This window comes from Deferribacter abyssi (assembly GCF_049472655.1).
GTDB classification, from domain to species: Bacteria; Chrysiogenota; Deferribacteres; order Deferribacterales; family Deferribacteraceae; genus Deferribacter; species Deferribacter abyssi.
This window is the reverse complement of sequence record NZ_JAQNCS010000003.1, coordinates 1-57,671: the sequence shown is the minus strand read 5'-3', so window position 1 is coordinate 57,671 and position 57,671 is coordinate 1. Positions and strand designations below refer to the sequence as shown.

Below are 57,671 nucleotides of genomic sequence, written 5' to 3'. Positions count from 1 at the left end.
GTTTTTCTTTTATAGGCCATACAAAATAAGGGATGTACAACAGTGGTACACCTTTTATGTTTGCTGTGGCTGATTTACTATAGAAGTATTCACCGTAATCAATTTTGGCTGATTTACTTTTAAATGACCAATCTGGATTTTCATCTTTGCATGTTGTTATTTCAGCTTCAAATAACTTAAAACTTTTGTCTCCAACTTTTTCAATGGTTAATGCATTGAAATAATGATAAGGAGCATAAAAACCTTTGGCTTTTTTAATTACCCCTTTTTGGTTAGCGAGATTTAGTTTTAGATACTTTGCTGCAAAAAAATTACCATTGTCATCCTTAAATGTAATATTGTCGAAAGCTTCAATTTCGTTTTTATCTTTTCTGTATATAATTTTATTAGCTGTAACTAATACTCCCTGATATATTAAAATTACATCTCCTTCAGCAACGGCGGTATTTTTATTGATAGTAGTAACATTGTTTGCTTCTAAAATTACGTTATCTTTTGAAAAAACCGGATTAATAGTAAGAAAAAACAAAATGTATAAAATCAGCAGTTTTAAAAAGCCGTTCATCATTTAAATATCTCAAAAACCTTTTAGAATCTTTTTAACCTCAGCGCATAGGTAAAGTGAACCACAAACCAGTATATCAGTATTTTTTGATAACTCAACTGCTTTTCTTAGAGCAATTTTTAGATTAGATTCCTTAGTTATGTTTTTTGCGGATATTTCTAATTCATTTACCTTGATTGATCTGACATTATTTGGGATCTCGGTTAATATTAAATTTGTTGATTTTGTAGATAATAAGTTTATGATTTTTTGATAATTTCTATCTTTTGTGGAAGAAAAAATTACGACTGGTTTTTGTTTAAAGTTTTTTAGAATCTCTAATATTCCATTAATGTTATGAGCACCATCTATAATTATGTTGTCATATCTTTCAAACCTACAAGGGGGAAGGTTGATTTTTTCAATAGTTGTAGCAGTTTTAAAAAAATCTAAAATTACTTTTGCTAGGGCTGCATTTTTATAATAAGGTGTTGGAAAATGATTTTTAAGTTGTGTTATAATTTCCTTGCTAGGCGTAATAATATTTTTATTAGGGTAGATAGAATTTAAGGTTTTGATCACAGTTTTATTGTTTAAACCAAGAAATATAGGATTGTTATTTTTTACAATAGCTGCTTTTTCTCTTGTTATAGATTCTAATGTTTTTCCAAGAAATTGTTCATGATCAATCGATATGCTTGTAATTACTGGAATTTTATTTTCAAGGACGTTTGTAGCATCATATGTGCCACCCATACCTGTCTCTATAATTGAAAAATCTGGGGTAAACTTTTCAAAATATTTAAAGGCAATTAGTGTTATTGCTTCAAAATAGGTCAATTTGAACTCTTTTATAATTGAAAAGTAGGTTTTAAAGATATCGTTAAACATGTCTATACTAATTTGTTGTCTATTAAGTTTAATTCTTTCACAAATACTAAATAGGTGAGGTGAGGTAAAAAGTGCCACTTTATAACCAGAGTTTGTTAATGCTGATGATATAAAATGAGCGGTTGAGCCTTTCCCATTTGTTCCTGCAATATGGATAATATTACCTAGTTTTTTTTCATTGAAATTAGTATATTCTAAAGCTGCTTTTATTCTGTTTAAAGTTAGTTTTGCGCTGAGGTATTCATTTGCTGATGAAAAGAATTTTTCGAATTTCGTAATCAGCCGAAATACTCCAGTAGTTTTGCTACTGTATTTTTCCAGTCTTTTCTATGGATTACCATATCTACCATACCATGTTCTAATAGAAATTCGGAGCGCTGAAACCCTTCGGGCAGTTTTTGGCGAATAGTTTGTTCAATAACTCTTGGTCCTGCAAAGCCAATCAGTGCTTTAGGTTCAGCAATTATAACATCACCTAACATTGCATAACTAGCTGTAACGCCACCAGTAGTAGGGTCAGTTAATATAGAAATATGAGCTAAGCCTGCTTTTTCAAGTTTTTTAAGAGCAGCTGAAGTTTTTGCCATTTGCATAAGAGATAAAATACTTTCCTGCATTCTTGCTCCACCTGAACAACTAATTGTAATAACATGGTTTTTATTAATTATAGCTGATTCTATAAGTCTAGTGATTTTTTCCCCTACTACACTTCCCATTGAACCACCGAGGAAGGAAAATTCCATAGCACCTATGTGAACACTTTTACCATAAACAGTTCCGATACCACTGATAAATGCTTCATTTATACCAGTTTTTTTTACAGCTGATTTTAACCTGTCAGGATATTTTTTTGAATCTTTAAACCTTAAAGGATCTTTTGAAATTAAATTTGCGTCAATTTCTATAAAAGAACTTTCATCAATAATAATTTTGATTTTTTCATATGCGCTTATTCTGAAGTGATATTCACAATTTGGACAAGTATGGAGATGTCTTTCAATTTCTTTTTTATAATTAATTTCTCCGCATTCAGGGCACTTTATCCAAACATTTTCTTTTATTTCTTTTTTTTTGCCAAATGATTTAACTTTTTTTATTTTATCAAAAAGAAAATTTTTTAATCCCATTTCTTGTACCTCCGTTTGTCAAAGAAAACTAATTAGAGTATTTTAAACACTAAATCAATAATAAAATAGTGAAGTAGTATTCAGTTTGATTTTGTCAAGATTTTTTTATCCCTGGAGTTACCCGAAATTTGTTCTGCCATTTCATAAGATGATATGTGAAACATTTAAACTAATTTTTGTTTTAAAATGAAAAAAAATAAGAAAAAATCTAAAGAGTTTTTTGATTGTGTCGATAGATAAAACAAGACACGGAGGTTGGCCTAATGGATGCGCTAAGGATTGGCGGTATAATGAGTGGCCTTGATACTAACGGTATTGTAGATACTTTAGTTAAACAAGCTAGAATCCCTATTGAGAAACTTCAAGGACAATATGATTTAAAAACTTTGGAAAAAAATGTATATCAAGATATTAGTGCAGATTTAGTTAATTTAAAAACAGACTTACTGTCTTTAAAACTTCAATCTACCTATAAATCAATGATAGCTACTTCGTCAAACACTTCTGTATTGACAGCAACAGCTTCTTCTGTGGCATCGGTTGGTAGCCATACTATTAAAGTAAACAATCTTGCACAAAATGCATATTGGTATAGTAATTATACTTATGCTAAAATAGTGGAAAGTGGAGCTGGAGTTACCTCATTATCAGGAAAACCTGTGGAAAATATTGAAGGTTTACATAACGTTTCTATATCAAGTGATGGGACAAGATTTATTGCCCATGATTCAATACAGTTATTAAATCAGCCTTATGTGCAAAAAATTTCTGGTACTTCTATTTCAAACGTAGATGATTTTGGTGATTTGACAGTTGATGAATCAGGTACATTAGCTTTTACGTATAATTCGACTGTAATTAATGTACCTATAAATGCAGTTACTGGTGATAGCCTTAATAAGGTAGCTCAGCAGATTCAGGATGGTTTAAATAATGAAATAAATGTGATTGAAAACACAACTGATATTCAGTATGTCGCTGTAAAGGCTCAATTTGATGGAAGTAGCTGGTCTTTAGCTATTTATAAAACCCGTGTTACAGATTATAATTTAACAATTGATTCAAGTGTACCTTCTACTCTTATTACTGATTTAGGATTGAATACAACTACGATATCGAATGTGAATTCTATTGATAACTATATAGCTGCAGTAGATTTGGCTGCTTTAGAGTTAAAGATAAACGACCCTAATTATGGGTTGATTGGAGGGGTTACTTTAAACACAGGATCAGGGTTAACTGAAGGCAATTTGCAAATAGTGCAGGATGCTACGTTGAGTACTAATTATGCTACAAAGACAAAAATTTTTGGAAATACTGTTAGTAGTGGTAGCGGCCTGGATGTTACCACCATTGGTTTGCAGAATGCAGGTTTTTTGAAAACTGTTGATTCTAGCTTAAATGGTACTTTTACAATAAATGGTGTTAAAATTACTATTGAAGATTATACAGCGATTTCTGTGAATGATTTATTGGCTAAAATTAACAGTTCTGGTGCAGGTGTTACTGCATATTATGATAGTGGTAATGATAGAATAGTTCTTGAAGCAAATAAGACGGGTGGTGCCAATATAACTTTGGGTGATTTTTCTGATACAAGCAATATACTTACAGTTTTGAGATTATCAGTTGCTGAAGGTGCTACGATAAAATATGGTACAACAGATGGAAATATTGATCCCACCGCAAAACTTTCAGATAGTAATTTTAATACAGTTATTAGTAGTGGAATAATTACTATAAATGGTGTTTCTATATATGTTGATGCTCAGAATGATAGTTTAAATGATGTCTTTTATAAAATAAACAACTCTGGAGCTGGTGTTAGTATTAGTTATGACCAAGCATCAGATAAGGTTTTTATAAAATCTAATGATGTGGATAAAATTACTTTTGGTTCTATATATGATACGAGCAATCTATTAGAAGCTTTGAATCTTACTAACAATACTACTATGGAAAGAAGATTAGGTTTTGAAGGTAAATATTCATCTGTAACAGTGGATGGAATAAATTATATTAGGAAAACAAACAAAATTGATGATATAATACCAGGAGTTACTTTGAATCTGCAAAATGCATCAACAGAATCTGTTACTTTAAATGTGTCGGTAGATACAACTAAAGCAGTGGAAAGTTTAGCATCATTTATATCACATTATAATGCGCTAATAGAAAAACTAAATCCGCCTGAATTAGATGATGAAGATAAAAAATATTTAGAGCCTTTGTCTGATGATGATAAAGCAAAAATGAGTGATGAGGAGGTGAAACAATACGAAGAGAACTGGAAGAAATTTAACACATATGAAATAATAAGAAAAAGTTCGGAAATAAGAAGTTTAAAGTTAAATCTTAGGTCCAACCTCTTAAGTAAAATTGGTGGTTTAAATGGTAAATATAATTCATTGGTTGATATAGGTATTGATATTGCAGGTAATGGTAATATTGAAATTGAAAAAAAAGGTTATCTCTTAGTTGATAGTACTGATTACGATGAAATTAAAAAGAAACTTGAAGAGAACACAACATTTATTAATGCATTGACAAGTAATCCAGATGATATTTATAAGCTTTTTGCTGTGAATGAAAATGATATTCAAGGGTGGGCTAGGAAATATGAAAATATTATTAATCAGTATGTGTCTTTAAATGGGATTATAGATGTAAAGATAAGACCGTATGGAACAATTGATAGAGAGTTATATACTCTTGCAAAGCAAATCGATACTAAAGAGAGATATGTTGAATCTTATTTAAATAGGTTGTGGCAGAAATTTTCAAATATGGAGAAAGTAATTGCCGATTTGCAAGCTCAGGGTTCATATCTTCAACAATTAATTACACAAGCTTGATTAGGAGGTGTTATGAAAAACCCTATAAAGACTTACTTAAAAAATGAAATTGAAGGTGCAACAAAGGGTAAACTTGTATTGTTGCTATATGATGGGGCTATAAAGTATATGAAAATGGCCTGCAAGTATATAGATGAGAAAAATATTCCTGAAGCACACTCTAACATTATAAAAGCTGAAAATATTATTTATGAATTAATGTCAACACTAAATATGGAGGCAGGGGGAGAAATTGCAGAAAATTTATTAAGACTTTATGACTTCATGGTTTATCAGCTTGTTATGGCAAATAAAGATAAGGATAAATCGAAAATAGAGTCTGTTATAAAACTTATGTTTGTATTGAGAGAAGGGTGGAAACAGATAGTTGAGCAAGAAGAAAAAACGAAGTTGGATGAGAGGAAAGCAAAACAAATAAATATCTCAGGTTAGGTCTATGACAATTAATTTTGAAGGTAACATAATTAATTTTAGACAGAAAATTGAGGAACTAAGCAAGAAGAAGGGCTCTGGAGTAGAATCAAAGAGTGATGTTACTAAATCAGCATCAAAAAGTAATAGGAGAGAAATTGTTGATCTAGTAAAGATTAAAAATGAAAATTGGCTCGCTGCAAATATGGATATCAAAAATGAAGATGAAGCTGCTCGTCTTGTGAATGATTTACAAAACCTGTTTAACAAAGATGCTAGAAAAGCTCTTCTTGCTCATGATAATGCTAATGCTGATAAGGTGTTAAAGCTTTATCCTTTTGAGTAATATTTTGGAGCCCTCAAAGATTTGTTCTTGATATTATTTAAAAAATCGCTAGAGTATTTTTATGTCTTCTAGTTTTAAAATAGTTGCTGAAAAACTATTACTTTTCTTAAAAGAGCTTAATGAAATGGAAATAAATGATGAGTTCTTTTTGAAATTGAATATGTATGAAAACTTTTTAAAGCAGCTTTTACAGATTTCGGAGAAAATGGAAACGATCAGTGAAGGTGAAAAAGAAGTTTTAATTGAAATAAATGAAAAGAATAATTTATTATTGTCAAGATTAAAATCCGAAAAAGATAGCTTAAAAAACAATATATTAAGTGTTAATAAAAGAGCAAATTTTAAAAAGAAGTATTATAATTGAGGTTTAAAATAATGAATGAGAACAATAACAATATAAAAAAAAATCAATATTTAATAGATGATATAAAAGTTGGAGATACTTGGCGTATATTTAAGATTCTTTCTGAGTTTGTAGAAGGGTTTGAAAGATTATCAGGGATTGAGCCCGCTGTAAGTATATTTGGCTCTGCAAGGGTGAAAGAGGACCATAAAGATTATTGGAGAGCAAGAGAGTTAGGAAGGTTGCTTGCAAAAGAGGGGATTACTGTTTTAACAGGTGGTGGACCTGGAATTATGGAAGCTGCAAATAGGGGAGCTGCGGAGTCTGGTGGGAGTTCTATTGGTTTAAATATAGAGTTGCCTTTTGAGCAGAAGCCTAATCCTTATGCAAATAAGGTGATAACATTCAATTACTTTTTTGTAAGGAAAGTTATGCTAGTAAAATATGCGAGTGCTTTTGTTATATTTCCAGGTGGTTTTGGTACTATGGATGAGTTTTTTGAAGCATTGACTTTAATTCAAACGAGGAAGATTTTACCTTTTCCTCTAATTCTTGTAGATAGTGATTTTTGGGCTGGATTATTGAATTGGATAAAAGGTAGAGTGTTAGCTGAAAGGTTTATTTCTGAAAAAGATGTGGACCTTATTCAGGTAAAAGATGATGTACACGAAGTGGTTAATACAATAAAAACTTTTTTATCTATGTTTTAATCTTTAATTATTAAAATAGTTGATTTATTTTCAAAAGAATATATAAATAACCGTTATGTTTTATGTGGACTTACATACTCATACTACCTTTAGCGATGGTGTATTAATTCCTGCTGAGTTGGTTCGTAGAGCTAAAGTGTTAGGATATTCTGGTATAGCAATTACAGATCATGCTGATTCATCTAATTATATGTTGATAATTGAAAACTTACTAAGATTTAAGGATCATATTAATAGTAGTAGTAAATTTAAGGTTATAGTGGGGGTGGAATTAACTCATGTTTTACCATCCCAGATTGAAAAACTTACCTTTTTGAGTAGAAAAGCAGGTGCTGATATAGTGCTTGTTCATGGTGAAACTATTGTTGAGCCTGTAGATGAAGATACTAATAGAGCAGCAATTGATGCGTGTGTTGATATATTAGCTCATCCTGGATTGATTACTGAAGAGTTGGTAAAAAAGGCAAAAGATAACGATGTATACCTTGAAGTTACTACAAGAAAAGGGCATTCTCTAACCAATGCTCATGTGATTAAGCTTGCATTAAAATATGGGGCAAACCTAGTAATAAACAATGATTTTCATACACCAGGTGATTTTTTTTCAGTTGATATGCTAAGTAAAACTTTACTTGGAGCAGGATTACAAAAAGAATTAGTGGAGCGTATTTTTAAAAATAATAAAAAAATTTTCAATAGGTGTTTGGAGGGTTAAATGGCTAAAAAGAAAAATCAAGTTTTGGATGAAGTACCTATAGATAAGGTTGAAAGTTTTGTTGAGAATAACTTTAGGAAAATTTTAATAATTGTGGGTATGTTGATTTTAGCTGTTTTAGTTGGGTATGGGGTAAAAACTTATATGACAAACAAATATATAGCTAGTTTAAATGAATTGGGTGGATATGAAATATCGTTCACTAAAGGTAAGAAGAGTAAAGCTTTGATAAATGAATTTGTAAACAAAGGTATATCTGTTTCGAAAGTTAGAGATTATGTGGTTTTGAAAGCTATTCAGCTTTATTCTGATTTAGGGCTTACGAATGAAATCAAATTATTAGCTTCAAATTTAGGAGATAATTTCAATGAGTTGTCAGATAACTTGTTAAGTGACTTAAATATCAAAAAAGTTGACGCTAATAAGTATCTGACAGATTCTTATTTAAAGCCTATTTGGTATTATAAAGCTATTTTAGATAGTAAAAATGGTAGTGATAGAAAAAAACTTTATAAGGAATTTAAGTTGGAATTTCCAGACAGTAGGTTGTTAGAATTGCTAAATAACTGGGGGCTTAATTCATGAAGAAAGTTTTAAGCGGAAATGAAGCTTTTGCAAGAGGAGCATATGAGGCTGCTGTCAAAGTGGTGAGTTCTTATCCAGGTACTCCTAGTACTGAAATAACTGAAAATGTTAAGTTTTATAATGAGATTTATACTGAATGGGCTCCGAATGAGAAAGTTGCTTTTGAAGTGGCTCTTGGAGCATCTATTGCAGGAAAAAGAGCTCTAACCTGTATGAAACACGTTGGATTAAATGTAGCTGCTGATCCCTTGATGACTGCAAGTTACACCGGTGTTAATGGAGGGATGGTAATTGTTGTAGCTGACGATCCAAATATGTATAGTTCTCAAAATGAGCAAGATAGTAGGCATTATGCGAGATTTGCTAAAGTAGCTATGCTAGAACCATCAGACTCTCAAGAAGCAAAAGATTTTTTAATTGAAGCTTTTAATATTTCCGAGAAATTTTCTACTCCTGTTTTGGTTCGTTCTTGTACTAGATTATCACATAGTAAGACAGTTGTAAGACTTGGTGAAAGGCAAGCTGAGGTAGATTTAGGCCTTGAAAATAATATCCCAAAATGGGTGATGGTGCCTGCGAATGCGAGAAAAAGGCATTTATTTGTAGAAGATAGACTGAAAAAATTAATTGATTATTCATATAATTCAGGTTTGAACAAGATTGAATATAAGTCTCCTGAAATTGGTGTTGTTTGTTCTGGTGTAGTTTATCAATATGTTAAAGAAGCTCTGCCAAATGCTTCTATATTAAAGCTTGGAATGGTTTATCCTATTTGTACTGATTTAGTTGAAGAGTTCTCTCAAAAGGTAGATAAACTTTATGTTGTAGAAGAGCTTGATAGATTTATAGAAAATGAACTTAAATCTGCAGGGATAATGGTCGAAAGTTTAAAAAGAGATGTTTGTGGTGAACTTTCAGTTGAAAAGGTTAGAAAACTATTTAATCATAACATAGATGTTAAAGGTTTGAACCCTTTAAAATTACCAAATAGACCTCCAAATATGTGTCCTGGATGTTCTCATAGAGGGATTTTTTACGCAATTCATAGGTTAAAACTGTTTGTTGTTGGGGATATTGGTTGTTATACCTTAGGATTATTGCCTCCATTAAATGCGATTAATTCTACAGTTTGTATGGGAGCCAGTGTTTCAATGACGCATGGTATCGATAAGGCAAGTGATGGAGAATATGCGAGAAGAGTAGTTGGTGTAATAGGAGATTCTACTTTTTTACATACAGGTGTGAATGGTTTGATGAATATAGTGTATAATAAAGGGTGTTCGACTATTATAATTCTTGATAATAGAATAACTGGGATGACAGGTCATCAGCCTAACCCTGCTACAGGGATTACAATTAAAGGTGAATTGGCTCCTAAAATTGATTTTGAAGTATTAGTAAGAGCAATTGGTGTGAAAAATGTATATAAAGTAGACCCTTTTAATATTGAAGAATGTATGGAGGTCTTAAGAAGAGAAGTGGAGAAGAAGGAGCCAAGTGTAATAATAACTACAAGACCTTGTATTTTTGCTGATAGATCAGTAATTTCTAGCCCTTTTTATATAGATGAAGACAATTGTACAGGTTGTAAAGCGTGTACCAAAATTGGTTGTCCTGCTATTTTATGGGATGAAAATAAAAGACAAGCTTTCATTGATGAAACTTTATGTACTGGTTGCGGTCTTTGTCCGAAAGTGTGTCGTTTTAATGCTATTCATCAAAGGGGGGAGAAATGAAGAAAGATATACTTATGGTTGGAGTAGGTGGTCAGGGTATAGTTTTAGCGAGTGATATTTTATGTGATGTGGCTCTTTTAGAGGGTTATGATGTAAAAAAAAGTGAAATTCATGGTATGGCTCAGAGAGGTGGAAGTGTAGTTTCACACGTTAGGATTGGAGAAAAAGTTTATTCTCCAGTTATTCCCCTAGGTGAGGCCGATATAATTGTTTCTTATGAATATATGGAATTCTTAAGATATCTAGAATATAAAAATACCAATACTATACTTGTATTAAATATAAACAGGATTTATCCTCCATCTGTTGCTATGGGGGAAGTAGACTATCCTGATGAGTTAATTGATAAAGAAAAGAAAAATTTTGATAAACTATATGAGCTAAACGCTCTTGAGATTGCTAAAAAAGCTGGTAATGTGAAAGTAGTAAGTACTGTATTGCTTGGTGCAGTAGCTAAAATTTTACCTTTTAAAAAAGACAGTTGGTATGAAGTGATTAAGATGAGAGTGCCTAATAAAGTTGTGGATGTTAATATTAAGGCATTTGATTTAGGGTATGCTCATTGATTTACATATCCACTCAAACTTTAGTTCTGATGGTGAACACAAACCTCTGGATATTTATAAGATAGTTAAAAAGAAAAATATCAATGTTTTTTCAATTACAGACCATAATACTGTAAAAGGTGTGAGAGATTTACTGGATAATGTAAAAGCAGGTAAAATTATGTTTATCCCTGGGGTTGAATTTTCTTGTTCTTATGAAGGGTATGAAATTCACCTACTATCTTATGGTTTTAACCATTTAGATGAAAGATATGGTTTTTTAGAGGATAATTTTAAAAAAATTAAGAGAGAACAAGCCGTTAGAAGAGCCCGTAAGTTGCAAGAGTTAGGTTTTGTTTTAAAAGTTGAAGATGTTTTGATGCATGCTGGAGAAAAAGCTGCTTCTGGGGTGACTTTTTTAAATGTCTTAAAACAATACAAGGAAAATAGATATAAACTTTATGATTATTTAGAGGGGAATAAGTCTAAGTCACCTTATACCAATTTTTATTTTGATTTTTTTAGAAAGGGTGGATTTGCTTACGTAGAAATGGAGTTATTTAATTATTTTGATGTAGTAGATTTACTAAAAGATACTTTCTTAGTATTGGCTCATCCAGGGCTATATCCTGAATGCTTAATTGAAAATCTTCTTGTTGAATCTGTTTGTGGTGTAGAGGCTTTTAGTAGTTATCATGACTTTGAACAGCGTAATAGATTTCTTAAATTAGCTGCAGATAAGGGATTAATTGTAACATGTGGAAGTGACTATCATGGTAAAAGTATTAAACCTAATGTGAATTTTATTAATTTTGAATTACAACTTGATATTCAGAATAAATTGATTCAAAAGTTAGAATCGTTAAACAGTTATTTCATTTAGACTTTCTAATTTCTATATTTTTTGTGTTGATTATTACCTGATATAAATTATGTATATATTTAAAAATGTTCAAAACTGTTTGAATTATAATAAAAAATGTGGTTGAAATAAGAAAATTTTTGTGATAATCATTAAAACAAGTGGGCTTAGCCCACTTATTTTTTTGTAAAGGTTATGATAATGGATATTTTAAACGAAAAAATAATTAATGAGGTAGCTTTATTTTTTGAAAAAAATATTAAGAATAAACGAATAGAACTCTATGATATTGTTTTTAGAAGAGAAAAATATGGTTGGGTGTTGCGTATTTTTATAGATGGGGATTGTGTTGGGCTTGATGAATGTGTTTTGGTCAGTAAACTTGTTTCCAGATGGTTAGATGAAGTGGATATTGTACCTTATGAAAATTATCGTTTGGAAGTATCTACACCTGGAGCAAATAGAGAGATAAGAACATTTGATGAATTTAAAAAATACATTGGTAAATATTGTAAGATTAAAATGAAAGGACATGATAAGTATGGACGTATTAATTATAAAGGTTATATTAAGGGGATACAGGATGATTATGTGATTTTATATGTAGAAGAGGAAAATAAAAATTTTGAAATAGAATATGATAAGATTAAAAAAGCAAATTTAGATGTGAAGTTTTAGGAGGAAAGATGAAAGAACTAGCAAGAGTAGCTGATGAAATAGGTAGAGAAAAAGGGTTGTCAAGAGAAGTTTTGAGCGAAGCTCTTGAGGACTCCATTAGGGCTGCTGTGATTAGAAAATATGGGAGATTGACTGATCCTGAAGTGTCTGTGGATCTTGAGCGTGGTAAAATAGATATTAAAATACCGAAAGAGGTTGTGGAATCAATTGAAAATAAAAATTATGAAATCTTAATAAATGATGCAAAAAAAATTAAGCCTGATGCAGAATTAGGTGATGTAATAATGGTACCTATTTCCTTTGATGAACTTGGTAGACAAGCTGCTCTTGTTGCTAAACAAAGGCTTTTTGAAAGGATTAGAGATGCTGAAAAACAAGTTGTTTATGACGAGTTTCAAAGTAAGATTGGACAAATAGTTACAGGAGTTGTATTGAAATCTGATAAAGATAACATGATTGTCAGTATAGGTAAAACCGAAGCGCTAATGCCAAAAAGAGAAATAATTCCAGGGGATTACTATGATAGAGGTGATTATGTAAGAGCATTGTTGCTCGAAATAAGGGTTGTTAGGGGATGGCCTCAATTGATTCTGTCTAGAACTCATCCTGATTTTTTGAAAAAATTGTTTGAAGTGGAAATACCTGAGGTGTTTGAAGGTATAATAGAGGTAAAATCTGTTGCTAGGGAGCCTGGTGATAGAGCTAAGGTGGCTGTGTACTCAAAAAGTAGTAATATTGATCCTGTTGGTGCTTGTATTGGTTTAAAAGGGACGAGAATTAATGCTATTAGCAACGAATTACGAGGTGAGAAAATTGATGTAATTGAATGGTCTCCAGATCCTGTAAAATTTGTTTGTAATGCTTTATCTCCAGCGGAAGTAATTTTAACAAATATTTTCGAAGATGAAAAAACGATTGAGGTTGTGGTTCCAGATGATCAATTGTCGTTGGCTATTGGAAAAAAAGGCCAAAATGTTAGGCTCGCTGCAATGTTAACAGGTTGGAGATTGGATGTATTAAAAGAAAGTGAATATAACATAATAAGAAAAGAGAGAATGCAAGAACAGGAAGAAGAGTTGAAGGAGTTTTATGAGATATATAATCTTGAAAATATAGATATTTTGGATGAAAATATGATATCAAAGTTGCTTGAGCATGGTATTGATGATGTCGAGAAACTATCTACTGCAAGCGTAGATGAAGTTGTTATGGCTCTCGGTGTTAATGAGGATCAGGCTATTGTAATAATTAATAGTGCGATTGACTATTTAACAGAGAAACTTGATGAATTAGGTTATGAAGAAGAAATTTCTGATGAAGAGGAGTAATGGGTAACAAAGCTATTAGAAGCTGCATTGCATGCAATGCCCAAAGATACAAGGGTGAGTTGTTAAGATTTGTGATTGTTGATGGTCGGCTTGTGTTTGACTTAAAGCAGAAATTGGAAGGTCGTGGGTGCTATTTATGTTTTTCTAAGGAATGCTTTAAGAGAAGCACTAAAAAGAGATTGTTTCAGAAGCATTTAAAAAATAATATATTAGAAGATATTTCTTTTTTTACCTTATGTAAGAATGTTAGGGAAACTTATAAAAGATATATTTATACACTGATGAGAGTAAATATTGTTTCAAGAAACATTGTTGATGGTATTTTTAAGGTGAAGGAAGCTCTAAAAGAAGATAAGGTTTTTTTATGCCTATTTCCATCTGATATAAGTAAAAATAGTAAAGAAAAGCTTTTTAATTTGATTATTAGGAAAAAGGTGCCTTTTTATGTATTAGATGACAAAAAAACAGTTGCTATTAACATACACAGGCCTATTAGGAGCGCTTATGCTGTTATTGATAAAAAGTTAGCAAATGTTATGATAGGGCAGCTAGAAAAGATTAAGCAGATAAAAAAATGGATTTAGTAAGGGGTGTTTTATATGGCAAGATTTAAAATCGAAGAAGTTGCTGAAAAGCTTAAAATAACTACTGAAGAGGTTGTGAAAAAGTTAAAAGAGAGTGGTTATGAAGGTATTGATGTAAATAAAAGCATCGATGATAAAGCTGTTAAGCTACTAGGGTTGGATCCCAAAAAATTACAGATGGATAAAAGGCAGGAATTTTTGAAAAAGGCGCTGGAAAGGCGTAAAAGACACCCCAAACCAAAAGAAGTTGTGATTAAGGATCAAAGTGTTCAAAAAGAGAGAAAAAGGTTATCTAAAGAGGAACTTTTAAAGAAAAAGCTTGAATTGGAGAAAAGCTTAAAGAAGGTTGATGAGTTGCGTAGGAAAAAGCAAGAAGAGGTTAAAATAGAAACATCTTCTAAAGAGGTTAAAAAACAGATACTTGATACTGATAAAGATGAGTTTAAAGACGAGAAGAAAGCTATTCAAAAGAGTGAATTAAGAACAGATAAAGTTTCAAAAAAAGAAGTTCATGATGGAAAAGCGAGTAAAAAAGTAGAAGAAGATGCTACGGAAGATATTAAAAAAGATTTAAAAGGTAAAGGAATTATATCTGATGAAGATGTTGTTAAAAAAGATAAAGTAGATACTAATAAAGGGAAAAAACCATATCGTTCTCATAAAGCAAGTGATGTAAAAAGTAAGAAGGTTTATGTAAAAGAGAAAACTGATAAAGATGAAGTTAAAAAAGAAGCTAAACATTTACTTCAACCTAATTTAGAAAGTGAAAGTGATAAAGAATCTTTGAAAAAGAAGAAAAAAGATAAAGATGAAATTTTAGAAGTTAAAGAGATTAAAAAACCAAAAGGGAAGAAAGGAACTAAAAAGGTTAAGAATTTCCAAAGGGATATTTTGGAAGGCATAGACGAACTTGAGTTAGAGGAGGAGATAGAGAAAGTTGATGATAGTTTTACAGATGAAGAGGTAGTAACCGTTGAGGAAGAAGTATCTGAGAAAAAAGAAGTTATTGATGAAAAGAAAGAAAAAGAACCTAGAAAACCTATAAAGCCATCTAAAATTCAGATTGGTGAAAATGTTTCAATTACAGAACTGGCTAGGTTAATGGGTATAAAAGCTAATGAAATAGTAAAGAAACTTTTTGAAATGGGGGTTATGGCTAATATCACACAATCAATTGATGCTGAGACTGCACAGCTTTTGGGTGCTGAGTATGATATTGAAGTTGAAGTAAAAGTTGTTACTGAAGAAGATTTAATTCCTAAGTATGAGGATAAACCAGAAGATTTGAAATCTAGACCTCCAATTATAACTGTTATGGGACATGTGGATCATGGTAAAACTTCTCTTTTAGATAAAATTAGAAAAACCAAGGTTGCAGAAAAAGAGGCAGGAGGAATAACTCAGCATATAGGTGCTTATGAAGTTGATATGCCACAGGGTAAACTTGTGTTTCTTGATACTCCAGGACATGAAGCTTTTACAACATTGAGGGCAAGAGGAGCAAAAGTAACAGATATTGTTATCCTCGTTGTTGCTGCTGATGATGGGGTTATGCCTCAAACAAAAGAGGCAATCGACCATTCTAAAGCTGCAAATGTTCCAATAGTTGTAGCTATTAATAAAATTGATAAGCCCAATGCTAATCCTGAACATGTCAAGAGCCAACTTGCAGAGCTTGGAATTATATCAGATGAATGGGGCGGAGATTACCAGTTTCAGGAAGTTTCAGCTAAAACAGGACATGGTATAGATGAACTTTTAGAAAGAGTATGGTTAGAAGCTGAAATGCTTGAACTCAAAGCAAATCCTAAACGACCTGCTGAATGTGTAATTATTGAATCTAAGTTGGATAAGCATAGAGGTCCTGTTGCAACTGTTATTGTTCAAAATGGAACATTAAAAAAAGGTGATATTTTTGTTGTAGGTGCTCAATATGGTAAAGTTAGATCAATGTTTAACTTTCTTGGCAGGACGATAAAAGAAGCAGGTCCTTCTATTCCAGTAGAATTAATGGGGTTTTCTGAAGTTCCTGAGGCTGGAGAAAAGTTGATTGTTTTACCAAATGAAAAACTTGCAAAACAAATTGCTGAAATGAGAAAAGAGAAAAAGAGAGAAAAAGAGCTTCTTGAAAAAAGTAAAGTTAGTCTTACAGATATATTTAGTAAAATTCAAGAAGGTGAACTACAGGATCTTAATATAATTATAAAGGCTGATGTTCAAGGTTCTGTGGAGGCATTAAAAACTTCGTTGTTGAAGCTTTCTAATCAAGAGGTTAAAGTGAATGTTATCCATGATGGTGTAGGTGCGATAAGTGAGTCTGATGTTCTTTTGGCATCTGCCTCAAATGCTATAATTATAGGTTTTAATGTGAGGCCAGATGCAAAAGCAAAAGCTGCTAGTGAAAGGGAAAAGGTGGAAATTCATCTTTACTCTGTTATCTATGATGCTATAGAAGATGTTAAAAAAGCTATCGAAGGTATGCTTACGCCTGAAACAAAAGAAAATGTTGTTGGTAAGGTTGAGATTAGAAAAGTTTTTAATATTTCCAAAGTTGGTAGAGTTGCTGGTTGTTATGTCCTTGAAGGTAAGGTAACAAGAAATTCTAATGTTAGAATTTTAAGGGACAATATTGTAATTTACGATGGTAAAATAGGGACTCTGAAACGTTTTCAAGATGATGTTAAAGAGGTTGTGGCTGGGTATGAATGTGGTTTAACAATAGATAAGTATAATGACATAAAAGAAGGTGACATATTAGAAGTTTATGAGCTTGTTGAGGAAAAAAGGACTCTAAGTGATGTAAAAAAGGAAAGTAATGAGGAATAGTACATTTATTATTGGATTAGTTTTGTTTGAATTGGATATATCAAGTGCATTTTCTTTGAAAGATAAAAGGAGAGTTTTAAGTAGTTTGAAGTCACAGATGAAAAATAAGTTTAATGTTGCTGTTTCTGAAGTTGGTGATAAAGATGTGTGGAATAGAAGTGTATTGGCAGTTACTACGGTATCAGATAGCAGACGTTTAGTGGATGAAGTTTTACAAAAAATCATAAATTTTGTTGATAATTTTCATGAAATTAACATATTAAAAATGCATGAGGAAATATTATAGATGATGGAAAAAGGTTTACGTGCAAAAAGAGTTTCAGAATTACTAAGGGAAGAAATTTCAAGGTTGATAATTTATGAAGTCAAAGATCCTCTAGTAAAATCTGTTATAATCACTGCTGTTAAAGTTACTAATGATTTAAGTATTGCTAAAATTTACTTTCGCTCTTATGATATTGATGCAAATCTTAATAGTATTTTGTCTGGTTTAAATAGAAGTAAAGGATTCTTGAGAGAAAATATAAAGCGTTCATTGCGTTTAAAGAGAATTCCAACACTAGAATTTTTTATTGATGAAACTGTAGATGAAGGTCTTAAGATAGATCAGATAATAAAAAAGCTTCATGAGTCTTAACGGATTTGTAATTCTATACAAAGAGAAAAACATAAGCTCTTTTAAGGCAATTGATAAGTTGCGTAAAATTTTAGGTGTAAAAAAATGCGGTCATACAGGTACTCTTGATCCATTAGCTGAATGAGTTTTACCTGTATGTATTAACAGTGCTACTAAGTTTATCAAATATTTGAATGAAAATGAAAAAGAATATATCGCTGAGTTTAGATTAGGTATTTCCACTGATACTTTTGATATTACAGGAACGGTTATTGATGAAAATAAACAAAAAATTCCAAGATATGAAGATGTTAAAAATGTTTTAACTGAAATGATAGGTGATTTATTGTTACCTATACCTAGGTATTCTGCTGTTAAAATAGGCGGGGAAAGGGCGTATAAGCTTGCTAGACAGAAAAAAGACTTTGATACAGGTAGTAGAGTTTCAAGAATTTATCACGTTGAATTAGTGGAGTATCAATATCCTGTAGGAATTGTAAAAATAACGTGTTCTAAAGGAACGTATATAAGAAGTTTTGTAAATGAAATGGGTAAAAGATTGGGTTCATTTGCTACAATGAGCAATCTTATTAGAACTAGAAGTGGAGATTTTAGTATAAAAAATGCTTTAAAAATCAATGAGATTGAGGAAAAAATAAGGATTAATGATTATTCTTTTATTGTTCCTGTTTGGAAAGTGTTGTTATTTCCTACAGCTGTTGTTAAGGATGAATATTTAAAACTTGCAAAAAATGGTGGTAAATTAAGAAGGGCAATGTACTTGAAATTTCCTATAACAGATTTTGATAAATATTATTTTCTAAGTGATAGTAAAGGGAATATTTTTGCTATTGCTAAAAAGGAAGAAGGGTCAATCTTTCCTTTGAAGATTGAACATGTTTTTTAGTTAGGTTGGAAAATAATGACTTCAGAAAAATATAGATGTTGTATTTTAAAAAAAATTTGTTATAATATTTAACTTTGAAAATGGAGGTGTGTAATGGCGTTAGATTCAGTGAGAAAAAAAGAAATTATTGAAAAATTTAAAAGACATGAGGGGGATACTGGTTCTCCTGAAGTGCAAGTAGCTTTGCTTACTGAGAGAATTAAATATCTCACAGAACACTTTAAGCAACATCCAAAAGATCATCATTCAAGGAGAGGTCTTTTAATGTTAGTTGGTCAAAGGAGAAAACTTCTTGATTATTTAAGAAAAAAGGATTTCAACAGATATAAGAATCTGATTGAGGCGCTAGGATTAAGGAAGTAATAAATGGAAAAGAAAATATTTAGTTATGAAATTAAGCTAACAGAAGATAGTGACCCTATAATTTTTGAATCTGGTTGGAAAGCAAAGCAAACAAATGGAAGTATTTGGATAAAACAAGGTGGTTCCGTTGTCCTTGTTACTGCAGTTACAAGTGATGATGTTCCTGAGGATATTGATTTTTTCCCACTTACAGTGAATTATATTGAGAAATTTTATGCTGTTGGTAAGATCCCTGGTGGTTTTATAAAGAGGGAAGGTAAACCTTCTGACAGAGAAACGCTAATAGCTCGACTAATTGATAGACCTATTAGACCTCTTTTCCCTGAAGGATTTAGGAATGAAACTCAAATTGTCGCTACCGTAGTTTCTAGTGATCAGACAAATGCAACAGATATTTTAGCGTTAAATGCTGCAAGTGCTGCTTTGATGATTTCAGATATACCTTTTGAAGGTCCTATTGGAGCTGTTAGAGTAGGCAAGGTTAATGGTAGTTATGTTATTAATCCACCTGTGGCTTATTTAGATGAATTTGATATGAATATTGTTGTGGCTGGCACAAAAGATTCTATTGTTATGGTGGAAGCTGGAATGAAGAATTGTTCTGAGGATGATGTGATAAATGCTCTTGAATTTGGTCATGAAGCAATCAGGAAACTTGTAGATCTTCAGTTAAAAATGAGAGGTGAAATTGGGAAAGAAAAAATTGATTACAAAGATTTTAAAGTTTCAAATGAATTTGTAGAAGATACATATAATGAGTTAAGTGAAAAATTAAAAGAGGCTGTGTTACTTCCTAAAAAACTCGAAAAATATGCTGCTATTGAAAACATTAAAGAAGAATATTTTAAAAAGTTGCAGGAAAAACTTGGAGAAGAATTTGACCAAAAGAAAACTTTATATAATGAAGTATACCAAAAAGTAGAAAAAAAAGTTTTTCGTGAGATAACACTGAATTCTGGGCGTAGAATAGATGGAAGACGTTACGATGAAATAAGACCTATTGATATAGAAGTAGATTTACTTCCCTGTGCCCATGGTTCAGCACTTTTTACTCGTGGGGAAACACAAGCTCTTGTTACAACGACTTTAGGTACTAAGTTTGATAGTCAACTGTTGGATGATTTGGAAGGAGAAACATTTAAGCGCTTTATGCTTCATTATAATTTTCCTCCATACTCTGTTGGTGAAGTAAGTCCTCTAAGACCACCAGGAAGACGTGAGATAGGCCATGGTTTTTTAGCAGAAAGAGCTTTAACTCCTGTCATTCCAGATGAAAGTGTTTTTCCTTATACGATAAGGGTTGTATCTGAGATTCTTGAGTCTAATGGCTCTTCTTCTATGGCTACTGTATGTGGTGGTTCTCTTGCTTTAATGGATGCTGGTGTTCCTGTTAAAGATGTAGTAGCAGGGATTGCAATGGGATTAATCTATGAAGAAGATAAGTATGTGATTTTAAGTGATATTATGGGGATTGAGGATCATCTCGGTGATATGGATTTTAAAGTTGCTGGAACTGAAACTGGGATTACCGCGTTGCAGATGGATATTAAAATTAAGGGGCTTAAAAGAGAGATTCTTCAGCAAGCTCTTGAACAAGCTCGAGAAGGTAGATTGTTTATTTTAGCTAAGATGAAATCTATTCTTCCAGAGCCAAGAAAAGAGATTTCTCCTAATGCTCCAAAATTTGAAAAGATCAAGGTGAACCCTGAGAAAGTAGGGCTTTTAATAGGTCCTGCTGGTAAGACTATAAAAGCTATTATTGATAAGACTGGTGTAAAAATAGATATCTTGGAAGAAGGTGAGCTTCATATTTTTGGTAATAGTAAAGAAGCTATAGATGATGCTCTAGAAATGATAGAGGCTATAACCCAAGAATTAACTGTAGGTAAAATATATAATGCAAAAGTGAAAAGGGTCGTAGATTATGGTGCTTTTGTGGAGCTTTTCCCTGGAGTAGAAGGTTTATTGCATGTTTCACAATTTTCTAAAGAGAGAATTGAGAATATACGTGATCATGTAAAGGTAGGAGATACTCTTCAGGTACAGTATCTTGGGAAAGATGATCAAGGCAGGATTAAACTCAGTAGAAAAACAATAGAATAAAAGGAACCTTGATGGTTCCTTTTATGTTGATTAATTATGAGAATGTTGAAAATTAGAATAAAATGTTCTGAGAAAGATTTGGTACCAGAGTATAAGTCTCTTGGTTCTAGTGGAATGGATTTGCGTTCTGCAGTGGATGAGATTATACCTTCCGGTAAGTTTAAACTTATACCAACTGGTGTATATATTGAATTGCCAAATGGTTTTGAAGCACAAGTTAGACCAAGAAGTGGTTTGGCGTTAAAGCATGGAATTACAGTGTTAAATACGCCAGGTACTATAGATTCTGATTATAGAGGTGAAATAAAAGTTATACTTGTTAATTTTGGTAGTTCTGATTTTAGGATAAAAAGAGGGGATAGAATAGCTCAACTTGTTGTGTCAGAAGTTATAAAAGCTGACATAGAGATTATAGATGTTCTTTCGAAAACGGAAAGAGGATATGGTGGTTTTGGGTCAACTGGTGTTGACTAAAAGTTTTTTTAGTTTAGAATATAAGTAATGAAAACATTATTTTTAGATACATCTTCAAGATATTTATCTCTTACCATATATCAGTCTAAGGCAGTCATTTATAGTAATTCTATTTTATTAAAAAACAGATTTAATGAAGAATTGCTTTCTATTATTGATTTTGCTTTTAAGACATTAAAGATTGATAATAGTGAGATTGATGAGTATTACGTTGTGGTAGGTCCAGGGTCATTTACCGGTGTTAGAATAGGTGTATCAACTGCATTAGGGTTATCGTTGGCAACAGGAAAACAATTATACGGAATTACTTCTCTTGATGCAGCTGCATTAATACTAAATAAGTATACCAAACAAGTTAAGATTTCTGTGGCTACAAAACTCAGGTTAAATGAATATGCTTATAGAGAATACGACTTTAAAATGAACAAATATAGCGATTACTTAATTGTTAAAAAAGATGAAATATCTTCTAATACATATATATTAGGAGATTATTATATTAATGTTACAAGATGTTATGATCACAGTTTATTTAAGGATTTCATTAGAGGATATGAACCTTTTTATATGAGAAAATCACAGGCAGAGATTAACTTTGATAAGGCCTACAGTCTATGATGACTTAAACAAGATTTATATAATAGAGAAGGATGTTTATGAATCTCCATGGTGTTTTGATAGTTTTGTTAAAGAATTTTATAATCCTAGTTCACAAATATATGTTTATGAGTATAATAAGTTATTAGTAGGTTTTATTGTAATATGGGATTTTGGAAGTGAAGTTGATATTGCAAATATAGCTGTTTCAAAATCATACCAGGGTCAAGGTATTGGAGGTAAGTTGCTGAAATTTATTTTGAATTCTAAAAGAAATGCTGTCTTTTACCTTGAAGTTGAAGAAAATAATATAGCAGCAAGGAAATTATATACAAAGTTTGGTTTTATAGAATATAGCAAGAGGTTTAATTATTATGGTTTTGGTAAGCATGCAATTTTAATGAAATTAAAGAAGGGGTGAAATATGTTAGATAAGAATGATGCTATTGTTAAAGAATTGCTTGAAAAAAATGATGAATTCAGAAAGCTTTTTGAAGAACATATAAGATTAGAACAGGATTTAGAAGCTCTTTATAGTTTAAAATATTTTCCACCTGAGGTTGAACTAAAAATTAAAGAGATTAAATTTACAAAATTAAAAGGGAAAGATAGAATGAATCAAATAATAAAAGAGTACAAGGATAAAATTCAGGGAGAGTGATAATGGAAAGAAAGAAGTACGTTTTTACATCAGAGTCAGTAACAGAAGGTCATCCTGATAAAGTAGCAGATCAGATATCTGATGCGATATTAGATGCAATGTTAAAAGATGATCCATATAGCCGAGTAGCTTGTGAAACTATGGTGACAACAGGTTTGGCAGTGGTAGCTGGGGAGATAACTACAAGGACTTATGTTGATATACCAGGTATAGTTAGGGAAACAATAAAAGAGATAGGTTATACGAGAGCAAAATACGGTTTTGATTATGAGACTTGTGCTGTAATTACTACAATTGATAAGCAGTCACCCGATATAGCAATGGGTGTTGATACTGGTGGTGCAGGTGATCAGGGGTTAATGTTTGGTTTTGCCTGTGATGAGACAGAGGAGTTAATGCCTTTACCTATAATTTTAGCTCATAAGATATGCAAGCAATTGAGCGATGTTAGGAAACAAGGGATATTACACTATTTAAGGCCTGATGGTAAATCTCAGGTGACTATACAATATGAAGGTTTTAAACCAGTTAAGATAGATACAATAGTAGTTTCGACACAGCATTCACCTGAAGTGAAGTTACAGGATTTAAAAGAGGATATAATAGAGAAGGTTATAAAGCCGGTAGTTCCTAAAGAACTTTTGGATGAGGAAAGTATAACTTATCATATAAATCCCACAGGAAGGTTTGTTGTTGGCGGTCCTATGGGTGATTGTGGTTTGACAGGAAGGAAAATCATTGTGGATACATATGGCGGTGTAGGTAGACATGGCGGTGGTTGTTTTAGTGGTAAAGATCCATCAAAGGTTGATAGGAGTGCAGCATATGCTGCAAGATGGGTAGCTAAAAATATTGTAGCTGCTGGTCTTGCAAAAAGGTGTGAAATACAGCTTGCATATGCAATTGGAGTGGCATATCCAGTATCTATTATGGTGAATACATTTGGAACAGGTGTTATACCTGATGAAGAGATTGAGAGAATAGTAGAAAAGATTTTTGATTTGACTCCTAAAGGAATAATAGAGGCTCTTGATTTAAGAAAACCTATTTATAAGAAAACTGCAGCTTATGGACATTTTGGTAGAAAAGGGTTTAGTTGGGAGCAAATAGATAGAGTTGATGATATAAAAGAGTTAGCTGGGAAATTAGGTGCATAAGGGGAGGTTTATTAAATGAATTATGATATAAAAGATATAAATTTAGCAGAGTTGGGTAAAAAACGTATTCTTTGGGCAGATAAAGATATGCCAGTTTTGGCAAAAATAAGAGAAAGGTTTAGAAAAGAAAAGCCTTTTGCAGGGTTGAGAATGTCTTGTTGCCTTCATGTTACTGCTGAGACCGCAAATCTCATGAGAACTTTAAAAGCCGGTGGTGCAGATGTGGTGCTTTGTGCATCAAACCCACTCTCTACACAAGATGACGTAGCTGCTTCCCTTGTTAGAGATTTCGAAATACCTGTATTTGCTATAAAAGGGGAAGATAACGAAACGTATTATAAACATTTAGAAAGTGCTATTGCTCATTCTCCTAATATTACAATGGATGATGGTGCTGATTTAGTAAGTGAGATTTTGAAAAATCATTCTGAAATTTATGATCAAATTTTGGGTAGTATGGAGGAAACTACAACTGGTGTAATTAGACTTAAGTCTATGGAAAGGAATGGTATTTTAAGATTTCCTGTAATAGCAGTAAATGATGTGCAGACAAAATTTATGTTTGATAACAGATATGGTACGGGTCAATCTACTTTAGATGGGATTATTAGGGCTACAGATGTTTTGTTAGCTGGAAAAACTTTTGTGGTTGCAGGTTATGGCTGGTGTGGTAGAGGTCTTGCTGAAAGAGCAAGAGGAATGGGAGCCAATGTTATAGTAACAGAAGTTAATCCTATTAAAGCCCTTGAAGCGGCAATGGATGGTTTTAGAGTTATGGAAATGATCGATGCAGTAAAAGAAGCAGATATAATATGTACTGTGACAGGAAATATCCATGTGTTGAGAAAAGAGCATTTTGAAGTAATGAAGGATGGATGTTATGTATGTAACTCTGGTCATTTTGATGTAGAAATTGATATTCCAGCTTTGAAAGGACTTGCTAAAAATATTAACAAAAATGTAAGAAACTTTGTTGATGAATATATTTTAACTGATGGAAGAAAGATATATTTACTTGCTGAGGGTAGATTAGTGAATCTTAGTGCTGCTGAAGGGCATCCTGCTAGTGTTATGGATATGAGTTTTGCAACACAAGCTCTTGCATCAGAGTATGTTGTAAAGAATAAAGGGAAGTTAAAAAATAAAGTCTACATATTACCTGAGGAAATCGAACAAGATATAGCATCAACTAAACTTGCCACTATGGGGATTAGAATAGATCAGTTAACTGAAGAACAGAAAGAGTATTTGTCAGCTTGGGAAATAGGTACATAATATCATGGATAATTTTTTTGATGTAATTGTTATAGGTGCAGGTCCAGCCGGGATCAGTACTGCAAAGCAGCTAAATCAAAGAGGTAAATCTGTTCTTGTTGTAGATAATAATGTAGCTAATAATTATGTTCACAAGGGGAGTGTTTTATCAAACTCTGTTTTATATTATAGTTATCTGTATGATATGTTTATGAATAAAATAATAAATATCATAGATACAAAAGAAAAAGATGTGAAAATACATGTGAAAAAACTTAAAAAAAGTATTGATACGATAAAAAATAAGTTGAGTAGAATTTTTATTAATGAGCTTGTGGAAAATGATATTTCTTTGAAATCTGGTTTGGCAAAATTTTTAAATGAGGATTCTTTACTAATTGATGATGAATTATATAAGTTTGATTATGTTGTTATAGCAACAGGTTCTACTCCTAAAAGCTTGAAACTTGGAACAAAAATTAATTATTTAACACTTGATAATTTCTTAAATTTAGAATCGATTCCTGAAAATATAACAATTATTGGTGGAGGATATTTGGGAGTAGAGATTGCTGTTATTTTTAAGCGATTTGGTGCCAAAGTTGTAATTGTTGAGAAAGAAGATAAGCTTCTGAAAGATTTTGATGACTTTATTGTTAAAAAATTTGAGGATGCTCTTAGAAAAAGTGGTGTAACTATATTTAAAAATGTTGTACCTGAGAAAATTGAAAGAGTAGGTAGTAAGATAATAATCTTTCTAAATAATGGTGAAAAAATAGAAACTAATGAAGCTTTTGTATCGATAGGACGAGAACCTAACATATCAGGTTTGGATTTGGAAAAAGCTGGTATATTTGTTAAAGATGGTAGAATAAAACTTAACAACTATTTGCAAACCAGCAATAAAAAGGTTTATGTGGTTGGTGATGCCACTGGTTTTAATATGTTTGTTAATTGGTCTTATAAATCTTCTGAAATTGTTGTCGATAATATCTTAGGTGCAAAGAGAAATTATAAAAATGTAACAATTCCAAAAATTATTTATGCTGACCCAGAGATTGCTTCAATTGGAATCACTGAACAAAAAGCAAAAGAGCAAAAGATGAACTATGAAGTAATTAAGTATAGTTTTGCGGATATAGAGAAATCAGCTATTTTAGGCTTTTCGAAAGGAATAATAAAAATAATTTATAATAAAGATAACAATAAAATAGTTGGAGCACACGTGCTTGGTAAAGGTGCTTCTGAGCTTATAAATATTTTTGGTTTAATGATACAGTTGAAAGTGGGGGTAGAAAAGATAAAAACCTGTATTTTTAATAATCCCTTATTCGCTTCAATTTTGACAGATCTTAGTGAAGCAATTAAGGGGAAGTGTTGTGATTCTTAGTTACTTTTTTTGGATTGTTTTGATTTTGATAACGGTAATTACTATTATTGTTGGTGCACCTTTTGAAATTATTGGTTTAAAATTTAACAAAAAAAGTTTTTATAGATATATTGGATACTATTGGGGAAAATACTCATTAAAGGCTACATTCACAAAATTTGAAGTTAAAGGAATAGAAAATATTGATTTTACTAAAAACTACATTGTAATGGGAAATCACTTAAGCTATTTTGACATTTTTCTTGTATTTGTTGCCTTAAAAGACAAAGTTGTTTTTATGGCAAAAAAAGAGCTTTTTGCTATACCTTTTTTTGGTACAGTACTAAAGAGAATGAATTTTATTCCGGTCGATAGGGATAACCCAAGAGAAGCTATGAAAAGTTTAATAAAAGCGTCAAAAATGCTAAAAGAAGGTGATTCTATTTTAATGTTTCCAGAAGGTACCAGGTCCGAAGATGGTAAGTTACTTGAGTTTAAGCAAGGTGGATTTATCCTTGCAAAAAGAGCGGGGCTTGATATTTTACCTTTTGTAATCAGGGGAACTAATAAAGTGCTAGAGAAAAACAGTTTGAAAATTCATCCTTTTCAAAAAACTTCTATTACATTTTTACCGCCAATCTCTTCTGAAGGGAAAAAGGTAAATGATCTTGTTAAAGAAGTGCGCGACTCCATTTTTAAAGAGTTAAATGCATAGAGTTATTTTTTCTATAGGCTCTAATCTTGGAGACAAACTAAAAAATATATACACCTCGTTGTTGTTTCTTGAAAAAAAACTTGTATATATAAAAAAAGTATCTTCAGTTTATCGAACCAAATCACTTTTACTAGATGATCAACCTGATTATTTTAATATTGTGGTGAATGCAGAAACAAGGTTGTGCCAAATGAGGCTATTGAATGTGTGTAAAGAAATTGAAAAAAAAATGGGTAGAATTAATACTAAAAAGTGGATGTCAAGAGTTATCGATATTGATATAATTGATTACGACAGAAAAGTTTTTATTGCAGATAACTTAATCATACCACATTTGCAATTTCATAAGCGAAGCTTTGTTATTTATCCTATGAGGGATATTTGTCCAGATTATATTCATCCTATTAATAAGGAAAAGCTGGAATATTTTATTAAAAGAATAGAAAATGATCTTGCAATAAAAAGAGTAGGAGAACTTAAATGGCCGTAATTACTATTTCTAGAGAATATGGTTGTGCTGGTGAACTTGTTGCAGCAAAATTGAGTAAGCAACTAAATTATAAATATGTTAATAAAGAGTTGATTGAGTATATTGCCATTTTAATAGGAGTTCCTAAAGAGATGGTTGAAAAATATGATGAAGATATGCATTCTAGTTTTAAAGCTTTTATGTCAAAATATTTTGACATAAGTATGTTTAAGGATATTTTTGAAAAAGTTGAGGAGGCTGAGAAAGAAGTCAAGGTATTGGATGATGAGGATTTATTTGGTAACAGGTCATCTGTTACTCGTGTTATAGATAGTGAAATTTTTCATTCTATGGTAGAAAGGCTAATTACAAAACTTGCAGAAGAAGATAATGTTATAATTCTTGGGAGGGGAGCACAATGTGTTTTGCAACATTTTGGTAGAGCATTTCATTTTAGGTTATATGCTGATTTTGAAGACAGAATAAGGTGGGTGTCGGAAAATGAAAGTATTTCAAAGGAAGATGCAAAAAAAAAGATTATTGAAATAGACAAAAGAAAAAGAAATTTTGTGGAGCATTATTATAAAAGAAATATTGAAGACGGGAGTTTATATCACTTACTAATCAATATGTCAAAAGTTTCGATAGATGGTGCGGTAAGTATCATTTCTCAAATAGTGAGGTATTTTTAGATTAAAATAATCAAATTGGACAACAAAATAAGCAGAATTTTTTGCATTTTGATAGCATTATAGGAAATTTTGAGACATAATTTTTATATTCACAAAGATTTTTTCTTCTAAAATTTTATTTTTTATTGTGTAATTTTCTCATGTATAAAAATATGTAGAATTTTTGTAGTAAAATTGATATATATAATTTAATTTTTTAAAATTTTTGAGTAACAAGTAATGAAAAGAAGGTAATTTTTGTAATTAGAAAAGCTGGAGGTAGAATGTCTAAAGGAATTGTTTTAGTAAGTGGTGGTATGGATAGCTGTATAACAGCAGCAATTGCCAAAAGTTTGGGATATGATCTATATTTTCTTCATGTTAATTATGGACAAAGAACCGAAAAGAGAGAATTACAGGCATTTTATGATATATCTTCTTTTTACAATGCAAAGGACACCATGGTAGTAGATATTAGTTATTTGAAGAAAATCGGTGGGTCATCTCTGACCGATGAAAGGTTGGAAGTTGAAAAAGGTGAATTAAATAGAAAGGGGATACCTAGCACTTATGTACCTTTTAGAAATGCTAATATATTATCAATTGCTACAAGTTGGGCTGAGGTTATAGGGGCTGAGAAAATATTTATAGGAGCTGTGGAAGAGGATAGTTCGGGGTATCCAGATTGCAGGGAAATATTTTATAAAAAGTTTAACGAGCTTTTAACTGTAGCGCTTGCTGCTGACTTTAGTGTTGAAATTGTGACACCATTAATTAATTTAAAAAAAGGGGAGATAGTGAAAAAAGGTATAGAGCTAAAAGCTCCTTTACATTTGAGCTGGTCTTGTTATAAACGTGAAGATGTTGCTTGTGGTGAATGTGATAGTTGTTTTTTGAGACTGAAAGGTTTTATGGATGCAGGTGAGATTGATCCTATACCTTATCAAAAATATCCTGATTTTTATAATGATTTTTTAAAAAGTTCTCAATGAATATAAAATAATCAAAAGAGTTTTGTTATAGTTTGTTCAGAAACTGCAAATAATGAAGGTTTTATAGAATATTATAAAAAATCAGTTATTATAAAGTAGCTAACAATTTTAAATAGATTAAATAAAAGGGGGAGTAAATGAAAAGAATTGCTGTAATAACAAGTGGTGGAGATTGCCCGGGGATGAATGCTGCAATAAGGAGTGTTGTGAGAACAGCTATTTCCAAAGGATTGGAAGTTTATGGTATAGAGCAAGGTTATAAGGGGATGATAGAAGGAAAGTTTAAAAAACTTGAAAGTAAAGATGTAGCGAATATTATACAACGCGGAGGGACTTTTTTAAGAAGTGCTAGAAGTGAGAGATTTAAAACTGAAGATGGACAAAAAGAGGCTATAAAAAATCTTGAAAGGTTTAATATTGATGCATTGATTGTTATTGGTGGTGATGGTTCTTTGCGAGGAGCCAATGTGCTTTGTAAAAAATACGGAGTAAAAGTAGTAGGTATTCCAGGGTCAATTGATAATGATATTTATGGTACAGATATGTCTATCGGTGTGGATACTGCACTTAACACGATTATAAGATGTATAGATTCTATAAATGATACTGCCAGTTCTCATGATAGAACTTTTTTGATAGAGGTTATGGGCAGAAATTGTGGATATCTTGCACTAATGTCTGCAATTGCCGGTGGAGCTGAAGCAGTATTGATCCCTGAAGTTCCGTATAATATAGAGAGAATAATTGAGAAAATCAAAAGAAGATATGAAGAAGGTAAAACAAGAAGTATTATAATAGTTGCTGAAGGTGTAGGTTCTGCTTACGATTTTGGGAAGGTTTTTGGTATGATAGGTGGATTTGAAACTAGAATTACTGTTCTTGGACATTTACAAAGAGGTGGAAGCCCTACTGTTTTTGATAGAACACTTGCTACAAGAATGGGTGCTTTTGCTGTAGAAGTGCTTTTTGATGGTGCTTGTGGTGATATGGTTGCATTACAAAAGACTAAAATGGAATTAGTAAAGCTAGATGAGGTGTTATTAAAGAGAAAAGAGCTTGATCCCACTCTTTTAGAAATTGCTGAAATGTTAAGTAATTAAGGAGGTGGTTTATGGAATGTAAAGCTAATAAAATTACTGACAAATGTCCTTGTACTTGGTTAAGTTGTTCAAAAAGAGGTCATTGCTGTGATTGCATAGCATATCATAGAGAAAGGGATGAATTGCCTGCTTGTTACTTTTCACCTGATGCTGAAAAGACATATGATAGGTCTTTTGTTAATTTTGCAAAGGATAAAGGGCTAATATCATGAGTATTGCTACAAAAAAGGGTGATTCAGGTAAAACTTGTTTATTTACAGGTGAAAGAGTAGAAAAGGATGATTTGAGAGTGGAAGCATATGGTACAGGTGATGAGCTCATTAGCCATCTTGCAGAATTAAAGTTTTATGCAAGAGATTTTAAAGATATTTTGGAGAGAATTCAAAAAATAATTTTTAAAATAAATGCATATCTAGCAAGTACAAAACCTATAGGTGATTATTTTGTTTCTGAAGATGATATGGAATTTCTAGAAAGAATGTTGGAAAATTTTGAAAAAGAGTTTGTTAAATTAAAAAATTTTATAATACCATCTGAAACATTGACAGCAGCAAAATGTGATGTATGTAGGGCAGTTTGTCGTAGATTTGAAAGGAGAGTAGTAGCATTGTCGAAAGATATAGAGATTGACAAAAATATCTTGAAGTTTATAAATAGGTTGAGTGATTGCTTGTTTATGATGGCTAGAGTTATTGGAAAAAGAGAAGGAGGAAATATTGATGAGTTTAAAAAATCAGATTCTTGAAGATATGAAAAAATTTATGAAGGAAAAAAATGAAATAGCACTTGGTGCAATAAGAATGTTACGGGCTGAGATTAAGAATGCTGAAATAGAAAAAAAGAAAGAGCTTATTGATGATGAGATTATTCAGGTTGTTCAAAGTGCTATTAAAAAGAGAAAAGATGCTGTGGAACAGTACGAAAAGGCTGGAAGAGCTGATTTAGCTGAGAAAGAGAAAAAAGAAATAGTGGTTCTTGCAAAGTATCTCCCTGAGCAGTTGACGGAAGAGGAGCTTAAAGAAATAATAAAAGAAGAAATTGATAAGCTTGAGAGTAAAGACAAAAAATATTTTGGTCAGGTTATGAAGGGAGTAATGGCTAAAGTTAAAGGAAGAGCTGATGGAAAGCTAGTAAATAAACTTGTCAATGAGGCATTCAATGGGGATAGTTGATATTGTTTTGTTAATTATTATTGGTGTTTTTGGTATTAAAGGGTTGTTCAGGGGACTAATTAGTGAAGTATTTGGTATTTTAGGTTTAATTTTAGGGTATGTAATAGCTTATCAATATTATGGGATTTTTGCAAAGATAATAAGTGGATTTGGTATTAGACGAAGTATTGCTGATGCTTTAGGATTTGTTGTTATGTTTTTATTAATTTATATTGTTATTTTTTTTATTGGGACGTTACTCAGGAAACTTTTTAAAAAAATTAAACTTGGATGGATGGATAAGACGGGAGGATTTGTGTTTGGAATCTTAAAAGCAGGTGTTATTTTAGGTGTTTTATTATATTTCCTGTTATCTATTTTACCACCTTCAGTTGCCATGTCAAAAGACTTGAAAAAATCACCTGTTGCTAGAAGCTTTATGAAGGTTACCCCCTATGTCTTTGATGTTTTGAACAAGTTGCCAAAAGAAAAAAAGAAGAATCCTTTTAGAGGATTAACTTTTTAATATATGATCGATTTTGAAACCCTAGAATTTCCTTTGTTTAAGAAACTTGTATCTGGTGAGTTTTTATCAACTTTTGCTAAAAAATATTTTATTAATTTAAGGCCATTTCAATCAGAAAATAGTATTAAAAAAGTTCAAAATTATATTAAAGAAATAATAATGTATTTAACAAATAATGAAATAGAACTTTTTGATGACTCAGATTATGAGAATTTTTATCAAAATCTGATGGATCCATATAAATCTTTTTTTGCTCAGGAGCTTGTGACATTTAAAATTTTTCATAAATGGCTTGGAAATTTGAAGAAAGTTTTGTTGGAAAATGATACTATCGACACTTTACGTGAAATATTAAAAGATATTTATTCCTTTGGGGAGTTGATTGAAGAAATAGATAAAAAAATAGCTGATAATGGGCAAGTGAAAACTGATGCTACAATTGAGCTTGCAACGATAAGAAAAGATTTAAATAATGTAGGAAAGCAGATAAATAAAACACTAAATTCTATTATTTATGGTAAATCATCAGAAAGCTTTATTCAGGATAAGACAATTGTTGAAAGAAATGGTAGGTTTGTTATCCCTTGTAAACCAAACTTTAGGCAGTTTTTGAATGGAATTGTACATGATATATCAAAAAGTGCTCAAACTTATTTTGTAGAACCAGCACAGATAGTTGATTTGAATAATCGCTACCAGTCTTTAAAAATTGCTGAAGATGAAGAAATAAGAAAAATTGTTTATGAATTGATTGACAAAGTAAAAGGGAAAAGATTTGAATTGAGTTCTACAATTAAAGCATATCAGAAACTGATTTTTTATATTGAATATGCAAAGTTTGTGAAAGAACATAATGTTGTTTTTCCAGATATAGATGAGACTGTTGAGTTTAAAAAAATACATCATCCTATTATTTTATTTACAAAAAAAGACAATTCAGTACCTATTGATTTTAATATGGGGGAAGATAAAAAGGTGGTTGTTATAAGTGGTCCAAACACTGGAGGTAAAACTGCAGCATTAAAATCTATAGGTTTAAATCATATTATTGCTATGTGTGGTTTGCCACTATTTGGATATTATGCGAAAGTAAAGCTTTTTAAAAATATCTTGGTCGATATTGGTGATAACCAGTCTTTGATGATGGATTTGAGTACTTTTTCAGCTCATTTAATAAACATTAAGAATATTGTAGATTTTGCAAATGAGTCATCTTTAGTTTTGTTAGACGAGCTTGGTACGGGTACTGAACCGAAAGAAGGTGCGATTCTTGCAGTGGCAATTATCGAATATCTTGTCGAAAAAGGGGCAAAACTTATTGTTACTACACATTATAATGAAGTGAAAGAATATGCATTGAAAAATGATTTTGCTGAGAATTATGCTGTGGATTTTGATTATAAAACGTTTACACCAAAATATTCTTTATTAAAAGGTGTTGTTGGGAAATCAGATCCTATTTTAATAGCTAAACGTCTCAATTTTAATAAAGATATAATAGAATTAGCATTAATGAGACTTCAAGAAGATAAAAGCAAGTTGGAGTATGAACTTGACAGATTAAATGATTTAAAAATAGAGGTGGAAATATTACGAAAGAAACTGGAAGAGAAGGAAAAAGAGCTCCAATATAAAGAGGAAGTTTTGAGAGAGCGTGAGAAGGAGCTAGAGGAAAAACTTAATAAGAAAGAAGAACAGTTATTGGAAGAAGCATACTATCTTTTACAAAAAGGAAGATCTATTTTAAAAGGAAAATTTAAAAAGACATCTATAGAAGATATTGAAAAAGATTTAGAAACTACATCGTCAAAACTTAACAAACTGAGAGAGAAGAAAAAACCGATACAAGATGTAAAAGTTGGAGATAAAATAATTTTGGAAAAATATAATAAGCTGGCAGAGATTTTAGAAGTTAAGAAGAATTCAGTACTTGTTAATATGGAGGGGATTCGTATTGAGATTAAGAAAAGGGATTTGATAGGTAGGAAATTCCAAGATATAGAAAAAGAAAAGCAAAAGATTAAACAGTTGAATGTAAAAGGTGAAATTAAGAAATCGGTTTCTTATGAGTTGAATATTATAGGTAAAAAAGTTGATGAAGCTATTGATGAAGTGGATAAATTTCTTGATAAATGTGTATTAGCTGGTGTTAATAGTGCAGTAATTATTCATGGTAGGGGAACAGGTGCTTTGAGAAAAGGGGTACAACAGTTTTTGAAAAATGACCTCAGAGTAAAATCTTTTAGAGTTGGAACATTTCATGAGGGGGGCGATGCTGTAACCATTGTAGAATTTTAACTTATTGGAATTACCTCCCCTTTTTTTTGATATGAGGTGATAATATATGAGAGAGGAGCCGAGTCAGTTTTGCAAAGAATAGGATGATTCCAGATTTAGATTAAGATTGTTTTTTCATGAGTTTGTTATTATTATTTTTCATGGTTAGCGTTGTCTAAAATTATATTTTCACCGTTTAATACAGGGAGGATTGATGAAAAGATTTGCTGTTTTTGTAGTTTTAATTTTGTCGGTAATTTTATTTTTTTTAAATGTGAATAAAAAGAAACATGTTGATAGTATTACAATAAGTGGTAGGATTGAGGTTGATGTAGTGGATGTTTCGCCTAAGGTTAGTGGGGAAGTTATAAAAGTTTATTTTGAAGAAGGTGATAAGGTTAAAAGGGGAGACATATTGGTGGAGGTTGATAGAGAAGAACTTGAAGAAAAAATGAGTCAATTAATTGCTAAAAGAAGACAAGTAGAAAATAGTTTGAGAGCTAAAGATAGCGAAATTAAAGCATATAGAGTAAAATTGAAACAGTTGTTAATAAAGAAGGATAAAGTTTCAAAGGATGTAGAACTTGCAATTGAAATTGCAATGAATGAAATTAAAATAGCCAGTGCCAAGGTTAATGTCTTGAAAAAAAAGAAAGACATTATTTTTGCAAATTTAGGGAAAGTTAGAAAAGATTATGAACGATATAAAATATTGTATAAGGAAGGAGCAATTTCAAAGTCAACGTTTGAAAATATTTGTTTGAAGTTTGATACGTTAAGAAATGAGTTTGAGAGTGTAAAAAGCGAGTTAGAATCAGCAAAAGAATTCTTAAGTAATAGCAAAAAAAATCTTAAAAGAGTAAAATTACAGCGCAAAGAGGTTGAATTACTTGAAAAAGAAATAAAGGGGATTCAACAAACTATTAATATTAAAAAGAGTGAAAAACAAGGTATGATTGAGTCGATTAATGAGATAAAGGGAATGATAAGGGAGTTGCAAATTAAAATTGAAGACACATATGTTAGATCACCTATTGATGGTATAATTATGAGTAAAAATATAAATTTTGGTGAAATTGCTGTAGCTTATCAGCCAATTTTTTCTCTGTATAATCCAGAAAAAATATATTTTAAGGGTTTTTTTCCAGAAAAATATTTATCAAGAATAAAAATAGGTGATAAAGCGAAAATTTTTGTAGATGGTCAAGAAAAAGGGTTTGATGCTATAATTTCTTATGTGAGCGATAGAGCAGAATTTACACCTAAAGAGGTGCAAACCAAAGAAGAAAGAGTAAAGCAGGTTTTTGCTATTAAAGCCTACTTTGTGAAATCTGATAAATATTTAAAACCAGGGATGCCTGCTGATATGATATTGTTTTTCCAATGATCCTTAAAGTTGAAAATATTACTAAGCGATTTAAAAAAAGCTTTTCTTTAAAAGATATCTCTTTTACTTTAAGTAAAGGTGAAATATTGGGACTTGTTGGTCCCGATGGTGCCGGTAAGTCTACATTAATGAAAATTATTGCTAACGTAATGGATTTTGATGAAGGGAAACTTTACCTTTTTGATAAAGAGATAGATCGTAAAAAAAACTATGATATTTTAAAGGATAGAATTGCTTATATGCCTCAGGGACTTGGTTTGAATCTTTATCAAAAACTAAGTGTAGAAGAAAATATCGACTTCTTTGCCGAACTTAAAGGACTGGATATTGAAGAAATTAGGGATAGAAAAGATAGGTTATTAAGAGTTACAGGGCTTGATAGGTTTAGAAAAAGATTAGCAATGAATCTTTCAGGAGGAATGAAGCAAAAACTAGGAATTTGTTGTTCTTTGATTCATAAGCCTGAGTTGATTATACTTGATGAACCTACAGTTGGAGTAGATCCTATTTCAAGAAGAGAATTATGGGATCTTTTTATGGATTTTGTAAATCGTGAAAATCTTACTGTAATTATTTCCACATCCTATTTAGATGAAGCTGAACGTTGTGATAAGGTTATATTTTTACATGATGGAATGATTAAATATTATGGTAGGGTTGGGAAAAAATTATTTGAAAATATAAATGTTGTGGAAAAACCTGTAAGTTCATATGAGGTCAAACATTATTATGAGAAATACAGAGGGGTGAGATTTAGACGTAATATTGTAAGATATATAATAAAGAAATTCGAAGATAAAGAAAAAAATTTTTTAGTTGAGCCGGTTTTTGAAGATATAATAATGAATCAGTTAGAAACTAAATATCTGGATGTTGATTTTCCAAGAATTAACTCGAATTTTAAAGGGGATGATATAATTGTTTTGGATAAAATCAGTAAAACATTTGGTGATTTTTATGCATTAAAAGAGATTAGTTTCAGTGTTAAACGAGGAGAAATTTTCGGTTTATTGGGACCAAATGGAGCTGGAAAAACTACGTTAATTAAGATTTTAACGGGATTATACAAGCAAAGTGACGGGACTTTTGAGGTTTTTGGAAGAAATAGTTTAAAACAGTTAAAATATAAAATTGGGTATATGTCACAAAAATTTTCCTTATATAGTGATTTAAGTGTAGAAGAAAACATTGAGTATTATGCTAATATATATGGTGTAAAAAGTTTAGAAAAATTTGAAAATATTATAAAAACAATTGGACTTAGTAACTATAAGAAGGAGATTGTAAAAAGGCTACCTCTTGGATTTAAACAGCGTCTTGCACTTATTTGTTCTATCCTTCATATGCCTGAAATAGTATTTCTTGATGAGCCTACATCTGGTGTGGATCCTGTAGAAAGAGATGTCTTTTGGCAACTTATAACAAAGCTATCAAGAGCAGGGATCACAGTTATAGTAACAACACATTATATGAGTGAAGCTGAGTATTGTGATAGGATAGCTCTTATTTCTGCAGGTCAACTAATTGCACTTGATGAGCCTGAAAAATTGAAAAAAAGATTAACCAATGAAGTAGGTGATGTATATGATATTCACTGTGAAAATTATTATATGATTTATAAAAAACTAAAAAAAGAAGGGTATAAAGCATCCTTACTTGGTAGAAAAATCAGAATTTATGCTAGAGATGAGAGTTTTAAAAATTTGCTAGACATAAATTGCACTTTTATAAAAAGTGTACCAACTATGGAGGATGTATTTGTCTATTATGCTTAATAAAAAATTGAAGAGAATAGTTTCCATATTCAAAAAAGAATTTAAAGAGCTAAAAAGAGATAGGATTTCGAGAGTAATAGTATTTATTGTTCCTTTTGTTATGATGATAATTTTTGGCTATGGTATGGCACTTGATGTTCACCATATACCTTTTGTAATTGTTGATGAAGATAAAACTGAATTGAGTAGGGATTTCAAGTATCGCTTTATAAATAACAAAGAATATTTTAGTTTTTATGGAGAAGTAGTAAGTCAAGAAGAAGTTATTCAACTTATAGATAATAATAAAGTAAGGTTTGGTATAATTATACCATCTGATTTTACTGAAAAGTTAAAACAAAAAGAAGATATAAAGATTCAACTTTTAGTTGATGGTATTTTCCCTTATAGAGCTGATGTTATAAAGTCTTACGTAAATACTATTGTAAACAACTTTAATTTGGCATTAAATGATATTGATATCAAAGAATTGTTTAAATTAAATATAAGATACTGGTTTAATGAGAATTTGAAAAGCGTAAAACTAACAACAAGTGGGTTGCTGGCTATTATTCTTTTTCTTAATCCAGCTATTTTTGCCTCTTTATTGATTGTTAAAGAGAAAGAGAGCGGTTCTATTTATAATATTTATACTTCTTCCATAACAAAGATTGAATATCTTCTTAGTAAGCAGTTGTTTGCAGTTTTTGTTTCTATAATAAATTTTTTTATACTTTTTCTACTCATCGAATTCTTATTTAAGATACCTTTCAAAGGAAATTTTTTGTCATTTTTTATAGCATCTGTGATATATATATTTGTTTCAACGAGTATTGGTCTTTTTATGTCATCATTTTTAAAAAGTCAGGTGTCTGCCATTGTGGGGATTTCTGTGGTTGCCATAATACCAGCTTTTCTTTATTCAGGTTATCTTGTTCCTGTAAGTTCTATGTCTAACGAGGCGTATATACAAGCACATATTTACCCTACATTTTATTTTATGAATATAATTAAATTGAACTACCTAAAGGGTATAGATATTAGACTTTATACTCTTAATGTAGTTATTTTGATCTTTTTTTATGTAATATTTTTCAGTTTAACGCTCATTCTATTTAAAAAGAAGGAAAGATGAGATTTTTGTTTTTAATTAAAAAAGAGCTATTACACTTTTTGCGTAATAAAGGACTTTTGGTGTTTGTAATTTATCTTTTTACCGGAGATATTTATATAGCTGCCAATGGTATTGACTTAAGTCTTAAAAATGCAAAGTTTTACGCGGTAGACTATGATATGAGCTTTCAATCTAGAGAGCTTGTTTCTAAAATGATCAAGCCCTGGTTTGATTTTAAAGGTTATTTAATTAATGAAAAACTTGCAGATGATTTTCTTATTAGTGATAAAGGAGTTGGAGTTTTAGTTATCCCTCAAGATTTTAGTAGTGGATTGAAAAGAGGGGTATTTAATATTGCTATTTATTTAAATGGAGCTGATGCTAGTACTGGGTATCTTTTTGCAGGTTATGCCTCTGACATAATGGTAGATTACTATCTTGAAAATCTACCAAGGAAGAAGAAACTTGCTAAAGTTTTTACTGAGTCGCGTATCCTTTACAATGAAAATACACTGACAAAAAATTTTCTTGGATTATCTGAGCTTTTTTCAGTAATAACGCTTTTAGTTTTAATCTTACCTGCTTCATCGATAATTAGGGAGAAGGATGAAGGAAATATAGAAATGATACTTATATCTCCACTTAGTTTAAAAAGGCTTGTAGTTGCAAAACTGATAGCTATGTCTATTGTTATTTTATTGGGCAGTTTTATTGCAGTGAATGTTGTTTTAAAGATGGGGCTTAGTGTTCCAGTGAGAGGGAGTATTGGTTTATTTCTATTATTAACGTTGGGGTATATCTTTACCACCATGGGATTGTCTTTGCTTATAGCATCTATTTCAGAAAATATGTTACAAGTATCTCAGCTTGCAATTCTTTTTTTACTTCCTATTCTCTTTCTTTCAGGTTCATGGACTCCATACGAGTCAATGCCTTTAATATTTCAAAAGATGACATATCTTTCACCTTTGAAATATTATCTTGATGCTGGGTATGCTGTTATTTTAAAAGGACTTGGATTTAAATTTGTTGCTTTTGATATTTTAATGATGTTTTTCATGGGGCTACCATTATTTGTTATAGGTACGTACTTTCTCATGAAAAAGCTTTAATCAATGTTATATTTGATCTCTTAATATTTCTCAGTATCATGGTTAGTAAATTGTTTGTCACTATCGCTCTTACAAAGACATTGCTAGTGTTAGTGAAACAATCTTTTCTGATATGTTTAACATCGAGTTATAGTTTAAAATAATCGTTTCAGAAAATGAAAAATTGATAACATTAACGATTGATCATTCAGTTAATTTAATATTAAATGCAAAATCTTCATTATTTAAAAACCAATTAACAGTTTTTTCCAAACCTTCATCAATGTCAACTTGTGGTTGCCAGTTTAATAATGTGTTTGCTTTAGTTATATTTGCCCATGTTGCCATCATATCAGCTTTATGAAATGGTTTAAATTTTTTTATTGCTTTTTTCCCGAGTAGTTTTTCAATTTTTTCAATGACTTCACTTAGTTTATTAGGACTATTGTTACCAAGGTTTATTATTTCATATCCAACAGGTTTTAACGCTTTCACTGTTCCTGCAGCTATGTCTTCTACAAAAGTAAAATCTCTTGATTGTGAACCGTCTCCATAAATTGTAATAGGCTGTTCATTGTATATTTGTGAAATGAATCTAAAAACACTCATATCCGGTCTTCCTGCAGGTCCATATACTGTAAAATATCGCACTACACTTACATCAATTCCATAATAAAAATGATATGTATAGCAAGTTACTTCTGCAGATTTTTTAGATGCAGCATAAGGGGAGATAGGTGTATTGACTGGTTTGTCTTCGGTAAAAGGCATTGGTTGGCCTGCATAAAGACTTGAAGTGGATGCAAGAACAAATTTGTTTACTTTATAGTTTTTAGCAAGTTCTAAAAGATTAACTGTTCCAGTAGAGTTTGTTTCGTAATATACAAAAGGATTAATTATACTGTATCTAACTCCAGCTCTTGCAGCGAGGTTTATTATAGCATCAAACTTGTATGTTTGGAAAATAACTGATAACGCTTCAAAATTTGATATATCTATCTTTATAAAAGTAAATTTGTCATTTTTTTCTAGTTCATTTTTTCTATATTCTTTTAATCTAACATCATAGTAATGATTTAAATTATCAATTCCTATAACTTCATGTCCTTCTTCTAACAATTTTTTTGCGGTGAAATAACCGATGAATCCTGCAGCACCTGTTAATAATATTTTCATCAATTCAACTCCTTATGTTTTTTTATTACCCTAAATCTAGTACCTTTTGGTGTATCAAGTAGCTCTATACCCATAGATTCAAGTCTATCTCTGATTTTGTCGGCTTTTTCGAAGTCTTTATTTTTTCTCGCAATTGTTCTTTCTTCAATGAGTTTTAAAAGTTCATTTTTATCTAGCGGTAAATTTTTTTCAAACCAATCATCAGGCGTATGGATGATTATCCCTAAAACCTGATTCACTATATCTTTTAGTTTATCACTTAAAATTTTTATTTCACACAAGGTTTTTTCATCAACTTTTTGATTTAGGAGTTTATTCATATCTCTTATATAATCAAATATAGTTGCTAAACCTTTGGCAGTGTTGAAATCATCATCCATTGCTTTTATAAAAGATGATAAGAATTTATCATAAATTTTTTGCACTTCGTCAATACGGTTTTTACCTTTTTTTGTTACAAAATAATGGTTTAAGTCATCAAAGAAAATGTAAATTCTGTTGAGTGAATTTTCAGCTTCAATTAAATGATCAAATGAAAAATCGATGGGACTTCTATAATGTGTAGTAAGTAGAAAAAATCTTAATACTTCTGGGTCAAATTTTTTAATAATATCCCTAATAGTAAAAAAATTACCGAGAGATTTTGACATTTTTTCCTTATTTATGTTTACAAATCCGTTATGTATCCAATATTTTGCAAACATTTTTTCTTCTGCAGCTTCACTTTGGGCTATTTCATTTTCGTGATGAGGGAAAATCAAATCTTTACCGCCTCCATGTATGTCAAAAGGAATTCCGAGAATTTTTGAACTCATTACACTGCATTCAATATGCCATCCCGGACGTCCTTTTCCCCAAGGACTTTCCCAGAAAGGTTCATTTTCTTTGCTTTTTTTCCACAAAGCAAAGTCAAGGGGGTTTTCTTTTTTTTCATTAATATCAACTCTTGCCCCTGCTAATAGTTCTTCTAGATCTCGTTTTGATAATTTACCGTATTCTTTAAAGTTTGAAACTCTATAGTAAACATCTCCATCTGCAACGTATGCATAACCTTTTTCTATTAATATTTCACATAACTTTATCATTTCATTAATAAATTCTGTAGCTTTTGGTGTAAAGTCAGGGGGTAAAATATTGAGTTGATTCATATCATAATCATGTTCTTTGATAAATTTCTCTGTTAGTTCTTTCCAGTGGATATTTTCATTGTTGCTTCTGTTTATGATTTTATCATCAATATCTGTAAAATTTTTTACAAAAATCACTTTAAATCCCTTGTAAATCAAATATCTTCTAATGACATCAAAAACTACTGAACTTCTTGCATGTCCAATGTGGCAGTAGTCGTAAACGGTGACTCCACAAACATACATTCTAACTTCATTATCTTTTAATGGGGTAAATTCCTCTTTTTTACCTGTCATAGTATTAAAAATTTTTATCATAGCTCTCCTCTATCGTAATTTCTATATATTAAAAATTTTTATTCATGATAAATTATAAGTAGTATTCATATGGTATAGCCAATATTATTCATTTCGAATAAATTAAAAATGTTCAAACTTAAAAAATATACCAAATAGGTTATTTTGTAAAAATAACACTTTTTTAGTTGCTTGGAATTAAACTCACATACTTTTTTTTGATCTAAAGTTATATTTAATGTTAAACTTATATCACTCATAATATGCACAACGTACAAAGTGATTTTTTGCCACTTCGATGAGTTTTATTTCATTATTGCATTTTGATGAATATTTTTTACAACGCTTAGCATAAGGACAATTGGTTTTAACATTTTCATTGATTGTTTCATCCACCTGTAAATGTTTAGAATTTATTAATTGATATGTATAAGGATGTAAAGGGGTTTTTAAAAGCTTTTCTGTCTCAGCAGTTTCCATAATAAATCCTTTATACATTACATAAACTCTATGACATAAAAAGTTTACCACTGCTAAGTCATGAGAAATGAGTATTATTGTTTTGTTTTTTTCTTTGTTTAATTTTTTAAAAAGGTTGAGAATCTGCGCCTGAACGGATACATCAAGTGCGCTAACAGGTTCATCTGCTACGATTACTTCAGGATCTACTGATAGAGCTCTTGCTATGGAAATCCTTTGTCTTTGTCCTCCCGAGAACTGATGAGGGTATCTATATAGATGCTCTTCTTCAAGTCCAACGGATTTTATTAGTGATTTACAAATTTCATAAATCTCTTTTTTATTGTTTGTAATATACTGTTTTATTCCATCTTTAAGAGTTGAAATAATTTTTAGTCTTGGGTTAAGACTTGAATATGGGTCTTGAAAGACCATCTGTACATTTTTTCTATATTCATAATACGATTTGTTTACATGAATATCCTTTTTATTAAAAAGTATACTTCCAGTATCTGGTTTGTAAATATTAGTAATAATTTTAGCTAAAGTTGTTTTACCACTACCTGATTCTCCAACTATCCCAACAATTTCTCCTCTTTTTACATAAAAGTCAACATTGTTTAAAGCCTGGATTCTTACTTTATTACGTGAATGAAATATAGAGGAAATATTAAATGACTTGGAGATATTTTTACATTCTAAAATTGTCATTAAATCCATAAAGTTCTTTATATTTGATATTCATAATAATTCAACAAATATTTGTTTAAAAAATTTTATTTTTTTATGAAATCAATACTTACAAATTAGACAAATCTAAAAAATACTTTTGACTAATTTACAAAGATCATCTCCCCAACGTGTTGCAGGGGAGACAGAAAAAATATTCTGTTTTTTAATTAATGAAATTCATAAACAATATTTCCATTTTTAATAGTATAAACTGCAGCTCCAATTAATTTTTTATTGAAAAAAGGAGTGTTTTCTGATTTAGATTTGTTAATTTTTTCATCGAATATGTATTCAATTTTATCATCAATAATTGTTATATCAGCTTTTTTACCCTTGGCGATATAACCTCTATCTTTAAGATTTAAAATTTCAGCTGGTTTAAAAGAGGTAAGATAAACGAATTTTTTCATATCAATATTTTTAGTTTTTACTAGTTTTAGTGTTAGTGGAATTAACGTTTGCAGTCCGGTTATTCCAAATGCGGCATTATCAAATTCGACAAATTTTTCAATTTTATGATGAGGAGCATGATCTGTTGCTATTATATCGATGGTACCATCTTTTAACCCTTCGATAATAGCATTTTTATCTTCTTCTGTTCTTAATGGTGGGTTCATTTTATAGTTTGTATCGTAAGTTAAAAGGTCTTCGTCAGTAAGTGTAAAGTGATGTGGCGTTGCTTCAGCTGTTACATTTATACCTATCTTTTTTGCCCACCTTATTAGCTCTACGCTTCCCTTAGTACTTACGTGAGCTATGTGAACATGAGCATTGGTAAGTTTTGCAAGAAGTATATCTCTTGCAATCATAACCTCTTCTGCTTCAGCAGGTATCCCTTTTAAACCTGTGATTGTAGAGATTTTACCTTCGTTTATTACTCCGTTTCCAGCAAGATTTTTATCTTCAGCATGACTAATAATAAAGGAATCAAATTGACTTGCGTATTCAAGTGCTCTTCTCATTACTTCAGAATTCATAACCGGTAGACCGTCATCAGAGAATGCTAAAGCACCAGCTTCTAAAATATCTCCCATTTCAGTTAATTCTTCACCTTTCATCCCTTTGGTTATTGCAGCAACAGGAAAAATATCTATTATTCCAATTTTTTTTGCTTTTTCTATCATGTATTTTGTGATAGAGCTGTTATCATTTATAGGTTTTGTGTTTGCCATTGGGAGACATGTAGTTATTCCTCCTGCTGCGGCTGCTTTGCTACCAGACTCTATGTCTTCTTTGTATTCAAGTCCAGGATCTCTGAAATGAACATGCATATCAATAAGACCAGGAACAACATATTTATTAGAGCAATCAATTACAGTTGTATTTTCAATATTTTCTTTTGTTATATCTGCAATTTCATCATTATTTATTAAAATATTTACATTTTCCTCAATTTTGTCAAAATTTATTACAGTACAATTTTTTAGTAATAGCATTTTTATTCCTCCTTTTTGTTAAGTGATAATAAGTATAGTACTGCCATTCTTATGGCAACACCATTTTTTACTTGTTCAAGTATTACTGATTGTTTGCTATCGGCAAGGATACTTGGTAATTCTACACCTCTGTTAATTGGTCCTGGATGCATTATAATGGCGTCTTTTTGGGCAAGGGAAAGAATTTTTTTATTGAGACCGAAAAACTTTGAATATTCTCTCAAAGAAGGTAATAAAAGATTTGATTGCCTTTCTCTTTGTATCCTTAACATCATAATTACATCTGCATTTTCAACGGCCTCTTCCATATTTGAGCAAATTTTGCAGTTAAAATATTTAAAATGTTCAGGAAGCATTGTTTTTGGCCCAAAAAGGCGAATATTGACTCCTAATTTACTCATACCCCACAAATTTGATCTTGCTACTCTACTGTGTTCTATATCTCCAATGATTGCGACATTTAAATCCTCAAAATCACCTTTGTATTCCTTAATAGTCATTAAATCAAGAAGAGCTTGTGTAGGATGTTCATTAGTTCCATCACCGGCATTTACTACATTTGCTTTTGTGTTTTCAGCAATAAATTTTACTGACCCTGAAAAGGCGTGTCTTACCACAAAAATATCAGAGTACATAGCTTCAATATTTTTTATGGTATCGATAAGAGTTTCCCCTTTTGAAGTACTGCTTGATGAAGCAGAGAAATTGATAGTATCAGCAGAAAGTCTTTTACCTGCAATTTCAAAAGATGTTCTCGTTCTTGTAGAGGGTTCGAAGAATAAGTTAACAATTGTTTTTCCTTTTAAAGTGGGTACTTTTTTTACATCTCTTTCATTAATTTCTTTTAATTTTTCCGCTGTTTCAATAATAAATAAAATTTCTTCTTTACTAAGGTCTTTTAAACCTATAAGGTCAGTTTTAGTAAAATACATAATACCCCTCACTTAATATTTTTACTGATGCTTATACTATCTATTCCATCTAATTCTTTTAGTTTAACATTTATTCGTTCATCAAGACTGGTGGGGACATATTTACCTTTGTAATTGGGCTGAATTGGAAGTTCTCTATGTCCTCTATCTATTAATACGGCAAGAATAATTTTTTTTGGCCTACCATAATCGGTAATGGCATCAAGAGCAGCTCGTACAGTTCTTCCTGTAAATATCACATCATCTACGAGTATTATGTTTTTATTTTTCACATTAAAATGGATTTCTGTTCCTTTTATTATGGGAAATTCTGATATTTCTGTTAAATCGTCTCGGTAAAGAGTAATATCTAAGTATCCTATCTCAATATCTTTGTTTTTAAATTGTTTTATTTTATCTTTAATTCTGTCGGCTAATATAGCACCTCGTCTTTTTATTCCGACTATTTTAGTGTTTTCGAAGTCTGTACATTTTTCTATGATTTGAAATGTTAATCTTGTGAGGATGTTATCAAGCTCATGTGCATTTAAAATTTCTTTTTCATATTTCATCCTTAACCTCCTAGTTAAAAAAAAAGCCCTCCGGATAAACCGGAAGGCCTTTTAAAATATTTTTCAAATTTATGATTAAAAACCTATTCAACATTAGCTACCCTTATATATATTGATTCTGTCAGTTTTTATGATAGATGTCAAGATTTTCATTTATTAATCTTTACTTTATTAACTTCTGTTATTATATTTATGAAAAATTTTAATCTTAAATGGGGAAAAGAAGATGCCACAACTTACAGATAATATTTTTGATGAGTTGCATGAACTTATTAAGGGGGATGTATATACTGATAAACTTAGGAGGTATATGCATTCTACTGATGGAAGTATTTATAAAGTAGAGCCATCCTGTGTTGTGTATCCAAAGGATGAAGAAGATGTAAAGTCTGTAATTAATTTTGCTTTGAAATATGGCTTATCAGTACATCCTAGAGGAGCGGGGAGTGGATTGTGTGGTTCAGCTATTGGTAAAGGTATCGTGATAGATTTTATGAAATATATGAATAGGCTTTTGGAAGTAAATTATGAGGAGGGATATTTTATTTGTGAACCTGGATATCGTTTTGGGGAACTTGAAAAAGTAATTTCAAAAGAAGGTTTTTTCTTTCCTCCTGATCCCTCTAGCGGTGAATATGCTTCCTTTGGTGGTATGTTTGGAACTAATGCAAGTGGTGCACATTCAGTGAAGTATGGTAATGTTTCTGATTATGTACTTGATGCTGAGATTGTTTTAAGTAACGGTAAAAAAATTGTTATTTCTGAGGTTTTTAATAAGAATTATGAAGAACTGGATGATTATTTAAAAAGGATTTATGATCTTTATGAAAAAAATAAAGAAAAAATTGAATCAGCGTATCCACCTGTAAAATATAATGTTACAGGATATAACTTAAGAGGACTTGTAGAAAGAGGAAGGCTTAATTTATCAAGATTGTTTTGTGGATCGGAAGGGACTTTAGGTGTTGCTACTAAATTGAAGTTTAAAATAATTCCTAAACCTAAATATGATAGTCTTATTGTGGCTTATTTTGACAATATTATTGCTAGTGCAGAAGCAGTTCAACTAATCTTACCAATGGGACCAAGTGGGATTGAAGTAATGGATAAATCTCTTTTAAAGATTGCAAAAGAAAATGATGAAACATTAAGTAGTAAGATTCCAAATGGAGTAGATAATGTACTGTTAATTGAATTTGATTCTTTTGATAAAAATGAAGCAAAAATGTTGGCTGAAAAGGCTAAGGCACTAATGGATGAACATGGTTTGACAAATAGTGCTTTTTTAGCAGTTGAGAAAGAAGAAAAAGAGAAATTTTGGGCAATTAGGAAAGCTGCAGTACCAATATTGTATAAATTAAAAGGGAAAAAGAAAATTTTGGCTTTAATAGAAGATGCTGCAGTACCTACTGATAGGCTTGTTGAGTATTTTAATGGATTGTATGATATACTGGAAAAGCACAAAGTTGAATTTGTTATTTATGGCCATATTGCTAAAGGATTGCTTCACACCAGACCACTACTTGATCTAAAAGATCCTCATGATATAGATTATTTGAAAATTTTAGCAGATGAAGTTTTTGAGTTAGTAAAGTCTTTAGATGGTGCCATTTCTGGTGAACATGGAGATGGGAGGATTAGAAGTTATTATATAGAAAAACAATATCCTGAAATTTATACTATTTTCAAAAGTATTAAAGGTATTTTAGATGAAAATTATGTATTTAATCCTGATATAATAATTCATAGTGATCCTAATCAAGTAAAGAAATTTTTGAGATTTGGCAAAGATTATAGAAGTTATGATTTGGTTAATAAACTGCTTGTATGGAGAGAAAATTTTCTTGACGAAGTGGAAAAATGTCATGGATGCTCTAAATGCACAACTGTGACAGAAGCAACGAGGATGTGTCCAATATATAAGTTTACAAGAGATGAGATGGCTGCACCTAAGGCGAAAGCGAATATATTAAGAGCTTTAGTAAGTGGTGTCATTGATGATAAGGCTCTTTATGATAAAGCTTTTCAATATGTAATAAATCACTGTGTAAATTGTGGAAGCTGTTATAAGGAGTGTCCTTCAAATGTTAACATTCCCAAAATAGCTATGGAAGCAAAGGCTCAATATGTTAAAAAATATGGTGCTGGGATAGAGAAAAAACTAGTAGTAAGTGTTGAGCTAGCTGCTAGAACAACAAGGAAGATTTCACCATTACTTGCAAAAATTATGAAACCAAAATTTGTAAGAAAAATAAATGAGTTATTTACTGGGCTTTCTGAAGAAAGAAAATTTATTGCTTTTAAGAGCAAGTCGCTTTTTGAACAAGTGGATAAAGAAGAAGGAGCAGGTGAGAAATCAGTGCTTTATTTTGCTGGTTGTTATGCAGGGTATATTGAAACAAATATTGGATTATCAACAATAAAACTTTTAAAAACTATTGGATATAGAGTGTATATTCCAGATCAACATTGTTGTGGTTTACCCATGATTTCAAAGGGGATGGTGGATAGTGCTAAAAGGAAAATTTTAAGGAATTTATCAAAGTGGGGGAATCTTATTGATAAGGTTGATTATATTGTTGTTTCTTGTTCGTCATGTGGATTATCTTTACTTCAAGAGTGGGGATATTTGTTAAATACAGAGGAGATTGAGATAATAAGTAATAAAGTAATTCATATTACAAAATTATTGAACGATAACCTAGAAAAGCTAGAAATAGAACCTGACACTAAAAAATATGCTTATCATATGCCTTGTCATTTGAAGGTTCAAAAATATGCTAGCAGTTCAATTGATCTTATGCAAAAAGGTTTGGGCTATGATATCATTAACTTAAATTCTCATTGTTGTGGTATTGCTGGGAGCTGGGGGCTTTCTGCTGAAAATTATGGTTTAAGTATGGAGATTGCTTCTGATTTACATACAAAACTTAATGATTCGAATGTGGAAATAGCTATTACTGATTGTCCGACATGTAGAATACAAATGGAGCATATAAGTAATAAACTCATTTTGCATCCTGTGGAGGTTCTTGCTAAGTGTTTAAAAGATTAGTAGTTTTTTGCTTAGTTATTTTTACTTTTTTCTTTGTTTATGCCGAAGATAGCTCTGATTATTTTTTAGCAGTTTCTGCTTATAAAGATGGTTTTTATGATGTTGCGGAAATGAGTTTGCATGATTATTTGAGGCGTGCCGAAGATAAAAAGAAAATATTATTTGCAAATTACCTTCTTTACAAAATAAACTTTAAAAAGAAAAATTTTGATGAGGCAATGAAATATATAGGTTTTATAAAAAATACTAAGGATGAAAGAATCAATTTAAAAGATGTTAGAGCTGATAAATTATTTATCTTTACTTTAAAAGATTGCGAAGCTGCTAAAGGGTATTTGGACAAAAATTTTTATAATGAAACGTTAGCTGTTTATTTAAGGTCAAACTGTAATGTTGATAAAAATATTTCTAATAAAAGCTTGAGGCTGAGATTGCCAACCGAGCTGAGATTATTTCTTGCTGTAAAACTTAAAGATAATCCTGATGAGGTGGTTAAGCAGTTTTCGAAGCTGAATTTAAATAGGATTACGAACGAATACAAAAAGTCTTTTGCTGTGTATTTTTATAAAAATAAAAAATATGATTATTTCTGGAAAATATACAATATTTACAAAGATAATAACCTTGTAAACTTGGCATTAGAAAGGGTATGGAATTTAAAAATGTATAATTCTTTTATTAACAGTTTTGAGATAAATAGAAAAAAGTTTATTATTAGCAGTGTAAATTATTGTAGAGCTTATGAAGCTTATAAAAAATTAGGTAAAAACGCTGATTGCAATTTGCTTGATAAATGTTTTGATGAAAAAAATGCTGATTATTATAAGACAAAAATATCTTGTTATCAAAATAATAGTGATAAGGATGGGTTTGAAAAGAGTTTTTATATGGCTTTTGAAAAATATAGAGAGGTTGCATGTGAATTTGGTGTATATGGGTATGAAATTGGTAGAGTTGATATAAGTGTTTTGCAAAAATGTAGTAATAAGTATGCTATAGCTGAACAGTTGATTGTAAAAGATGATGGAAAAGCAGTTTTGAAGCTAATGAATAACGATAATAGTGATAGAGGGAAGTATTATAAGGTATTGGCTTATTTACTTTTGGAGGATACAGGTTCAGCTGAGAAGATTTTTAATTCTATTAAAAATAAAAAAATAAAAAATGAATTGTTGAAATTGCTAAAATGAAAAAAGTTATAATTTTAATAACAATATTATTTATGATGGTTGTAGGTGCAATTTGGTACTATATAAATAGTGCTACTTATAAATTATACAGAGAAGCTGTAGTTTTGGCAAAAGAAAAAAAATATTATGAAGCTTATGCAAAGGTTGTAAAATCTTTAACATATTATAAATTTAATAAAAAATCTTTGGTATTGAAGGCGAAACTATACAAAATAATTAAAGCTGAAGAAGACTATAAGAAGGCTGAAAGACTTTACAAAGAAGCAAGAAAAGCATATTTTGTTGAAGATTATGAAACGGCAAAAAAATACATAGCAGACTGTTTTGATTTATTAATCAATATACCAAGTGATGTTCCTGTCAAAAAAAAGGCAGATATACTTCTTGAAGAGGTAAAGAAGGATATTGATAAATTTTCTGTTGTGATTTCTAAAGCATATATTGATAAAGCTTTAACTCTTTCAGCTAAAGGCGATTATGTAGCTGCATATGAATATTTGGAAAGGTTGGGATTTGAAAATGATAGGGTAAAAAGGTTGAAGATGGATTTTGCATTTGTAATTGGGAATAAGAGATACACCTATGTTCTTTCTCATAAAGGGAGTGCAGATAAGACTTATATCAACGATGCAATTTATTGGTTGTCAAAAATTGATAAATCTCATCCAAAATATGAGATGGCTCAGAAAGAGCTAAAAGTGCTTAAGGGTTTATTGAATAAATGACATTTTAATGATTATTTTTTTATATGGTATTTGTAAAATTTGTCTTTTTTTTTGATAATATTTTAATGAAATAAAGGAGTAATAGGAGTAGGTTATGAGGAAACTTTATATAAAAACTTTTGGTTGCCAGATGAATGAATATGATTCAGAGAGGATTGTTTCTGTTTTTGCACAACGTGGTTATGATTTGACGGATAATATAAGAGAAGCTGATTTTGCAGTTATCAATACTTGTAGTGTAAGGGAAAAACCTTATCATAAGGTGGAGAGTGAGCTTGGCAGATTAAAGTTTATGAAAAAAAGTAACCCCAGTTTTAAAATAGCAGTGTGTGGCTGTGTTGCACAACAAGATGGTGAGAAATTTCTTGATAGATTTAAATATGTGGATTTGGTATTTGGTACCAGTGCCATAAACAGACTTCACTCTTTGCTTGATTTGTTGGAACAAGGTGAAAGAGTATGTGATGTTAATGATGCAAGTGATGAGCTTTCTATTCCTGTTTTTGCTAGAGAAAAAAAAGTATCAGCTTTTGTTACAATAATGAAAGGGTGTGATAATTTTTGTTCTTATTGTATTGTCCCTTATGTTAGGGGAAGAGAAACAAGCCGTAAGCCAGATGAAATCTTGGATGAGATAAAATATTTAGTTGATAATGGTGTAAAGGAGGTTACTCTTTTAGGTCAAAATGTAAACTCTTATGGAAAAAACCTTGATGTATCGATTACTTTTACAGATTTACTTTATAAAGTTCATGAAATAAATGGATTAGAAAGATTAAGATTTGTTACTTCACACCCTAAGGATTTTTGTGATGATTTAATTTATGCTATTAGAGATTTACCGAAAGTATGTGAATATCTTCACTTACCTTTACAGGCGGGTTCTAGTAGGATTCTTAAACTAATGAATAGAAAATATAGTTATGAAGAGTATAAAGATAAAGTTTTAAAAGCAAAAGAGTTGATTCCTGGTTTAGCATTATCATCAGATTTTATTGTAGGGTTTCCAGGTGAGACTGAAGATGACTTTGCTATGACTTTAAAAGCTTTGGAAGAGATAAGATATGAATCTATTTTTGCTTTCAAGTATTCTCCTAGACCTAAAACTAAAGCAAGTGCGTGGGAAGATAATGTAAGTGAAGAAGAAAAATCAAGTAGACTTGATGAAGTTTTGAAACTTCAATCGAAAATTACTGAAGAAATTAATAAGAGTTATAAAGGTAAAATTCAAGAGGTGTTGATTGAAGGGTTTAGTAAAAAGGATGAAAATGTTTTTTCTGGTAGAAACAGGCAAAATAAGGTTGTAAATATTTTGTCAAATTATAAATTAAATATAGGTGATATTGTTACTGTCGAAATAATTGAAGCTAAGAAAAATTCATTGTTGGGAAGAGTGGTTGAATATGCTGGGAGGTAAGATTTTATGAAAGAAGTATCAGTTAAATGTGTGATTAAGGATCCTGTTACTGCTCGTTATGTTTTAATTCTTGAAACAAAAGATGGTTTTTATGTACCTATAAAAATAGGTGTATTTGAGGCAGAAGCAATTTATACAGAACTTAATCAGATTGTTCCACCAAGGCCGATGACATATGATTTTATAACTGGTATTTTAACTGCCATTGAAGATGTTAAAATTGAGAAAGTAATTATAGAGGATTATGAAGATGGTGTGTTTAAAGCAAGTCTTTATTTAGCAAATGGGAATAATTATAAAGTAATTGATTGCAGGCCATCTGATGCTATAGCGCTTTCTTTAAGGATAAAATCTCCAGTTTATATTAAAGATGTCGTGCTAAACAAGTGTAAATGTTTTACTAGAGATTGTATTAAAGGGGAAACTGGAGTTGATATTTTAGAAGAGATTTTAACTGATCAGGGTACTACTCGTTGGGATGTATAAAGTTTATTCATTTTGCTGATTTACATATTGGAAGAAGTTTATCTTTTTTGAGAGCTCATGATGATTATGAACTCTATGGGAAAATTCTTAGTTTTGTAAGTGAGTTAGCAGATAAGTATGATATAAGTTTTTTTGTTTTGCCAGGTGACATTTTTAATTCCACTATTATAGATTATAAATTCAAGTTTCTTTTTACAAGATTTTTAAAAAAAAATAATAACAGGCGTATTTATTTCTTGTCCGGTAATCACGACTCTTATGAAAGAGAATTTTACGATTTCTTTAAATATTATGATAATTTTATAATTTTTAATAATAACGAAATAAAATTTTATGATGAAGGTGATATAAGTGTTGCTGGGGTCAATCTTGATTATTCTTTAAAAAATGTTAACCCATTGAAAAAGTGTGATAGGGGAGTTTTTCGTAAACCCACAGTTTTTTTGATGCACTCAAACTTTATAGGTTTAGTGGGTGATCATGAAAATTACCTTCCCATTGGTGTTGATGATTTGAAAAAGTTTAATGTTCCTGTTTATCTAGCAATGGGGCATATTCATCAATATTATTTTAAGATAATTAATAATGTGACTGTAGCTTATCCTGGGTCACCCATTCCTGTAAGAATTAATGAGATAGGGAATAAATATCTAAACTTAGTTGAGTTTGATGGAAAAAATTTTTCAGTCAGTAAGATTAATACGGGTATTATGATTTATGAAAAAGAGTTGGTTGTAAAGGAATGTGATAAGTTAGAAAATGTTTATGATAAGCTAGCAAGAGTTATTTCTGATCAATTTTATTATTTTATTAAAATTAGAGGCGTTGCAAGAGGAAAATTAAAATGGGAGTTGATAGAAGCTAAAAAAGATTTAATGGATGAGTTTCCTAATATAGTGGACATGTTAGATGAAAGCTTGACTGACTTTGAGCTGAAGGAAATCGATAAGATGGGAATTTTTCAAAAGTTGTTGTATGAAGAGTCTCTGAAAGAGATGGAAATATTTGATGAAAATCTTAAGAAATTAATCAAGAAATATGATATTAGTTTAGATTATAACAAACTGAAAAAAAATGCTTTATCTTATTTGTTTGCAAATATAGTGAATGATGAATGATAGTTAAAAAATTAAATTTAGAAATTGAGAATTTATTGAATGTGACGTTTACTTTTGATAAGAAAGTAAATGTTATATATGGTGAGAATGAAACTGGTAAAACTACAATTTTGACATTTTTTAGATATTTATTTTTTCCAAAAGCAAGAAAAGCTAGACCTTGGTATGTGGCAAACCTTACTGCTGATGCTTTGATACAATTAAATGAAGAAAACTTTATAATCAATTTTGATAAAAAAAATTTAAGAGTTGTTCCTTCTGAAAAAATTTTCTTGGATATTGAAGAATTATTTGATTTTGAATCATTTAAGAATAGTTTTGCTATTACTCAGGAAGAACTGTTTAAAATAGAGTATTTTGATTTACTCAAAAAAAAGAGAGAACTATTTTTAGGCGTTTCAGGTCTTTCTTATTCTAATGATTTGTCTGAAATGATTAGTTCCTTAAAAAAAGATATTGATAAATTATATAAACAAAGGGGGAGAAAACCGTATATCAACCAGCTTAAGGATAGGTTGAAGAGTTTAGAGAAGGAGATAAATGATGCTAAAGATGAAATTCAGGATGTTGATTCTGATCTGAACAGAAAAAAAGTCCTTGAAAAGGAACGACAAGATTATGAGAAAAGAATTATTGGTTTAAAGAAAGAGATAGAGAATATTAGAAAACTTCTAACCCCTTTTGAAAGCTATCTTGAAATAAGAAATAAAAAGCAGAAATATAACGTGTTGTCAAAGGAAGTGATAGTTGATGAGCAAAGTTTTAATAATATAAAAAGGTTAAGAAAAGAAATGGAGGAGGTAGAGAGGTTAATTGAGGAGAAAGTCTATAGACTTTCTGTTTTAAAGGGTGAAATTGGGAAAATAGATTATGATATAAAAAGAGATTTACTTGATAAATTTAAAAAAGGTTATTTTTTGTATGGTGATTATGATTTTGATGAACTTTTTCGCAAAAAGGAGAAACTAGAATTAGAAATAAACAATTTTTTTGAAAATGTAGAATTTAATGTTGAGGAGCTTTCGATTGTAGAGAAGAAGGTTAAAAAACTGTTAAATAATTACAATTCTTTAAAGCAAAATCTTGAGTTGTATAATACAGAGTATGAAAAGAAAAAGGGTATTTTGACAGCTGTCGATGAGAATGAATTAAAAGAGAATCTATTTCGATTGAAAAAGAAGAAAGAAAAAATAATAAATTTGATTGACATACTTCGGGAGAAAGAAAAAATTTTAAGTAGGATTAATGAACTGGATGAACATTTAAAAGATATTGATTTAGAAAAACTGCAAGATTTAAATACTAAACTTAGAAAGTTTAATAACAATCCCTTGGTTGATTTTAATGAAAGGGAAATTGAGAAAGTAAAAAGTTTATTGCCAAAAATAAAGTTGATAAGTTTTTCCCTTATTTTAGTAGATATTTTAGGTTTGGTATTTGCAATCGGTAAAAATATTAGTTTTATAATTTTGGGATTAGTTCTGTTGTTTTTAATTTCTGCATCAAGTTATTTTTTATATTTTAGGTTATTAAGAAAATTTAACGTATTTTCATATAAAGAGTTTTTGGAATATTTTAATGAATTTCAGAATCTTAAGAACTTGAAAAATGAAAACATCGATGACGTTCTAAAAAAAATAAATGAGATTGAATTTCTGAGAAATGAGAAAGAATATTTAAAAAATAAGTTAAAGCAGTTTGATGGTGTTGTGGGAGATATGGAAACGTTAGATAGAGAGCTTTGTGAAGTGGAAGAGGAAATTGACGAATTAAAGCAAAAATTGGCTGGGTTGAAGATTTTGAAAAGTGAGTATGATGAATTAGTTACAAATATTGAGAAAGTAAAAATGGATTTGGGAAGAATAGAGTTGGAAATTAAAAGTTTTGGGTTTCATCTGAAAGATGAAGAAAAGATTTTATTGGATATAGAGAAAGTTAAAAATTTAATTGCCGAGAAGAAAAAAGTTGATGATCTCATTGCTAATATAAATGATTTTAATCATACTGTTAATAGGTTAAAAAATGAATTGAAGCTTAGTGATGATAAAAGTCTTGATGATTTAGCCGAATTTGTAGAAAGAGTGGTAACAGGGCAGGATTATAAGTTGAAATTGGAAAGTGAATATAATTTAACCCAAAGTGAATTGGTGCAGTTGAGAATAAGATTTAAAAATATGCAAAAAAATGTAAAAGATATTCTTGTTAAATTTGGAGTGAATAGTTTCCATGATATGGAACTTGGTTTTGAGAATTTTAAGGTGTTAAAAGGCTTAAAGGAGGAAATAAAAGAGCGTGTTTCCACTTTTGAAAAGCGTTTTGGTATTGAGTATGAAGATTATTCAAAAAGAGTGGAAAATGTTTCAGAGTTACAGCTTCAAAATTCTTTAAATGAGAAAATAAGTGAAATGGAAGATTTACAAAGTAAATTGCAAAAGGTGATAGAAGATATTAGTAGATTAGATGAAAGGATAAATATATACATGAATAAAGATATTCTTCATAAAAAAGAAAGTGAACTTGAAATGTTAAAAGATATACTCAAAAGTAAGTTGGAAGAGTTTGCTATAAAAACATTTTCAATAAAAATTTTAGAAAATACATTAAAAAGATATGAGGAAGAATATCAGCCTGAATTGTTGCAAAGTAGTTCGAAATATTTTGAGAAGTTTACAAATGGTCGGTATACACAAATACGAACAAATATAGATGGCAACCTTTTTGTTTTGAGTATGGATAATAAGATTAAAAGGGTTGATGAGTTATCAGCTGGTACAAAAGATCAGCTTTTTCTTGCATTGAGACTTGGTTATATTGATATGATTGACAAAAAATTGCGATTGCCGCTATTTTTTGATGAAATTACTGCAAATTTTGATGATGCGAGAGAACTAAATTTTTTAGATACATTAGAAAAAATCAGTGATACAAGACAGGTTTTTATTTTTACATGTAAAAAGACATTAGTTTCAAAACTTGATGAGAGATTTTTTGTTTATAATCTTTAACAGTTTGTAAGTTGATAATTAGTTGCTCTAAAATAGTATAGATCAACTTAATAAAATTTTACTTATTTTCATTATAACGTTAGTCAAATATTACTTGCTTAAAATAGGATTGTTTGAGTATATTACAATAT

At 30.5% G+C, this 57,671-nt stretch carries 56 protein-coding genes and 1 pseudogene (1 of these 57 running past the window's edge); 48 read left to right on the top strand and 9 right to left on the bottom strand.

Features of this window, described 5'->3' with window-relative positions; all coding sequences use genetic code 11:
* The 3 genes from OWK30_RS02295 to accD all read right to left on the bottom strand — a co-directional run.
* Positions 1–568, bottom strand: the 5' portion of a protein-coding gene (locus tag OWK30_RS02295) for an LPS-assembly protein LptD (protein ID WP_423323204.1). Its footprint begins 1,580 nt before the window's first position; only the first 568 of its 2,148 coding nucleotides appear in the window; its start codon is at positions 566–568; the stop codon falls past the left edge of the window.
* Positions 569–577: 9 nt separating this feature from the next.
* Positions 578–1,645, bottom strand: coding sequence for a bifunctional folylpolyglutamate synthase/dihydrofolate synthase (locus tag OWK30_RS02290; protein ID WP_423323451.1), 1,068 nt, complete (start codon positions 1,643–1,645; stop codon positions 578–580).
* A 68-nt stretch (positions 1,646–1,713) separates the two neighbouring features.
* On the bottom strand, positions 1,714–2,562 hold the full coding sequence (gene accD, locus OWK30_RS02285) for an acetyl-CoA carboxylase, carboxyltransferase subunit beta (RefSeq protein ID WP_423323203.1): 849 nt from the start codon (positions 2,560–2,562) through the stop codon (positions 1,714–1,716).
* Between the two features lie 263 nt (positions 2,563–2,825).
* Between accD and fliD the strand changes: the two genes are divergently transcribed.
* From fliD to OWK30_RS02080, 41 genes and pseudogenes are all read left to right on the top strand, one after another.
* On the top strand, positions 2,826–5,417 hold the full coding sequence (gene fliD / locus OWK30_RS02280; RefSeq protein WP_423323201.1) for a flagellar filament capping protein FliD: 2,592 nt from the start codon (positions 2,826–2,828) through the stop codon (positions 5,415–5,417).
* A 12-nt stretch (positions 5,418–5,429) separates the two neighbouring features.
* On the top strand, positions 5,430–5,849 hold the full coding sequence (gene fliS, locus OWK30_RS02275; RefSeq protein WP_423323199.1) for a flagellar export chaperone FliS: 420 nt from the start codon (positions 5,430–5,432) through the stop codon (positions 5,847–5,849).
* Positions 5,850–5,853: 4 nt separating this feature from the next.
* Positions 5,854–6,174, top strand: a complete 321-nt coding sequence (locus OWK30_RS02270; protein WP_423323198.1) for a hypothetical protein — start codon at positions 5,854–5,856, stop codon at positions 6,172–6,174.
* A gap of 61 nt (positions 6,175–6,235) precedes the next feature.
* Positions 6,236–6,538, top strand: coding sequence for a hypothetical protein (locus tag OWK30_RS02265; protein ID WP_423323196.1), 303 nt, complete (start codon positions 6,236–6,238; stop codon positions 6,536–6,538).
* A gap of 11 nt (positions 6,539–6,549) precedes the next feature.
* Positions 6,550–7,227: an LOG family protein gene (locus OWK30_RS02260; RefSeq protein ID WP_423323195.1), complete on the top strand. Its 678-nt coding sequence runs from the start codon at positions 6,550–6,552 to the stop codon at positions 7,225–7,227.
* 55 nt (positions 7,228–7,282) lie between these two features.
* Entirely contained in the window at positions 7,283–7,942 is a 660-nt protein-coding gene (locus OWK30_RS02255) for a histidinol phosphate phosphatase domain-containing protein (RefSeq protein WP_423323193.1), read from the top strand.
* On the top strand, positions 7,943–8,527 hold the full coding sequence (locus OWK30_RS02250; protein WP_423323191.1) for a hypothetical protein: 585 nt from the start codon (positions 7,943–7,945) through the stop codon (positions 8,525–8,527). It begins immediately after the preceding gene.
* Complete coding sequence (iorA, locus tag OWK30_RS02245) at positions 8,524–10,263, top strand: indolepyruvate ferredoxin oxidoreductase subunit alpha (RefSeq protein WP_423323189.1); 1,740 nt, start codon at positions 8,524–8,526, stop codon at positions 10,261–10,263. The genes OWK30_RS02250 and iorA overlap by 4 nt, the downstream gene beginning before the upstream one ends.
* Positions 10,260–10,829 carry an indolepyruvate oxidoreductase subunit beta gene (locus OWK30_RS02240; protein WP_423323188.1) on the top strand — a complete coding sequence of 190 codons (570 nt, stop codon included), beginning with the start codon at positions 10,260–10,262 and terminating at the stop codon, positions 10,827–10,829. The genes iorA and OWK30_RS02240 overlap by 4 nt, the downstream gene beginning before the upstream one ends.
* Positions 10,819–11,691: a PHP domain-containing protein gene (locus OWK30_RS02235; RefSeq protein ID WP_423323187.1), complete on the top strand. Its 873-nt coding sequence runs from the start codon at positions 10,819–10,821 to the stop codon at positions 11,689–11,691. Before OWK30_RS02240 ends, OWK30_RS02235 begins: the two co-directional genes overlap by 11 nt.
* A 180-nt stretch (positions 11,692–11,871) precedes the next feature.
* The gene (locus OWK30_RS02230; protein ID WP_423323186.1) at positions 11,872–12,348 is read left to right on the top strand and encodes a ribosome maturation factor RimP; all 477 of its coding nucleotides are present in this window, start codon (positions 11,872–11,874) and stop codon (positions 12,346–12,348) included.
* 8 nt (positions 12,349–12,356) lie between these two features.
* The gene (gene nusA / locus OWK30_RS02225) at positions 12,357–13,676 is read left to right on the top strand and encodes a transcription termination factor NusA (RefSeq protein ID WP_423323185.1); all 1,320 of its coding nucleotides are present in this window, start codon (positions 12,357–12,359) and stop codon (positions 13,674–13,676) included.
* Positions 13,676–14,260, top strand: coding sequence for a DUF448 domain-containing protein (locus OWK30_RS02220; protein WP_423323184.1), 585 nt, complete (start codon positions 13,676–13,678; stop codon positions 14,258–14,260). Before nusA ends, OWK30_RS02220 begins: the two co-directional genes overlap by 1 nt.
* Before the next feature lie 15 nt (positions 14,261–14,275).
* Complete coding sequence (infB, locus tag OWK30_RS02215) at positions 14,276–17,086, top strand: translation initiation factor IF-2 (RefSeq protein WP_423323183.1); 2,811 nt, start codon at positions 14,276–14,278, stop codon at positions 17,084–17,086.
* Entirely contained in the window at positions 17,076–17,372 is a 297-nt protein-coding gene (locus tag OWK30_RS02210; protein WP_423323182.1) for a DUF503 domain-containing protein, read from the top strand. Before infB ends, OWK30_RS02210 begins: the two co-directional genes overlap by 11 nt.
* Complete coding sequence (rbfA, locus tag OWK30_RS02205; RefSeq protein WP_423323181.1) at positions 17,373–17,723, top strand: 30S ribosome-binding factor RbfA; 351 nt, start codon at positions 17,373–17,375, stop codon at positions 17,721–17,723. It abuts the gene before it with no gap.
* A complete protein-coding gene (locus OWK30_RS02200) occupies positions 17,713–17,847 on the top strand; it encodes a hypothetical protein (protein ID WP_423323180.1) in 135 nt (44 codons plus the stop codon). Before rbfA ends, OWK30_RS02200 begins: the two co-directional genes overlap by 11 nt.
* 12 nt (positions 17,848–17,859) lie before the next feature.
* Positions 17,860–18,609: pseudogene (locus OWK30_RS02195) on the top strand (hypothetical protein); the annotation flags it as partial.
* Positions 18,610–18,702: 93 nt separating this feature from the next.
* Positions 18,703–18,972 carry a 30S ribosomal protein S15 gene (rpsO, locus tag OWK30_RS02190; protein ID WP_423323178.1) on the top strand — a complete coding sequence of 90 codons (270 nt, stop codon included), beginning with the start codon at positions 18,703–18,705 and terminating at the stop codon, positions 18,970–18,972.
* 3 nt (positions 18,973–18,975) lie between these two features.
* Complete coding sequence (gene pnp / locus OWK30_RS02185; protein ID WP_423323176.1) at positions 18,976–21,075, top strand: polyribonucleotide nucleotidyltransferase; 2,100 nt, start codon at positions 18,976–18,978, stop codon at positions 21,073–21,075.
* A gap of 36 nt (positions 21,076–21,111) precedes the next feature.
* Positions 21,112–21,549 carry a dUTP diphosphatase gene (gene dut, locus OWK30_RS02180; RefSeq protein ID WP_423323174.1) on the top strand — a complete coding sequence of 146 codons (438 nt, stop codon included), beginning with the start codon at positions 21,112–21,114 and terminating at the stop codon, positions 21,547–21,549.
* A gap of 27 nt (positions 21,550–21,576) precedes the next feature.
* On the top strand, positions 21,577–22,167 hold the full coding sequence (gene tsaB / locus OWK30_RS02175; protein WP_423323172.1) for a tRNA (adenosine(37)-N6)-threonylcarbamoyltransferase complex dimerization subunit type 1 TsaB: 591 nt from the start codon (positions 21,577–21,579) through the stop codon (positions 22,165–22,167).
* Positions 22,145–22,567, top strand: coding sequence for a ribosomal protein S18-alanine N-acetyltransferase (gene rimI, locus OWK30_RS02170; RefSeq protein ID WP_423323170.1), 423 nt, complete (start codon positions 22,145–22,147; stop codon positions 22,565–22,567). The genes tsaB and rimI overlap by 23 nt, the downstream gene beginning before the upstream one ends.
* A gap of 3 nt (positions 22,568–22,570) precedes the next feature.
* The gene (locus OWK30_RS02165) at positions 22,571–22,807 is read left to right on the top strand and encodes a DUF465 domain-containing protein (protein WP_423323168.1); all 237 of its coding nucleotides are present in this window, start codon (positions 22,571–22,573) and stop codon (positions 22,805–22,807) included.
* A 2-nt stretch (positions 22,808–22,809) separates the two neighbouring features.
* A complete protein-coding gene (gene metK, locus OWK30_RS02160; RefSeq protein WP_423323166.1) occupies positions 22,810–23,964 on the top strand; it encodes a methionine adenosyltransferase in 1,155 nt (384 codons plus the stop codon).
* Positions 23,965–23,979: 15 nt separating this feature from the next.
* The gene (gene ahcY, locus OWK30_RS02155) at positions 23,980–25,239 is read left to right on the top strand and encodes an adenosylhomocysteinase (protein WP_423323164.1); all 1,260 of its coding nucleotides are present in this window, start codon (positions 23,980–23,982) and stop codon (positions 25,237–25,239) included.
* 4 nt (positions 25,240–25,243) lie between these two features.
* Complete coding sequence (locus OWK30_RS02150; protein WP_423323162.1) at positions 25,244–26,608, top strand: dihydrolipoyl dehydrogenase family protein; 1,365 nt, start codon at positions 25,244–25,246, stop codon at positions 26,606–26,608.
* On the top strand, positions 26,598–27,302 hold the full coding sequence (locus OWK30_RS02145) for a lysophospholipid acyltransferase family protein (RefSeq protein ID WP_423323160.1): 705 nt from the start codon (positions 26,598–26,600) through the stop codon (positions 27,300–27,302). Before OWK30_RS02150 ends, OWK30_RS02145 begins: the two co-directional genes overlap by 11 nt.
* Complete coding sequence (folK, locus tag OWK30_RS02140) at positions 27,295–27,792, top strand: 2-amino-4-hydroxy-6-hydroxymethyldihydropteridine diphosphokinase (RefSeq protein ID WP_423323158.1); 498 nt, start codon at positions 27,295–27,297, stop codon at positions 27,790–27,792. The genes OWK30_RS02145 and folK overlap by 8 nt, the downstream gene beginning before the upstream one ends.
* On the top strand, positions 27,783–28,463 hold the full coding sequence (locus tag OWK30_RS02135; protein WP_423323156.1) for a cytidylate kinase-like family protein: 681 nt from the start codon (positions 27,783–27,785) through the stop codon (positions 28,461–28,463). The genes folK and OWK30_RS02135 overlap by 10 nt, the downstream gene beginning before the upstream one ends.
* A 263-nt stretch (positions 28,464–28,726) precedes the next feature.
* Entirely contained in the window at positions 28,727–29,434 is a 708-nt protein-coding gene (queC, locus tag OWK30_RS02130) for a 7-cyano-7-deazaguanine synthase QueC (protein ID WP_423323154.1), read from the top strand.
* Between the two features lie 137 nt (positions 29,435–29,571).
* Complete coding sequence (gene pfkA, locus OWK30_RS02125; protein ID WP_423323152.1) at positions 29,572–30,534, top strand: 6-phosphofructokinase; 963 nt, start codon at positions 29,572–29,574, stop codon at positions 30,532–30,534.
* 11 nt (positions 30,535–30,545) lie between these two features.
* Positions 30,546–30,746, top strand: a complete 201-nt coding sequence (locus OWK30_RS02120; RefSeq protein ID WP_423323150.1) for a DUF6485 family protein — start codon at positions 30,546–30,548, stop codon at positions 30,744–30,746.
* Complete coding sequence (locus OWK30_RS02115; RefSeq protein ID WP_423323148.1) at positions 30,743–31,279, top strand: cob(I)yrinic acid a,c-diamide adenosyltransferase; 537 nt, start codon at positions 30,743–30,745, stop codon at positions 31,277–31,279. The genes OWK30_RS02120 and OWK30_RS02115 overlap by 4 nt, the downstream gene beginning before the upstream one ends.
* Complete coding sequence (locus OWK30_RS02110; protein ID WP_423323146.1) at positions 31,254–31,706, top strand: GatB/YqeY domain-containing protein; 453 nt, start codon at positions 31,254–31,256, stop codon at positions 31,704–31,706. The genes OWK30_RS02115 and OWK30_RS02110 overlap by 26 nt, the downstream gene beginning before the upstream one ends.
* Positions 31,693–32,211: a CvpA family protein gene (locus OWK30_RS02105; RefSeq protein WP_423323144.1), complete on the top strand. Its 519-nt coding sequence runs from the start codon at positions 31,693–31,695 to the stop codon at positions 32,209–32,211. Before OWK30_RS02110 ends, OWK30_RS02105 begins: the two co-directional genes overlap by 14 nt.
* Before the next feature lie 3 nt (positions 32,212–32,214).
* A complete protein-coding gene (locus tag OWK30_RS02100) occupies positions 32,215–34,509 on the top strand; it encodes an endonuclease MutS2 (protein ID WP_423323142.1) in 2,295 nt (764 codons plus the stop codon).
* A 193-nt stretch (positions 34,510–34,702) separates the two neighbouring features.
* Complete coding sequence (locus OWK30_RS02095) at positions 34,703–35,875, top strand: HlyD family secretion protein (RefSeq protein WP_423323141.1); 1,173 nt, start codon at positions 34,703–34,705, stop codon at positions 35,873–35,875.
* Positions 35,872–37,650, top strand: a complete 1,779-nt coding sequence (locus OWK30_RS02090; RefSeq protein ID WP_423323139.1) for an ATP-binding cassette domain-containing protein — start codon at positions 35,872–35,874, stop codon at positions 37,648–37,650. The genes OWK30_RS02095 and OWK30_RS02090 overlap by 4 nt, the downstream gene beginning before the upstream one ends.
* Positions 37,643–38,764 carry an ABC transporter permease gene (locus OWK30_RS02085; protein ID WP_423323137.1) on the top strand — a complete coding sequence of 374 codons (1,122 nt, stop codon included), beginning with the start codon at positions 37,643–37,645 and terminating at the stop codon, positions 38,762–38,764. Before OWK30_RS02090 ends, OWK30_RS02085 begins: the two co-directional genes overlap by 8 nt.
* Positions 38,761–39,855 carry an ABC transporter permease gene (locus OWK30_RS02080; protein WP_423323135.1) on the top strand — a complete coding sequence of 365 codons (1,095 nt, stop codon included), beginning with the start codon at positions 38,761–38,763 and terminating at the stop codon, positions 39,853–39,855. Before OWK30_RS02085 ends, OWK30_RS02080 begins: the two co-directional genes overlap by 4 nt.
* Before the next feature lie 183 nt (positions 39,856–40,038).
* Here the strand turns inward: OWK30_RS02080 and OWK30_RS02075 are convergent, their stop codons facing one another.
* From OWK30_RS02075 to pyrR, 6 genes are all read right to left on the bottom strand, one after another.
* Positions 40,039–41,010 (bottom strand): SDR family NAD(P)-dependent oxidoreductase, encoded by a 972-nt coding sequence (locus tag OWK30_RS02075; RefSeq protein ID WP_423323133.1) that lies wholly within the window; start codon positions 41,008–41,010, stop codon positions 40,039–40,041.
* Positions 41,010–42,455, bottom strand: coding sequence for a cysteine--tRNA ligase (gene cysS, locus OWK30_RS02070; protein ID WP_423323131.1), 1,446 nt, complete (start codon positions 42,453–42,455; stop codon positions 41,010–41,012). The genes OWK30_RS02075 and cysS overlap by 1 nt, the downstream gene beginning before the upstream one ends.
* 231 nt (positions 42,456–42,686) lie before the next feature.
* Positions 42,687–43,613 (bottom strand): ABC transporter ATP-binding protein, encoded by a 927-nt coding sequence (locus OWK30_RS02065; protein ID WP_423323129.1) that lies wholly within the window; start codon positions 43,611–43,613, stop codon positions 42,687–42,689.
* Positions 43,614–43,792: 179 nt separating this feature from the next.
* Positions 43,793–45,061 (bottom strand): dihydroorotase, encoded by a 1,269-nt coding sequence (locus OWK30_RS02060; protein ID WP_423323127.1) that lies wholly within the window; start codon positions 45,059–45,061, stop codon positions 43,793–43,795.
* A gap of 2 nt (positions 45,062–45,063) precedes the next feature.
* Positions 45,064–45,993, bottom strand: coding sequence for an aspartate carbamoyltransferase catalytic subunit (locus tag OWK30_RS02055; protein ID WP_423323125.1), 930 nt, complete (start codon positions 45,991–45,993; stop codon positions 45,064–45,066).
* Between the two features lie 8 nt (positions 45,994–46,001).
* Complete coding sequence (gene pyrR / locus OWK30_RS02050; protein ID WP_423323123.1) at positions 46,002–46,544, bottom strand: bifunctional pyr operon transcriptional regulator/uracil phosphoribosyltransferase PyrR; 543 nt, start codon at positions 46,542–46,544, stop codon at positions 46,002–46,004.
* A 226-nt stretch (positions 46,545–46,770) separates the two neighbouring features.
* On the opposite strand from pyrR, the gene OWK30_RS02045 reads away from it, so the two are divergent.
* From OWK30_RS02045 to OWK30_RS02015, 7 genes are all read left to right on the top strand, one after another.
* Positions 46,771–49,599 (top strand): anaerobic glycerol-3-phosphate dehydrogenase subunit C, encoded by a 2,829-nt coding sequence (locus OWK30_RS02045; RefSeq protein WP_423323121.1) that lies wholly within the window; start codon positions 46,771–46,773, stop codon positions 49,597–49,599.
* A complete protein-coding gene (locus tag OWK30_RS02040; protein WP_423323119.1) occupies positions 49,584–50,789 on the top strand; it encodes a hypothetical protein in 1,206 nt (401 codons plus the stop codon). Before OWK30_RS02045 ends, OWK30_RS02040 begins: the two co-directional genes overlap by 16 nt.
* Positions 50,786–51,514, top strand: a complete 729-nt coding sequence (locus OWK30_RS02035) for a hypothetical protein (protein WP_423323117.1) — start codon at positions 50,786–50,788, stop codon at positions 51,512–51,514. The genes OWK30_RS02040 and OWK30_RS02035 overlap by 4 nt, the downstream gene beginning before the upstream one ends.
* A 94-nt stretch (positions 51,515–51,608) precedes the next feature.
* The gene (gene miaB, locus OWK30_RS02030; protein WP_423323115.1) at positions 51,609–52,931 is read left to right on the top strand and encodes a tRNA (N6-isopentenyl adenosine(37)-C2)-methylthiotransferase MiaB; all 1,323 of its coding nucleotides are present in this window, start codon (positions 51,609–51,611) and stop codon (positions 52,929–52,931) included.
* A gap of 6 nt (positions 52,932–52,937) precedes the next feature.
* Positions 52,938–53,417, top strand: a complete 480-nt coding sequence (locus OWK30_RS02025) for a bifunctional nuclease family protein (RefSeq protein ID WP_423323113.1) — start codon at positions 52,938–52,940, stop codon at positions 53,415–53,417.
* Complete coding sequence (locus OWK30_RS02020) at positions 53,405–54,535, top strand: metallophosphoesterase family protein (protein ID WP_423323111.1); 1,131 nt, start codon at positions 53,405–53,407, stop codon at positions 54,533–54,535. The genes OWK30_RS02025 and OWK30_RS02020 overlap by 13 nt, the downstream gene beginning before the upstream one ends.
* A complete protein-coding gene (locus tag OWK30_RS02015) occupies positions 54,532–57,540 on the top strand; it encodes an AAA family ATPase (protein ID WP_423323109.1) in 3,009 nt (1,002 codons plus the stop codon). Before OWK30_RS02020 ends, OWK30_RS02015 begins: the two co-directional genes overlap by 4 nt.
* Positions 57,541–57,671 lie beyond the last annotated feature (131 nt).

What these genes read in the sequence shown, in the direction of transcription:
- accD (WP_423323203.1), bottom strand. Translation starts at nt 2,562, where the DNA reads ATGGGATTAAAAAATTTTCTTTTTGATAAAATAAAAAAAGTTAAATCA.
- fliD (WP_423323201.1), top strand. Translation starts at nt 2,826, where the DNA reads ATGGATGCGCTAAGGATTGGCGGTATAATGAGTGGCCTTGATACTAAC.
- fliS (WP_423323199.1), top strand. Translation starts at nt 5,430, where the DNA reads ATGAAAAACCCTATAAAGACTTACTTAAAAAATGAAATTGAAGGTGCA.
- OWK30_RS02270 (WP_423323198.1), top strand. Translation starts at nt 5,854, where the DNA reads ATGACAATTAATTTTGAAGGTAACATAATTAATTTTAGACAGAAAATT.
- OWK30_RS02265 (WP_423323196.1), top strand. Translation starts at nt 6,236, where the DNA reads ATGTCTTCTAGTTTTAAAATAGTTGCTGAAAAACTATTACTTTTCTTA.
- OWK30_RS02260 (WP_423323195.1), top strand. Translation starts at nt 6,550, where the DNA reads ATGAATGAGAACAATAACAATATAAAAAAAAATCAATATTTAATAGAT.
- OWK30_RS02255 (WP_423323193.1), top strand. Translation starts at nt 7,283, where the DNA reads ATGTTTTATGTGGACTTACATACTCATACTACCTTTAGCGATGGTGTA.
- OWK30_RS02250 (WP_423323191.1), top strand. Translation starts at nt 7,943, where the DNA reads ATGGCTAAAAAGAAAAATCAAGTTTTGGATGAAGTACCTATAGATAAG.
- iorA (WP_423323189.1), top strand. Translation starts at nt 8,524, where the DNA reads ATGAAGAAAGTTTTAAGCGGAAATGAAGCTTTTGCAAGAGGAGCATAT.
- OWK30_RS02240 (WP_423323188.1), top strand. Translation starts at nt 10,260, where the DNA reads ATGAAGAAAGATATACTTATGGTTGGAGTAGGTGGTCAGGGTATAGTT.
- OWK30_RS02235 (WP_423323187.1), top strand. Translation starts at nt 10,819, where the DNA reads ATGCTCATTGATTTACATATCCACTCAAACTTTAGTTCTGATGGTGAA.
- OWK30_RS02230 (WP_423323186.1), top strand. Translation starts at nt 11,872, where the DNA reads ATGGATATTTTAAACGAAAAAATAATTAATGAGGTAGCTTTATTTTTT.
- nusA (WP_423323185.1), top strand. Translation starts at nt 12,357, where the DNA reads ATGAAAGAACTAGCAAGAGTAGCTGATGAAATAGGTAGAGAAAAAGGG.
- OWK30_RS02220 (WP_423323184.1), top strand. Translation starts at nt 13,676, where the DNA reads ATGGGTAACAAAGCTATTAGAAGCTGCATTGCATGCAATGCCCAAAGA.
- infB (WP_423323183.1), top strand. Translation starts at nt 14,276, where the DNA reads ATGGCAAGATTTAAAATCGAAGAAGTTGCTGAAAAGCTTAAAATAACT.
- OWK30_RS02210 (WP_423323182.1), top strand. Translation starts at nt 17,076, where the DNA reads ATGAGGAATAGTACATTTATTATTGGATTAGTTTTGTTTGAATTGGAT.
- rbfA (WP_423323181.1), top strand. Translation starts at nt 17,373, where the DNA reads ATGATGGAAAAAGGTTTACGTGCAAAAAGAGTTTCAGAATTACTAAGG.
- OWK30_RS02200 (WP_423323180.1), top strand. Translation starts at nt 17,713, where the DNA reads ATGAGTCTTAACGGATTTGTAATTCTATACAAAGAGAAAAACATAAGC.
- rpsO (WP_423323178.1), top strand. Translation starts at nt 18,703, where the DNA reads ATGGCGTTAGATTCAGTGAGAAAAAAAGAAATTATTGAAAAATTTAAA.
- pnp (WP_423323176.1), top strand. Translation starts at nt 18,976, where the DNA reads ATGGAAAAGAAAATATTTAGTTATGAAATTAAGCTAACAGAAGATAGT.
- dut (WP_423323174.1), top strand. Translation starts at nt 21,112, where the DNA reads ATGAGAATGTTGAAAATTAGAATAAAATGTTCTGAGAAAGATTTGGTA.
- tsaB (WP_423323172.1), top strand. Translation starts at nt 21,577, where the DNA reads ATGAAAACATTATTTTTAGATACATCTTCAAGATATTTATCTCTTACC.
- OWK30_RS02165 (WP_423323168.1), top strand. Translation starts at nt 22,571, where the DNA reads ATGTTAGATAAGAATGATGCTATTGTTAAAGAATTGCTTGAAAAAAAT.
- metK (WP_423323166.1), top strand. Translation starts at nt 22,810, where the DNA reads ATGGAAAGAAAGAAGTACGTTTTTACATCAGAGTCAGTAACAGAAGGT.
- ahcY (WP_423323164.1), top strand. Translation starts at nt 23,980, where the DNA reads ATGAATTATGATATAAAAGATATAAATTTAGCAGAGTTGGGTAAAAAA.
- OWK30_RS02150 (WP_423323162.1), top strand. Translation starts at nt 25,244, where the DNA reads ATGGATAATTTTTTTGATGTAATTGTTATAGGTGCAGGTCCAGCCGGG.
- folK (WP_423323158.1), top strand. Translation starts at nt 27,295, where the DNA reads ATGCATAGAGTTATTTTTTCTATAGGCTCTAATCTTGGAGACAAACTA.
- OWK30_RS02135 (WP_423323156.1), top strand. Translation starts at nt 27,783, where the DNA reads ATGGCCGTAATTACTATTTCTAGAGAATATGGTTGTGCTGGTGAACTT.
- queC (WP_423323154.1), top strand. Translation starts at nt 28,727, where the DNA reads ATGTCTAAAGGAATTGTTTTAGTAAGTGGTGGTATGGATAGCTGTATA.
- pfkA (WP_423323152.1), top strand. Translation starts at nt 29,572, where the DNA reads ATGAAAAGAATTGCTGTAATAACAAGTGGTGGAGATTGCCCGGGGATG.
- OWK30_RS02120 (WP_423323150.1), top strand. Translation starts at nt 30,546, where the DNA reads ATGGAATGTAAAGCTAATAAAATTACTGACAAATGTCCTTGTACTTGG.
- OWK30_RS02115 (WP_423323148.1), top strand. Translation starts at nt 30,743, where the DNA reads ATGAGTATTGCTACAAAAAAGGGTGATTCAGGTAAAACTTGTTTATTT.
- OWK30_RS02110 (WP_423323146.1), top strand. Translation starts at nt 31,254, where the DNA reads ATGAGTTTAAAAAATCAGATTCTTGAAGATATGAAAAAATTTATGAAG.
- OWK30_RS02105 (WP_423323144.1), top strand. Translation starts at nt 31,693, where the DNA reads ATGGGGATAGTTGATATTGTTTTGTTAATTATTATTGGTGTTTTTGGT.
- OWK30_RS02100 (WP_423323142.1), top strand. Translation starts at nt 32,215, where the DNA reads ATGATCGATTTTGAAACCCTAGAATTTCCTTTGTTTAAGAAACTTGTA.
- OWK30_RS02095 (WP_423323141.1), top strand. Translation starts at nt 34,703, where the DNA reads ATGAAAAGATTTGCTGTTTTTGTAGTTTTAATTTTGTCGGTAATTTTA.
- OWK30_RS02090 (WP_423323139.1), top strand. Translation starts at nt 35,872, where the DNA reads ATGATCCTTAAAGTTGAAAATATTACTAAGCGATTTAAAAAAAGCTTT.
- OWK30_RS02085 (WP_423323137.1), top strand. Translation starts at nt 37,643, where the DNA reads ATGCTTAATAAAAAATTGAAGAGAATAGTTTCCATATTCAAAAAAGAA.
- OWK30_RS02080 (WP_423323135.1), top strand. Translation starts at nt 38,761, where the DNA reads ATGAGATTTTTGTTTTTAATTAAAAAAGAGCTATTACACTTTTTGCGT.
- OWK30_RS02075 (WP_423323133.1), bottom strand. Translation starts at nt 41,010, where the DNA reads ATGAAAATATTATTAACAGGTGCTGCAGGATTCATCGGTTATTTCACC.
- cysS (WP_423323131.1), bottom strand. Translation starts at nt 42,455, where the DNA reads ATGATAAAAATTTTTAATACTATGACAGGTAAAAAAGAGGAATTTACC.
- OWK30_RS02065 (WP_423323129.1), bottom strand. Translation starts at nt 43,613, where the DNA reads ATGGATTTAATGACAATTTTAGAATGTAAAAATATCTCCAAGTCATTT.
- OWK30_RS02060 (WP_423323127.1), bottom strand. Translation starts at nt 45,061, where the DNA reads ATGCTATTACTAAAAAATTGTACTGTAATAAATTTTGACAAAATTGAG.
- OWK30_RS02055 (WP_423323125.1), bottom strand. Translation starts at nt 45,993, where the DNA reads ATGTATTTTACTAAAACTGACCTTATAGGTTTAAAAGACCTTAGTAAA.
- pyrR (WP_423323123.1), bottom strand. Translation starts at nt 46,544, where the DNA reads ATGAAATATGAAAAAGAAATTTTAAATGCACATGAGCTTGATAACATC.
- OWK30_RS02045 (WP_423323121.1), top strand. Translation starts at nt 46,771, where the DNA reads ATGCCACAACTTACAGATAATATTTTTGATGAGTTGCATGAACTTATT.
- OWK30_RS02035 (WP_423323117.1), top strand. Translation starts at nt 50,786, where the DNA reads ATGAAAAAAGTTATAATTTTAATAACAATATTATTTATGATGGTTGTA.
- miaB (WP_423323115.1), top strand. Translation starts at nt 51,609, where the DNA reads ATGAGGAAACTTTATATAAAAACTTTTGGTTGCCAGATGAATGAATAT.
- OWK30_RS02025 (WP_423323113.1), top strand. Translation starts at nt 52,938, where the DNA reads ATGAAAGAAGTATCAGTTAAATGTGTGATTAAGGATCCTGTTACTGCT.
- OWK30_RS02015 (WP_423323109.1), top strand. Translation starts at nt 54,532, where the DNA reads ATGATAGTTAAAAAATTAAATTTAGAAATTGAGAATTTATTGAATGTG.